46 protein-coding genes, 4 tRNA genes and 1 other RNA gene (2 of these 51 cut by a window edge) are annotated in these 57,671 nt (G+C 71.5%); 14 read left to right on the top strand and 37 right to left on the bottom strand.

All coding sequences use genetic code 11. From position 1 onward, the window contains the following. Both BIU98_RS01545 and ffs read right to left on the bottom strand, forming a co-directional pair. Positions 1 to 4,766, bottom strand: partial view of an Ig-like domain-containing protein gene (locus BIU98_RS01545; RefSeq protein ID WP_071270261.1) — the 5' portion only. It extends 2,845 nt beyond the left edge of the window; only the first 4,766 of its 7,611 coding nucleotides appear in the window; it begins with the start codon at positions 4,764 to 4,766; the stop codon falls past the left edge of the window. A 171-nt stretch (positions 4,767 to 4,937) separates the two neighbouring features. Next, positions 4,938 to 5,034: signal recognition particle sRNA small type (gene ffs, locus BIU98_RS01540), an RNA gene on the bottom strand. A 38-nt stretch (positions 5,035 to 5,072) separates the two neighbouring features. Here ffs and BIU98_RS01535 point away from each other — a divergent pair. After that, positions 5,073 to 5,747, top strand: coding sequence for an NAD(P)H-binding protein (locus tag BIU98_RS01535; RefSeq protein WP_071270258.1), 675 nt, complete (start codon positions 5,073 to 5,075; stop codon positions 5,745 to 5,747). A 591-nt stretch (positions 5,748 to 6,338) separates the two neighbouring features. Here the strand turns inward: BIU98_RS01535 and BIU98_RS01530 are convergent. Then, positions 6,339 to 7,535 carry an acetate/propionate family kinase gene (locus BIU98_RS01530; RefSeq protein ID WP_071270255.1) on the bottom strand — a complete coding sequence of 399 codons (1,197 nt, stop codon included), beginning with the start codon at positions 7,533 to 7,535 and terminating at the stop codon, positions 6,339 to 6,341. Between the two features lie 62 nt (positions 7,536 to 7,597). After that, entirely contained in the window at positions 7,598 to 9,772 is a 2,175-nt protein-coding gene (gene pta, locus BIU98_RS01525) for a phosphate acetyltransferase (protein WP_071270252.1), read from the bottom strand. A gap of 122 nt (positions 9,773 to 9,894) precedes the next feature. Between pta and BIU98_RS01520 the strand changes: the two genes are divergently transcribed. Both BIU98_RS01520 and BIU98_RS01515 read left to right on the top strand, forming a co-directional pair. Continuing rightward, positions 9,895 to 9,982, top strand: a tRNA-Ser gene (locus BIU98_RS01520). A 328-nt stretch (positions 9,983 to 10,310) separates the two neighbouring features. After that, positions 10,311 to 10,868 (top strand): hypothetical protein, encoded by a 558-nt coding sequence (locus BIU98_RS01515; RefSeq protein WP_071270249.1) that lies wholly within the window; start codon positions 10,311 to 10,313, stop codon positions 10,866 to 10,868. Between the two features lie 81 nt (positions 10,869 to 10,949). On the opposite strand, the gene BIU98_RS01510 is transcribed toward BIU98_RS01515, so the two are convergent. Continuing rightward, the gene (locus BIU98_RS01510) at positions 10,950 to 12,920 is read right to left on the bottom strand and encodes a helicase HerA-like domain-containing protein (RefSeq protein ID WP_071270589.1); all 1,971 of its coding nucleotides are present in this window, start codon (positions 12,918 to 12,920) and stop codon (positions 10,950 to 10,952) included. Between the two features lie 64 nt (positions 12,921 to 12,984). Beyond that, positions 12,985 to 14,241, bottom strand: coding sequence for a multidrug effflux MFS transporter (locus BIU98_RS01505; RefSeq protein WP_254787756.1), 1,257 nt, complete (start codon positions 14,239 to 14,241; stop codon positions 12,985 to 12,987). Between the two features lie 178 nt (positions 14,242 to 14,419). Between BIU98_RS01505 and BIU98_RS01500 the strand changes: the two genes are divergently transcribed. Then, positions 14,420 to 15,001 (top strand): TetR/AcrR family transcriptional regulator, encoded by a 582-nt coding sequence (locus BIU98_RS01500; protein WP_071270584.1) that lies wholly within the window; start codon positions 14,420 to 14,422, stop codon positions 14,999 to 15,001. 220 nt (positions 15,002 to 15,221) lie between these two features. Here the strand turns inward: BIU98_RS01500 and BIU98_RS01495 are convergent, their stop codons facing one another. From BIU98_RS01495 to BIU98_RS01460, 8 genes are all read right to left on the bottom strand, one after another. Continuing rightward, positions 15,222 to 17,231: a protease pro-enzyme activation domain-containing protein gene (locus BIU98_RS01495; protein ID WP_254787755.1), complete on the bottom strand. Its 2,010-nt coding sequence runs from the start codon at positions 17,229 to 17,231 to the stop codon at positions 15,222 to 15,224. A 371-nt stretch (positions 17,232 to 17,602) separates the two neighbouring features. Further along, positions 17,603 to 18,172, bottom strand: a complete 570-nt coding sequence (locus tag BIU98_RS01490; protein ID WP_071270246.1) for a substrate-binding domain-containing protein — start codon at positions 18,170 to 18,172, stop codon at positions 17,603 to 17,605. A gap of 86 nt (positions 18,173 to 18,258) precedes the next feature. Next, positions 18,259 to 19,656 (bottom strand): MFS transporter, encoded by a 1,398-nt coding sequence (locus tag BIU98_RS01485; protein WP_071270243.1) that lies wholly within the window; start codon positions 19,654 to 19,656, stop codon positions 18,259 to 18,261. 36 nt (positions 19,657 to 19,692) lie between these two features. Further along, positions 19,693 to 20,838: a cystathionine gamma-synthase gene (locus BIU98_RS01480; RefSeq protein WP_071270240.1), complete on the bottom strand. Its 1,146-nt coding sequence runs from the start codon at positions 20,836 to 20,838 to the stop codon at positions 19,693 to 19,695. 112 nt (positions 20,839 to 20,950) lie between these two features. After that, positions 20,951 to 22,315, bottom strand: a complete 1,365-nt coding sequence (locus BIU98_RS01475) for a cystathionine beta-synthase (RefSeq protein WP_071270237.1) — start codon at positions 22,313 to 22,315, stop codon at positions 20,951 to 20,953. A 54-nt stretch (positions 22,316 to 22,369) separates the two neighbouring features. Further along, positions 22,370 to 23,806 carry a mechanosensitive ion channel domain-containing protein gene (locus BIU98_RS01470; RefSeq protein ID WP_071270234.1) on the bottom strand — a complete coding sequence of 479 codons (1,437 nt, stop codon included), beginning with the start codon at positions 23,804 to 23,806 and terminating at the stop codon, positions 22,370 to 22,372. Next, positions 23,803 to 26,052, bottom strand: coding sequence for an adenylate/guanylate cyclase domain-containing protein (locus tag BIU98_RS01465; protein WP_175481259.1), 2,250 nt, complete (start codon positions 26,050 to 26,052; stop codon positions 23,803 to 23,805). Before BIU98_RS01465 ends, BIU98_RS01470 begins: the two co-directional genes overlap by 4 nt. Positions 26,053 to 26,320: 268 nt before the next feature. Beyond that, positions 26,321 to 28,183: an ABC transporter ATP-binding protein gene (locus BIU98_RS01460; protein ID WP_071270231.1), complete on the bottom strand. Its 1,863-nt coding sequence runs from the start codon at positions 28,181 to 28,183 to the stop codon at positions 26,321 to 26,323. A gap of 161 nt (positions 28,184 to 28,344) precedes the next feature. Here BIU98_RS01460 and BIU98_RS01455 point away from each other — a divergent pair, with 161 nt between their 5' ends. After that, positions 28,345 to 29,772, top strand: a complete 1,428-nt coding sequence (locus BIU98_RS01455; RefSeq protein ID WP_071270228.1) for an APC family permease — start codon at positions 28,345 to 28,347, stop codon at positions 29,770 to 29,772. 4 nt (positions 29,773 to 29,776) lie between these two features. Here BIU98_RS01455 and BIU98_RS19680 read toward each other — a convergent pair whose 3' ends face one another. The 5 genes from BIU98_RS19680 to BIU98_RS01430 all read right to left on the bottom strand — a co-directional run bounded on the left by BIU98_RS19680 (position 29,777) and on the right by BIU98_RS01430 (position 34,530). Further along, entirely contained in the window at positions 29,777 to 30,697 is a 921-nt protein-coding gene (locus tag BIU98_RS19680; protein WP_071270225.1) for a hypothetical protein, read from the bottom strand. Between the two features lie 327 nt (positions 30,698 to 31,024). Next, the gene (gene rplL / locus BIU98_RS01445; protein WP_071270222.1) at positions 31,025 to 31,408 is read right to left on the bottom strand and encodes a 50S ribosomal protein L7/L12; all 384 of its coding nucleotides are present in this window, start codon (positions 31,406 to 31,408) and stop codon (positions 31,025 to 31,027) included. Between the two features lie 51 nt (positions 31,409 to 31,459). Next, positions 31,460 to 31,975, bottom strand: coding sequence for a 50S ribosomal protein L10 (rplJ, locus tag BIU98_RS01440; RefSeq protein ID WP_017888663.1), 516 nt, complete (start codon positions 31,973 to 31,975; stop codon positions 31,460 to 31,462). Positions 31,976 to 32,285: 310 nt separating this feature from the next. Then, the gene (locus tag BIU98_RS01435; RefSeq protein WP_071270219.1) at positions 32,286 to 33,791 is read right to left on the bottom strand and encodes a cell wall metabolism sensor histidine kinase WalK; all 1,506 of its coding nucleotides are present in this window, start codon (positions 33,789 to 33,791) and stop codon (positions 32,286 to 32,288) included. Between the two features lie 4 nt (positions 33,792 to 33,795). Then, positions 33,796 to 34,530, bottom strand: a complete 735-nt coding sequence (locus BIU98_RS01430; RefSeq protein WP_217635646.1) for a response regulator transcription factor — start codon at positions 34,528 to 34,530, stop codon at positions 33,796 to 33,798. A 110-nt stretch (positions 34,531 to 34,640) separates the two neighbouring features. On the opposite strand from BIU98_RS01430, the gene BIU98_RS01425 reads away from it, so the two are divergent. The 5 genes from BIU98_RS01425 to BIU98_RS01405 all read left to right on the top strand — a co-directional run bounded on the left by BIU98_RS01425 (position 34,641) and on the right by BIU98_RS01405 (position 40,249). Next, positions 34,641 to 35,714, top strand: a complete 1,074-nt coding sequence (locus tag BIU98_RS01425; protein ID WP_071270574.1) for an acyl-CoA/acyl-ACP dehydrogenase — start codon at positions 34,641 to 34,643, stop codon at positions 35,712 to 35,714. After that, positions 35,711 to 37,060 carry a PIG-L family deacetylase gene (locus BIU98_RS01420; RefSeq protein WP_254787754.1) on the top strand — a complete coding sequence of 450 codons (1,350 nt, stop codon included), beginning with the start codon at positions 35,711 to 35,713 and terminating at the stop codon, positions 37,058 to 37,060. Before BIU98_RS01425 ends, BIU98_RS01420 begins: the two co-directional genes overlap by 4 nt. Then, positions 37,057 to 37,782, top strand: a complete 726-nt coding sequence (locus tag BIU98_RS01415) for a glycosyltransferase family 2 protein (protein ID WP_071270210.1) — start codon at positions 37,057 to 37,059, stop codon at positions 37,780 to 37,782. The genes BIU98_RS01420 and BIU98_RS01415 overlap by 4 nt, the downstream gene beginning before the upstream one ends. A gap of 122 nt (positions 37,783 to 37,904) precedes the next feature. Further along, positions 37,905 to 39,440, top strand: a complete 1,536-nt coding sequence (locus BIU98_RS01410) for an ABC transporter permease (RefSeq protein ID WP_071270207.1) — start codon at positions 37,905 to 37,907, stop codon at positions 39,438 to 39,440. 107 nt (positions 39,441 to 39,547) lie between these two features. Continuing rightward, on the top strand, positions 39,548 to 40,249 hold the full coding sequence (locus BIU98_RS01405) for an ABC transporter ATP-binding protein (RefSeq protein WP_071270571.1): 702 nt from the start codon (positions 39,548 to 39,550) through the stop codon (positions 40,247 to 40,249). 99 nt (positions 40,250 to 40,348) lie between these two features. Here BIU98_RS01405 and BIU98_RS01400 read toward each other — a convergent pair whose 3' ends face one another. The 6 genes from BIU98_RS01400 to BIU98_RS01375 form a co-directional block, all read right to left on the bottom strand. Further along, complete coding sequence (locus BIU98_RS01400) at positions 40,349 to 41,287, bottom strand: hypothetical protein (RefSeq protein WP_071270204.1); 939 nt, start codon at positions 41,285 to 41,287, stop codon at positions 40,349 to 40,351. Between the two features lie 114 nt (positions 41,288 to 41,401). Continuing rightward, on the bottom strand, positions 41,402 to 42,241 hold the full coding sequence (locus BIU98_RS01395; protein WP_071270201.1) for a carbohydrate ABC transporter permease: 840 nt from the start codon (positions 42,239 to 42,241) through the stop codon (positions 41,402 to 41,404). After that, positions 42,234 to 43,226, bottom strand: coding sequence for a carbohydrate ABC transporter permease (locus BIU98_RS01390; RefSeq protein ID WP_175481256.1), 993 nt, complete (start codon positions 43,224 to 43,226; stop codon positions 42,234 to 42,236). The genes BIU98_RS01395 and BIU98_RS01390 overlap by 8 nt, the downstream gene beginning before the upstream one ends. 102 nt (positions 43,227 to 43,328) lie before the next feature. After that, positions 43,329 to 44,630, bottom strand: coding sequence for an ABC transporter substrate-binding protein (locus tag BIU98_RS01385; protein WP_071270198.1), 1,302 nt, complete (start codon positions 44,628 to 44,630; stop codon positions 43,329 to 43,331). A gap of 111 nt (positions 44,631 to 44,741) precedes the next feature. Beyond that, a complete protein-coding gene (locus BIU98_RS01380; protein WP_254787753.1) occupies positions 44,742 to 45,917 on the bottom strand; it encodes a Gfo/Idh/MocA family protein in 1,176 nt (391 codons plus the stop codon). Continuing rightward, positions 45,914 to 46,660, bottom strand: a complete 747-nt coding sequence (locus BIU98_RS01375) for a sugar phosphate isomerase/epimerase (RefSeq protein ID WP_071270195.1) — start codon at positions 46,658 to 46,660, stop codon at positions 45,914 to 45,916. Before BIU98_RS01375 ends, BIU98_RS01380 begins: the two co-directional genes overlap by 4 nt. Positions 46,661 to 46,804: 144 nt before the next feature. On the opposite strand from BIU98_RS01375, the gene BIU98_RS01370 reads away from it, so the two are divergent. Together BIU98_RS01370 and BIU98_RS01365 are read left to right on the top strand one after the other, a co-directional pair. After that, positions 46,805 to 48,016 (top strand): ROK family protein, encoded by a 1,212-nt coding sequence (locus BIU98_RS01370; protein ID WP_071270192.1) that lies wholly within the window; start codon positions 46,805 to 46,807, stop codon positions 48,014 to 48,016. A gap of 158 nt (positions 48,017 to 48,174) precedes the next feature. After that, the gene (locus BIU98_RS01365) at positions 48,175 to 48,750 is read left to right on the top strand and encodes a YqaJ viral recombinase family protein (protein WP_254787761.1); all 576 of its coding nucleotides are present in this window, start codon (positions 48,175 to 48,177) and stop codon (positions 48,748 to 48,750) included. Positions 48,751 to 48,982: 232 nt separating this feature from the next. Here the strand turns inward: BIU98_RS01365 and BIU98_RS01360 are convergent, their stop codons facing one another. The 6 genes from BIU98_RS01360 to BIU98_RS01335 all read right to left on the bottom strand — a co-directional run bounded on the left by BIU98_RS01360 (position 48,983) and on the right by BIU98_RS01335 (position 52,689). Then, positions 48,983 to 49,597: a Pr6Pr family membrane protein gene (locus tag BIU98_RS01360; protein ID WP_071270186.1), complete on the bottom strand. Its 615-nt coding sequence runs from the start codon at positions 49,595 to 49,597 to the stop codon at positions 48,983 to 48,985. A gap of 82 nt (positions 49,598 to 49,679) precedes the next feature. Then, positions 49,680 to 50,369, bottom strand: coding sequence for a 50S ribosomal protein L1 (gene rplA / locus BIU98_RS01355; RefSeq protein ID WP_071270183.1), 690 nt, complete (start codon positions 50,367 to 50,369; stop codon positions 49,680 to 49,682). 89 nt (positions 50,370 to 50,458) lie between these two features. Then, positions 50,459 to 50,890, bottom strand: a complete 432-nt coding sequence (gene rplK / locus BIU98_RS01350) for a 50S ribosomal protein L11 (RefSeq protein WP_071270180.1) — start codon at positions 50,888 to 50,890, stop codon at positions 50,459 to 50,461. A 140-nt stretch (positions 50,891 to 51,030) separates the two neighbouring features. Continuing rightward, positions 51,031 to 52,170: a transcription termination/antitermination protein NusG gene (gene nusG / locus BIU98_RS01345; protein ID WP_071270177.1), complete on the bottom strand. Its 1,140-nt coding sequence runs from the start codon at positions 52,168 to 52,170 to the stop codon at positions 51,031 to 51,033. A 146-nt stretch (positions 52,171 to 52,316) separates the two neighbouring features. Next, positions 52,317 to 52,580, bottom strand: coding sequence for a preprotein translocase subunit SecE (secE, locus tag BIU98_RS01340; protein ID WP_175481264.1), 264 nt, complete (start codon positions 52,578 to 52,580; stop codon positions 52,317 to 52,319). 36 nt (positions 52,581 to 52,616) lie between these two features. Continuing rightward, a tRNA-Trp gene (locus BIU98_RS01335) sits at positions 52,617 to 52,689 on the bottom strand. 138 nt (positions 52,690 to 52,827) lie between these two features. Between BIU98_RS01335 and BIU98_RS01330 the strand changes: the two genes are divergently transcribed. Beyond that, positions 52,828 to 54,060: a pyridoxal phosphate-dependent aminotransferase gene (locus BIU98_RS01330; RefSeq protein ID WP_071270171.1), complete on the top strand. Its 1,233-nt coding sequence runs from the start codon at positions 52,828 to 52,830 to the stop codon at positions 54,058 to 54,060. Positions 54,061 to 54,183: 123 nt separating this feature from the next. Here the strand turns inward: BIU98_RS01330 and BIU98_RS01325 are convergent, their stop codons facing one another. Genes BIU98_RS01325 through BIU98_RS01315 form a run of 3 tightly spaced genes read right to left on the bottom strand, consistent with a single transcriptional unit; the run spans position 54,184 to position 56,086 of the window. Beyond that, positions 54,184 to 55,215, bottom strand: a complete 1,032-nt coding sequence (locus BIU98_RS01325; protein ID WP_139200502.1) for a UDP-N-acetylmuramate dehydrogenase — start codon at positions 55,213 to 55,215, stop codon at positions 54,184 to 54,186. Between the two features lie 2 nt (positions 55,216 to 55,217). Beyond that, positions 55,218 to 55,640 carry a MaoC/PaaZ C-terminal domain-containing protein gene (locus BIU98_RS01320; RefSeq protein WP_071270166.1) on the bottom strand — a complete coding sequence of 141 codons (423 nt, stop codon included), beginning with the start codon at positions 55,638 to 55,640 and terminating at the stop codon, positions 55,218 to 55,220. Next, positions 55,637 to 56,086 carry a MaoC family dehydratase N-terminal domain-containing protein gene (locus BIU98_RS01315; RefSeq protein ID WP_071270565.1) on the bottom strand — a complete coding sequence of 150 codons (450 nt, stop codon included), beginning with the start codon at positions 56,084 to 56,086 and terminating at the stop codon, positions 55,637 to 55,639. The genes BIU98_RS01320 and BIU98_RS01315 overlap by 4 nt, the downstream gene beginning before the upstream one ends. Positions 56,087 to 56,220: 134 nt before the next feature. Between BIU98_RS01315 and BIU98_RS01310 the strand changes: the two genes are divergently transcribed. Continuing rightward, a complete protein-coding gene (locus BIU98_RS01310) occupies positions 56,221 to 56,607 on the top strand; it encodes a hypothetical protein (RefSeq protein WP_071270163.1) in 387 nt (128 codons plus the stop codon). 372 nt (positions 56,608 to 56,979) lie between these two features. On the opposite strand, the gene BIU98_RS01305 is transcribed toward BIU98_RS01310, so the two are convergent. From BIU98_RS01305 to BIU98_RS19935, 3 genes are all read right to left on the bottom strand, one after another. Beyond that, positions 56,980 to 57,053, bottom strand: a tRNA-Met gene (locus tag BIU98_RS01305). 32 nt (positions 57,054 to 57,085) lie between these two features. Continuing rightward, positions 57,086 to 57,157 (bottom strand) — tRNA-Thr (locus BIU98_RS01300). Positions 57,158 to 57,247: 90 nt separating this feature from the next. Then, positions 57,248 to 57,671: the end of a M23 family metallopeptidase gene (locus tag BIU98_RS19935; RefSeq protein ID WP_083392858.1), read on the bottom strand. 764 nt of this gene lie beyond the right edge of the window; 424 of the gene's 1,188 nt are visible here — the last part of the coding sequence; its start codon lies off the right edge, out of view; its stop codon occupies positions 57,248 to 57,250.

The following is a 57,671-nucleotide window of genomic DNA, read 5'->3' as shown; positions in this document are numbered from 1 at the left end:
TCGTCGTCAGCGACCGTGACGCGCGTGGCGCGGGCGGGGTCGGTGACGGTCAGCCGCGCTCCGGCGACCACGGAGACCGTGACGGGCTCCGCTGCCGAGGTCTGGCCGGCGAACCGCTCGGTCGCGGTGACCCGCAGGTCACCGACGGGCCGGTCCTCGAAGGTCCAGGACCAGGTGCCGTCGTCGTCGGCGGTGACGGTCCGGGTGGAACCGTCGGAGAGGCGGACCGTGACGGACGCGCCCGGCTGCGCCGAGCCTCCCGTCCGCACGTCAGCCGTGCCGTCCGCGTCCGCGACGAGGAGTCGCGTCCCGTCCTCCGGCGTGGTGATGGTGACGTCGTCGGCTGCCTGCACCGAGACGGTGCGGTCCGGACTGGAGGCCGTGGTGCCGGCGACCGTCTGGGTCGCGGTGACGGGCTGGTCGCCCACCGGCACGCCGGTGAAGGTGACCGTCCAGTCGCCGTCGGCGTCCGCGGTCGTGGTCAGCTCGTCGTCGCCGAGCCGCACCGAGACCGGTGCTCCGGCCGCTGCGGTACCGGAGACGGTGACGTCCCGTGTGCCGTCGTCGCCGATGACGTACAGGACGTCGTCGGCGGCCGGGCTCGTGACCCGCACCGGGTCGGCGGCGACGACGGACACCGTCCGCTCGACGGGCACCGAGGTGTCGCCACCGAGCGTCTGCGTGACGGAGACCGGGTGGTCACCGACGGCGAGGTCCGGGAACGTGACCGTCCAGGTGCCGTCGTCGCGGACGGTCGCGGTGGCGTCCGTCGCACCGGGGGTGCTGGCCGTGACGGAGGCGCCGGGCTGTGCGGTGCCGGAGACGGTGACGTCGGTGGTGACGTCCTCGCCCGCGACGGTGGTGGTGTCGTCGGCGCCCGGCGTGGTGATCCGGACCGGGGCCGCGGTGACGACCTGGAACGTGATCGGCAGGGCGCTGGTGTCGACGCCGTTGATCGTCTGCGTGGCGTTGACGGTGTAGGTGCCGGTCGGCGCGAGGTCCCCCGCGGTGACGGCCCACGCCCCGGTGTCGGGGTCGGCCGACGTCGTGAGCAGGGTGCCGCCCACGGAGACGGCGACGTCAGCGCCGGGCTCGGCGGTGCCGGTGATCCGGACGTCGGCGGTGGCGTCCTCGTCGACCACCACGAACCGGAGACCGGTCGGCGGGGTGTCGATCGTGATCGCACGGCCGGGCACGACCGTGAAGTCGCGGTCGACGACGGGGCCGTCGGTGCCGTTCACGGTCTGCGTGGCGGTCACCGTGTGGGCACCGATCGGCAGCGACGTGCCACCGGTCGCCGGAGCCGTCCAGCGGCCGTCGGGTCCGGCGGTGACCACGATCGGGTCGCCGTCGTCGAAGCGCACCGTCACGGTGGCGCCGGCCTCGGCGGAGCCGCTCGCGATCACGGCTGCCGTGGCGTCACCGCCGGCGGGGACGTCCTGCCGTGCCGTCGGGGTGTCGATCCGCAGGGCCGCGCCGGCCTCGACGGTGAAGTCGCGGTCGATCGCGGCGCTCTCCACACCGTTCACGGTCTGGGTGACCGAGACGGTGTGGTCGCCCGTGCGGACGGCCGGCAGCGTGACGCGCCACGTGCCGCCGGTGCTGGTTGCGGTCGTGGTCAGGGGGGTGCCGTCGTCGAGGACGACCGTCACCCGAGCGCCGGGCTCGGCGGTGCCGGAGACCGGGACGTCGATCCGCGACGAGGCCTGCGCCACCGTCGTCGTCGACCCCTGGGTCGGGGCGGTGACGCCGAGCGGCGTCGCCGTGCGGACCGTCACGACCTGCTCGAGGACCGGCGAGGTCGTGCCGTTCACCGTCTGCGTCGCGGCGATCGTGTGCCGGCCGACCGGGACGTCACGGACGGTGACCGTCCAGTCGCCGTCGTCGTCGGCCGTGGTCGTCGCCGTCAGGTCGTCGCCGAGGCTGACCGCGACGTCGGCGCCCGCTTCGGCCGTACCGGTGACCGGTAGGTCGGTGCGCTGGCCGAGGACCGTGACGACGTCGCCGTCAGCCGGGTCGGTGATCGTCAGGGCGTCGCCGGCGGCGATGGTGAAGGTCGAGGTGACCGGGCGGGACGTGGAACCGCCGACCGTCTGGGTCGCCGTGACGGTCCTGGGGCCGACGGGGACACCGCGGTAGGTGGTGGTCCAGGCGCCGTCGTCGTCCGCCGTCACCGTGGCGACGAACGCGCCGCCGATCGAGACGTCGACGCGGGCGTCGGGCGCAGCGGTGCCGCGGACCGTGACCGGCGTGGTCGAGGACGCGTCGGCGACGGTGATGGTGCTGTCGTCTTCCGGTGCGGCGATCGTCAGTGCAGGCGCTGCGGTCACCGAGAACGCGCGGCGGACCACGGCGCTCGTCGAGTCGCCGATCGTCTGCGTGACCCGGGCGGTGTGGTCGCCGACGGGGACCCGCTGGAGCGTGGTCGACCAGGTGCCGTCGGCGTCCACCGTGGCGGTGGCCGTGCGACCGTCACTCGCGTCGACGTCGATCGTCGCGCCGGCCTGACCGGTGCCGGAGACACGCACGTCCCGGGTGGCGGCTGCGTCGGCGACCGGGAACTCCTGCCCGGCGGTCGGGGTGGTGACGGTCAGCGTCGCTGCCCGGACCACGCGGAACGTCCGCTCGGTCGGGGCGGAGGTCGCGTCCGCCACGGTCTGCGTGACGCTGGCGGTGTAGCTGCCGGCCGGGACGCCCGGCACGGTGACGGACCACGCTCCCGTGTCGTCGGCGGTGCCGGTGGCCGTGCGGCCGTCACCGAGGTCCACGGCGATGGTGGCGTTCGGCGTCGCGGAACCGGTCACGGTCACCGGGGCCGAGGCACCGGCGATGGTGAAGGTCTGACAGGTGGTCGGTGTCGTGATCGTCAGGGCCCGCTGGGCGACGACCGAGAAGGTCTGGGTCGCCGTGCCGGCGGCCGCGCCACCGACCGTCTGGGTGGCCGTCGCGGTGAAGGTCCCGGTGGGGACGCTCGCGACGGCGGTGGTCCAGGTGCCGTCCGCGGCGACCGTGGCCGTGGCGGTGCGGTCGTCGCCGAGGTCGACCGCGATCGCGGCGCCCGGGTCGCCGGTGCCGCTGACGGTGATGGACCGGGTGGCGTTCGCGGTCGGCACGCTGAACGACTGGTTCGCGGTCGGCGCGGTGATGGTCACGGGAGCCACGGCCGCGGCCCGCACGGTCGACGTGGCGAGGTCGACGGTGGAGACGTCCGCCCCCGGCAGGATCGACAGGCGGAGGGCGTGGACGCTGCGGGTGCCGGCGTCGGAACCGCGGCGGTCGCGGAAGCCGGTCGTGGTGTCCTGCGCGTTCACGGTGAGGTCGATCACCTGGCGCAGCAGCAGCACCACGGGCGAGAGCAGCCGCGAGACTGCCGTGGTCGTCGCGGTCAGCGTGGTCCCGAGCGTGGTGAGGGCGTCACCGGTGAGGAGCGGCCCGGCGACGGCGCGGACGCCCGGGATGAGCGTGGTGGTCACGACGGGCGTGACGACGGGCAGCAGCGCGGAGCCGAGGAGCCCGAGGCCCGAGGCGGTGACGACCGGCGTGCCGGTCGTGGTGCCGAGGACCTGTCCGAGGGTGGTCGCGACGTTGACGGTGAGCGGTGCGACCGGCAGGCCGGCGATCGTCGCGTTGGCGGTGACCCGGATCGTGATCGCGGTCGAGTTGACGGTGTTCACGACCGCGGTCTGCAGCGCCGTCGGGAGCTGGCGGCCGAGGATGTCGGCGATCGCCGTGTTGATCGAGGTCACCGCCTGCTGCGTCAGCACGGGCGTGTTCGCCGGCTGGCCGTTGAGCGCCGTGAGCTGGTCGAGGTCGACCGTGACCGCGCCCGTCGACGGGGTGAGGGTGACCGCCCCGGACGTGAGCGGCTGCGCGAGGACCTGCGTCAGCGTGTCGTCGAGGTTGAGGTCGACGGTCGCCCGAGCGGTCGTGCCGTTGAGCGACACGAGCCCGAGCGAGGACAGCGCCCCCGTGAGGCCCGTCGTCAGCTGCCCGGTGACGCCCGAGAGCGCACCGTTCGCCCCGAGCGTGGAGTTCACGCCGGACGAGAACGTCCGGAGGTCGCTGCGGAGCGCCGTGGTCAGCCCGGCGACCGCTGGGCTCTGCAGGCTGAGCTGCGCGTTCGCGATCCGGTAGTCGCTCGTGGTGGTGACGGTCGAGCCACGCGCGGCGGAGATCGTCGACGCGAGCGCCCCGACGGTGAGCCGTCCGTCCGCGAGCACCGATGCGTCCGCACCGACGCGGGACAGCAGCGGGTCGAGGTTCACGGTCGCGCCGGACCCGTTCGTGCCCGAGCCGACGCCGATCGCTCCGTTGCCGGTGACCGCGCCCGAGGACGCGGTGGCGCCGGTGGAGGACGTCGTGGCGTACTGCCCGGCGACCCCGAGCCGGAGGATGCCGTTCGGCCCGAGCAGGTCGATGTCGTTCCCGAGGTCGACGTTGACCGCGTTCAGGGCCGTGACGTCGAGCGGCTGGCTCGTGGTGCCGCCGCCGCTCGTCGTGCCCCTGGCCGAGTACGCCCCGGCGAGCTGCGCCAGGGTGTCGACGTCGACGATGCCCGATCCCCCGAGCAGGACGCCTTCGCCCTCGGTGAGGTCGTTCTGGGCCGCCGCCGCCGGCTGGATCGCCACGGTCGCGGCGATGAGCGCGGTGACCGTGGCCACGACGCCACTGCGGAGCAGCAGTCGTCGGTCGCCGACGGAGAGTCGTCCTGTCCTGTCGCCGGTCCCGTGCGTTCGGGTACCACGAAGCGACACGTGCTTGCGCATGTGTGTTCCTCATCCTGACGGGCGCACCCGTCACCTGATCCTCGGATTCCCCCCGGTGGTGAGCCGGAGGGGCTGATCCTCCCGATGGTTCGTCGGGAGTGGTCGGGACCCTGGTTGGGGGTTCCTGGGATGATCTTCACACACGATCGGGAGGTTGTCCCACCCGGACATGAAAAAGACTCCTCACGCACCCGTCAGAGCCAGGTTGCCCTTGCTGCGTTTCCGCCCTGGGGGAGTTGGCCTGGATGGCGTCACGTGAGGAGCCGCCGAGAAGTCTACCGGATCACAGGGGGCAGGATTGACGACATGAAGATCGCCATCGCCGGAGGACACGGCCAGATCGCCCTCCTCCTCGCCCGACAGCTCACCGACGCCGGACACCAGGCCATCGGCATCGTCCGGAACCCCGCCCACGTCGCCGACGTCGAACAGACGGGTGCGACCGCGGTGGTCGCCGACCTCGAGCAGCTCGACGACGACGACCTGGCACTGCGCCTGCGCGGCGTCGACGCGGTGGTCTTCGCCGCCGGCGCCGGACCGGGCAGCGGGGCCGAGCGGAAGCTCTCGGTCGACCGCGACGGAGCCGTGGTGCTCGCCGACGCCGCCGTGCGGTCGGGCATCGAGCGCTACGTGATGATCTCCGCGATGGGCGCCGACACGTACGACGCCACCCGGGCCGTGGTGCCGGCGCAGGACGAGGACGCGGTGTTCCAGGTCTACCTGCGCGCCAAGGCCGAGGCTGACGCGAACCTCCGGGCTCGCCGCCTCCGCTGGACGATCGTGCGCCCGGGCGGGCTGCTCGACACCCCGCCGCAGGGCACCGTCACCGTGGGGCGCACCGTGCCGCGGGGGTCGATCCCCCGCGCCGACGTCGCCGCGGTCGTGATGCACGCGCTGCTCGACGACACCGCGGTGGGCGTGCAGTTCGAGGTCACGAGCGGCGACACGCCGATCCCGGCGGCGCTCGCGGCGCTGGGCTGAGGCGGGGGCGCTGCCGCGGGCTCTGCTGGTGCCGCTGGTCCTCCTGCGAGACACCCCCGTCTGCGCGAGACACCGGCGTGTCTGCGCGGGGCCGGCAGCGAAACGCCCCTGTCTGCGTGAGACGCCGGCGTGTCTGCGCGGGGCCGGCAGCGAAACGCCCCCATCTGCGTGAGACGCCGGTGTCTCGTGCAGCATCAGCAGCGAGACACTCCCGTCTGCATGAGACGCCGCGGACTCCTCGAAACGCCGCAGTTTTCGGCGGCGTCTCACACGTGCCGCGGTGTCTCACCGAGACGCCGGCGTCTGACAGGCTCGGGCCGATCCGCAGCGACGTCCTCGGCGAGACGCCGGCGTCTACCCGAGACAACCGCGTGAGCGTGAGACGCCGGTGTCTCGTGCAGCGTCAGCAGCGAGACACCCCCGTATGAGTGAGACGCCGTGGACTCCTCGAGACGCCGCAGTTTTCGGCGGCGTCTCGCACGTACCGCGGTGTCTCACCGAGACGCCGGCGTCTCGCACTCGACGCCGCGCTCCCACCCGCACCCGCTCCCGACACCGCGCCCGCACGCGTACTCGACGCCGCACCCGCGACTACAGCGCGACGGCCGCCGACTGCCGAGCGATCTCGAGCTCCTCGTTCGTCGGGATGACCAGCACGGCGACCCGCGAGGCATCCGTCGAGATGAGCCGAGCGTCCTTCGCGTGCAGCTCGTTCCGGTCGTCGTCGATCTCGATCCCGAGGTGCCCCAGCCCGGCCAGCACCCGGCGCCGCAGCAGCGCGTTGTTCTCCCCCACGCCCGCCGTGAACACGACGGCGTCGAGCCCGCCGAGCTGCGCGGTGTACGCCCCGACGTAGCGACGGATGCGGTGCCGGTAGACGGCGAGCGCTGCCTCGGCCGCCTCGTCCCCGTCGATCGCCGCTGCCTGCACGTCGCGCATGTCGCCGTTGCCGGTCAGGCCGAGCAGCCCGGACTGCTTGTTCAGCATCGTGTCGAGGTCGTCGAACGACATCCCGGCCTCACGGTGCAGGTGGATGAGCACAGCGGGGTCGAGGTCCCCGGACCGGGTGCCCATGACGAGGCCTTCGAGCGGCGTCAACCCCATCGAGGTCTCGATCGACCGCCCGCCGTCGATCGCCGCGGCCGATGCCCCGTTGCCGAGGTGCAGCACGATCGTCTTCAGCTCCGACAGGGGACGGTCGAGAAACACGGCCGCCTGCTCGGAGACGTACTTGTGGCTCGTGCCGTGCATGCCGTAGCGGCGGATCTGGTGTTGCTCGGCGAGGTCCGCCGGGATCGCGTACGTGTACGCGTGCGGCGGCATCGTCTGGTGGAACGCGGTGTCGAACACGGCGACGTGCGGCACGTCGGAGAACACCTGCTTCGCGGCGCGGATCCCCTCGAGGTTCGCGGGGTTGTGCAGCGGCGCCAAGCTCGACAGGGCCTCGATCTGCTGCTCGACCTCGTCCGTGACGATCGTGGCGGCGTCGAAGGCCGTGCCGCCGTGGACGACACGGTGCCCCACGACCGACGGCGGGTGCTCGTCGAACGACGGTCCGACCTTCGCGAACGCGTCGATCATCGCCTGGAACCCGGCGGCGTGGTCAGGGACCGATGCCGAGTCGTTCGACGACGACTCCCCCGTCAGCGCGTTCGTGTGCTTCCACGCACCCGTCGACTCGCCGATGCGCTCGACGAGGCCGGAAGCGAGCTCACGCTCGCCGTCGAGCTCGATGAGCTGGTACTTGAACGAACTCGATCCGGAGTTCACGACGAGGGCGGCGGTCACGGTGACTCGCTTTCTGTGCATGGCCCTGGGGCCGGTCTGGAGGCTCGGGAGGCGTCCGGCGCTCAGCGAGCGCTGGTCACGGTGTCGGTCGGTGCAGCGTCCGAAGGCGCTGCGGCATCGGCGGTCGTGCTGCCGTCCGTCCGCGCGGTGCCCGCCTGGATCGCCGTGATGGCCACGGTGTTGACGATGTCGCTGACGAGTGCCCCGCGGGACAGGTCGTTGATCGGCTTGCGGAGCCCCTGCAGCACCGGGCCGATCGCGACCGCGCCGGCGGACCGCTGGACCGCCTTGTAGGTGTTGTTGCCCGTGTTGAGGTCCGGGAAGACGAACACCGTTGCGTGGCCGGCGACGGGCGAGTCCGGCATCTTCGTGCTCGCGACGGTCGGGTCGGCGGCGGCGTCGTACTGAATCGGCCCCTCCACGAGCAGGTCGGGTCGACGCTCCCGCACGAAGGCGGTGCCCGCGCGGACCTTGTCGACGTCGGCACCGGAGCCGCTGTCCCCCGTCGAGTAGCTCAGCATCGCCACACGGGGCTCGATGCCGAACTGGGTCGCGGTCTCGGCGGAGGAGATCGCGATGTCCGCCAGCTGTTCGCTGGTCGGGTCGGGGATCACCGCGCAGTCGCCGTAGACGAGCACGCGGTCGGCGAGCGCCATCAGGAACACGCTCGACACGATGGACGTGTCCGGACGGGTCTTGATGATCTCGAAGGACGGTCGGATCGTGTGCGCGGTCGTGTGCCTGGCGCCGGACACCATGCCGTCGGCGAGTCCGAGCTGCACCATCATCGTGCCGAAGTACGAGACGTCGGTCACGGTGTCGCGGGCGAGCTCGATGCTCATCCCCTTGTGGGCGCGGAGCCTGGTGTACTCCTCGGCGAAGCGCTCACGGAGCTCGGGGTCGAACGGCGACACGAGCTGGGCGGCATCGAGGTCGAGGCCGAGCTCCGTCGCCCGCGCCCGGATCGCCGCCGGGTCGCCGAGGATCGTGAGCGCGCAGACCTGCCGCTGCAGCAGCGTCGAGGCCGCACGGAGGATGCGGTCGTCGTCGCCCTCCGGCAGCACGATGCGTGTGCCGTACTCACGAGCCCGGTCGAGCAGCCCGTGCTCGAACATGAGCGGCGTGACGACCCCGGACGGCGTGACCTGGAGCCGGGCGAGGAGGTCGTCGGCCTGCACGTGCCGCTCGAACAGCGACAACGCCAGGTCGGCCTTCCGCGGGGAGTCCGCCGCGAGCCGCCCCCGGGTCTGCGTGATGCGCAGCGCCGTGTCGTACGTGCCGAGGTCGTTGCTCGCGATCGGCAGCGAGCTCGACAGGCCCTCGAGCAGCCGGGTGATCTGCGGTGCCGTCTCGAACCCGCCGTTGAGGATCACGCCGGCGAGGCTCGGGAACGTGTCCGACTGGTTCGCCAGGAGCGTCGCGATGAGGACGTCGTTGCGGTCCCCCGGCACCACGACGATGCCGCCCTCGATCAGCCGCGGGAGCACGTTCTCCATGCTCATGCCCGCGACGACCGTGCCGAGGGCTTCGCGGTCGAGCAGGGCGTCGTCGCCGCGGACCAGCGTGGCCTCGGTGGCGGCGAGCAGGGCGCGCACGGTCGGGGCGACGAGGACCGAGTCCTCCGGGATCGCCCACACGAGGGTGTCGGGGTGGTGGTCCTGCACGGCTGCGGACACAACGTCGCAGATGGCGGCCAGCGCGTCCGGGTCGGCGCGGTTGACGACGATCCCGAGCAGCTGCGCGTGCGCGGCGCGGAGTTCGCTCGTCGTGACCTCGGCGACCTGGCCCATGTCGGCAGCCGTCCTGGCACCGCGCTCGGCCGAGTCCCGCCCGCCGAGGACCAGGAGCACCGGCGCGCCGAGGTTCGCCGCGACCTTGGCGTTGAAGGAGAGCTCGGTGGGGCTGCCGACGTCGGTGTAGTCGGAGCCGAGGACCACGACGGCGTCGCACTGGCGCTCGACCTGGGCGAACCGGCCGACGATGGTGGCGAGCGCCGCGTCCGGGTCGGCATGGACGTCGTCGTACGTCACGCCGACGGCGTCGTCGTAGGACTGGCCGGCGTCGGTGTGCTGGAGCAGGAGCTCGAGCACGTAGTCGGGTTCCTCCACCGAACGGGCGACGGGCCGGAACACGCCGACGCGTCCGACCGTGCGGGCGAGGGTCTCGAGGACACCGAGCGCCACCGTGCTCTTGCCCGTGTGTCCTTCTGCTGACGTGATGTAGATGCGGGTCGACACCGCTCCAGGCTAGCCGTGCCGCTGCCGTGCCCTCTGGGAGCGAGTGGACCTGTGGAGAGACGTGGTCGTCCACACCCGCGAAGACCTGTACCATGGGGTGTCGTCATCGCGAGATGGTGCCAGGAGAATTCGCCTAGTGGCCTATGGCGCACGCTTGGAAAGCGTGTTGGGTGCAAGCCCTCGGGGGTTCGAATCCCCCATTCTCCGCCACGAAGAACAGCAGCGACACCAGCACGACCGAGAGCGCACGAGTCCACCGGGACCGTGCGCTCTCGTCGTCCCGGAGCCGATCGGATGCCGATCCGGCGCGATGACGTGTCACGGTCCCCCACCCTGCGGACCACGCTGAACCCCGCTCCCCCGGGGCTCCCCCAGAAGGGTGGACAGACCTGTCGCAGTGGCCGACGCCTCCCCTATGCTGCCGGTACGACACACCCGACGGACGGGTTGGTCGTGCACACGGAGACGGCAGGGGCGCCGTCCAGGAGCGCCCCCGACGGCGCACCGCGGGTGCACCCGAGGGGACGAGGAGACGGCCGTGGGGGAGACGACGGCGGCGACGGCGGGTCCGGTGACGTTCGACGTCCTGGTCCGCCCCCGCGTCGCACTCGTGCGCTCGACGGCGCTGAGCATCGTGTTCTCGGCCGTGCCGCTCGCCGTCGCCCTCGTCTGGGTCTCGTTCCCGCTGCGGCTCTGGGCGCTGGTCGCCACCGTCGTGGTGGTGCTGGCCGTCGCCGCCGGGATCGTCTTCGTCCGCCTCCGGTCCGCCTTCGTCGGCATCAGCTCCGACGGCGTCACGGTCCGGGGCGTGCTGACCCCGATGCGGTCCGTCGGGCGCCTCTGCGTCGAACGCGTGGTGCTCGCCACCACCTTCGGCAGCTCCGTCGACCGGACCACGCGGGTCCTCGTGGCGTACGGCCCCGACGACCGGCACCTGTTCCGGATGCGCTCGGACGTCTGGGGCGACGACGGCCTCGACCGCGTCGTCGACGCCCTCGGGGTCCAGGTCACGGAGCTCACCCGCCCGCTGCCGGCGCGGGACTTCGCCCGGCGGTACCTGCCGACGCGTCCGACCGACCGCCGCAAGCCCTGCTGACCGGGCCCGACCGCCCCGGGCCCTGCTGACCCCGGCCGACCACCGCCAGCCCTGCTGACCCAGGCCGACCGCCTCCGTCGCTCAGCGTCGGCGGCGCAGCGTCGAGAAGATCCCCTGCACGACCTCCTTCGCGATCGCCTGGCCCAGTCCCCCGCCGAGCAGGTCGGACAACGGGTCGCCGGCCTTCCGGGACGACGAGGTCCGCGACCGCGACGTCGTACGCCCACGACGCTGCGCCGCCGTCCGCTCAGCCTGGTCGAACTCGCGCTGCGTGCGTTCGTACTCCCGCTGCGCGGCGGTCCGTTCCCGGGCCTCCTGCTTCGCCCGGGTGGCCGCGTCCTTCGCCGCCGTCGCAGCGGCACGGGCGGCCTCCTTCGCCGCTTCGGCCTCGGCTGCGGCAGCCTGCTTCGCGGCGTCGTCGGCGGCCGACTGCGCCGCTGCCGCCTCCATCCGGCGCGCGAGGACCTCGTGCGCGGAGTCGGGGTCGACGGGGGTGCCGTACGTCGCGAGGAGCGGGGAGGCGGCGACCCGGGCCTCCATCTCGGCTGCCGGCATCGGGTCCATGGAGCCCTGCGGTGCGCGCAGTCGTGTCCACGCCACCGGGGTCGGAGCGCCCTGCTCGTTCATCACGGTGACGATCGCCTCACCGGTGGCCAGGGAGGTCAGGACCTCGCCGAGGTCGTACTCGCTCGTGGGGTACGTCGAGACGGTGGCGCGCAGGGCCTTGGCGTCGTCCGGGGTGTGTGCGCGGAGTTGGTGCTGTACGCGGGAGCCCAGCTGCGCCAGGACGTCGTTCGGCACGTCCTTCGGCGTCTGGGTGACGAAGACGATGCCGACGCCCTTCGACCGGATGAGCCGCACGGTCCGGACGATCTGCTCGAGGAAGTCCTTCGACGCGCCGGTGAACAGCAGGTGGGCCTCGTCGAAGAAGAAGACGAGCTTGGGCTTGTCCTGGTCGCCGACCTCCGGCAGCTCGTTGTACAGGTCCGCGAGCAGCCACATCAGGAAGGTCGAGAAGACCTCCGGCTGGTCCTGCACCCCCGGCACCTCGAGCAGGCTCACGATGCCGCGTCCGTCCGCCGCCGTCCGGAGGAACACCTGCGTGTCGATCTCCGGTTCACCGAAGAACCGGTCGGCGCCACGGTCCGCGAACGTGACGAGCTCGCGCAGGATGACCCCGGCCGTCTGCTTCGACAGGCCCCCGAGGTCCGCGAGTTCGGGCTTGCCGGCGTCGCTCACCAGGAAGGTCAGCACGCTCCGCAGGTCGGCGAGGTCCACGAGTGCCAGACCGGCCCGCTCGGCGTAGTGGAAGACGAGCCCGAGCGAGGACTCCTGCGTGTCGTTCAGCCCGAGCACCTTCGACAGCAGCAGCGGCCCGAACCCGGACACCGTCGCCCGGATCGGCACGCCGGTCCCCTGCCCGCCGAGCGAGTAGAACTCGGCCTGGCTGGCGGCGGGGGTCCAGGTCTGCCCGATGCCCGTGGTCCGCGCGAGGAGCTTCTCGGAGCCCTGCCCGGCCACCGCGAGCCCGGACAGGTCGCCCTTCACGTCCGCGGCGAACACGGGGACGCCGTTCGCCGCGATCTGCTCGGCCAGGAGCTGGAGCGTACGGGTCTTCCCCGTGCCGGTCGCACCGGCGACCAGGCCGTGCCGGTTCAGCATGCCGAGGGGGATGCGGACCTGGACGTCGGGGAGCGCGTCGCCGTTGACCAGGGCACCGAGCTCCAGCGCCGTGCCGGTCACCGTGTAGCCCGCGCGGACGGCCGCGACGGCGTCCGCCCCGAGCGGTCCGACGGGAGGCTCGGTGGCAGTCGGCGACGTGGCCGTCGGGCCCGGGGTGGTCCCCTCCGGCGCCGGAGGGACGTCGGTCGCGGGCGTCGCGTCGGGCGCGGGTGCCGGCGCGGGCGCTGCTGGCGTAGGGGCTGCCTGGGCCAGTGCCGCGGCGAGCTCCTCGGCGCGAGCAGCCGCTTCGTCGGCGAGCCGTCGGGCATCCTCCGCCGCAGCCCGCGCTGCCTCGGCTGCCGCCCGTGCCTGCTCCACCGCGTCGCTCATGGCCACAGCCTAGGGACGCCGCTGACCCCGCGGAACGACCTGTGGAGAAGTCACCCGCCCGACCTCAGTGCGACAGCGCCGGCACCGTCCGGGGCCGCACGACGAACCACAGCAGCAGGATCGCGACCGCGGCCGTCGACGCCATGACGCCCGCCATCGGTGCAGCCTGCGTGATCCCGAGCCAGCCGACGATCGGCGAGATGAGCCCGGCGACGCCGAAGTTCAGCGCACCCAGGACCGAGGCCGCGGTCCCGGCCTCTTTCCCGTGGGAGGCGAGCCCGATGACCTGCACGAGCGGGAACGAGAACCCGCACGCGGCGATGAAGAACCAGAGCGGGACCAGGACCCCGACGAGCCCGGCACCGAGCAGGTCGAGCACGATGATCGCCGTCGACGCCAGGAACAGGGTGGCCGTCGAGCACGCCAGGATCCACTGCGGACCGACGCGCTGCGCGAGCCGTGCCGAGATCTGCACGCCGAGGACGACCCCGACCGAGTTCACCGCGAAGAGCAGGCCGTACTGCTGGGCGTCGAGGCCGTACACGCCCTGGAACAGGAAGGGTGACGCGCTGAGGTACGAGAACAACCCGCTGAAGACCATCGCCCCGATGAGCGCGACCCCGACGAAGATGCGGTCCGAGAAGAGCGCTCGGTAGCGCTGCCCCATGGTGGAGTGGCCGGCCTCCTGGCGACGAGCCGGCGGCAGCGTCTCGACGATGAGCAGGATCGAGGCGATGACGACCGCCAGGCCGTAGCACGCGAGGAAGACGAAGATCCCGCGCCAGCTCGTGAACCGCAGCATCTGCGACCCGATGAGCGGTGCCAGGATCGGTGCGAGCCCGTTCACCATCGCCAGGCGGGACAGCATCCGGACCAGCGGCTTCCCGCCGAACAGGTCGCGCACGGTGGCCATCGCGACGACGCCACCGGCAGCGGCACCCATGCCCTGCAGGACGCGGAACAGCCCGAGCACCTCGATGTTCGGCGCGGTCGCCGCCCCGATCGACGCGGCGATGTGCACCGTCGTCGCGATGATCAGCGGCAGACGGCGGCCGACCTTGTCGCTCCACGGGCCGACGAGCAGCTGCCCGGCCGCGAACCCGAGCGTCGTCGCCGTGAGCGTGAGCTGCACCGCGCCGTCGGTGACCCCGAACTGCTGCTTCAGCGCGGGGAACGCCGGCAGGTACAGGTCGATCGTGAACGGGCCGAGCGCCGTGAGCGCACCGAGCACGAACACGTAGACGAGCCGTTGGGCCCGGGAGAGCGAGTCCCCCGGATGCAGGATGACTCTCAGCGAGCCGGTGGTGGCGGGCGCGGTCACGACGGGTCCTTCAGCGGTGAGGGTGGGTGCGAGTGGTGATCGCGGCCACGCTCGAATCGATTCGGCCGCGGTACCATCCTACGCACCGACACCCGACCGCGACACCGCCGCCCGACCTGCGGTAGCGTCGGCATGCTCGGGAGTCCGGGCGACCAGGACGGAAGAGGGGGTGGGCGTCATGGTGGACGCTCGGATCCTGCACACCACGGCTGCCCTGCGTGAAGCGATCCTGCGACTCGCGACGAGCCGACCGGTGTCCGAGATCACGGTCGCGGACGTCACCCGCGCCGCCGGGATCAACCGGGCCACGTTCTACTCGCACGCCGTCTCCCCCGGGTCGCTGCTCGCGGACGTGCTCACCCCGGAGCTCGACGACATCCGTGACGAGGACGCCGCCGCCCGCCGCACCGCCGCGGAGCAGGGCGCGGACGCCGAGGAGCTCGCCGCCATCACGCGCCGCGGCATCAACGCGGTCGTCGAGCACGTCGTCACCCACCGCGACATCTACGCCAGGGCCCTGCCCGACCCGAACGACGCCTCGCTGCACCGGCTGCTCGTCGAGCACTTCACCGTGTCGAGCGTCCGGCACATCGAGGCGCTGGACGCCCCCGCACGTCCCGAGCTCCTCGACGACGTGGCCGCCGGGTTCGTCGCGCAGGGCTTCGTCGGTGCGATCGAGGCCTGGCTCGCCGGCCCCCGACGCTCCCGCCGCGCCCTCGTCGACACCATCACGCGGTCGTTCCCCGCGTGGTGGAGCTGACGCGCCCGTCTCGGACGCTCGCTCCGACCTCGCACGGTGCGCGGTCGCTCGCCCCGTGCGAGGTCGGCCACCCCGTGCGACCCGCCAGGCCCGCACCGAGTGGCCAACCTCGCACCAGCGCGCGCACCCACCAACCTCGCACCAGCGCACCACGTGACGGACGGGAGGCTCGGTGCCAGCTGGCACCGAACCTCCCGTCCGTCACGACCCGGCCACGCGCCTACCGGCGCGCCACCGCCGCCAGCCCGCGGAACGAGACCGCCCCGAGCCCGGTGACGTCGTCGTAGCCCGTCGCCGTGGTCAGCGACGTGTCGTGGTCGAGCGTCACGAGGAAGTCGTGCCCCGAGGTCGCACTGGTGAACGCCAGCGCGATCGGCGACGTCGGCGGCGCGACGTCCGAGAAGGACGCCGGGGCGGCGCGGTACGTCGCGTACAGCGTCGGGTTCGCGAACCCGAGCCGGGTGCCCGTCGACTGCTGGACGAGCGCGGACAGCGCCGCGGTGATCGGCGAGGCGAGCGAGGTGCCGCCGTACGTCTCGTTCTCGAACGCACCGGTGGCGAGCGTGGCGTCGTCGGTGATCGGACGGATGCCGATCGAGAACCCGGTGTACGGGTCCGCGAGCGCCGCCAGGTCGGGTGACACGCGCTTGCCGTTCGCGAGCCCGGCCGGCACGACGCCGCGCTGGTACGCGGGCTGGTCGAACAGCGTGCTCCGACCGCCGCCGGCACCGCCGCCGACGATGCCGCCGGGGAGCGGCGTCGAGTAGACGTTGCCGCGCGGGCTCGTGACGATCTGGTCGAGCAGGTCGCCCCACCCGGTCTCGTAGGTCTTGCTGCCGTTCTTCGCGACACCGATGCTGGTGCCGCCGACCGCGGTCACCCAGGGGCTCGACGCGGGGAAGTCCGGCTGGGCGCTGCCGAGCGACGCGGACTCGTCGCCGTTGTCACCGCTGGAGAAGTACAGGCCGATGCCCTCGCCGGCAGCCTGGACGTGGAGGTTCTCCTGGCCGCGGATACTCGAGAGCGAGAGGTCCTCACCGACGTCGCCGTAGCTGTTGCTCACGAGGTCCGCGAGCCCCTGGTCGAGGATCCGGGACATCGCGACGTCGAGGCCGCCACCGCAGTTCGTGCCGCCGACGTAGAGGATCTTCGCCGACGGGGCGACCGCGTGCACCGACTGGACGTCGAGCGTCTCCTCGCCCTGCCACCCGCTCGGCTGCTGGCACAGCGCCTGGTCGGTGAACTGCGACCGTGCGGGGATGCGCTGCTCGAAGGTCGCCGTCGTCAGGGCGGGTTCCCCGTGCTGGGCGGAGTAGCTGTCCGTGTCGCGGACGATCGACGGCGAGGCGTACGCGTCGATGACCGCGACGGTCTGTCCCTGGCCCGAGACGCCCCGCTTGCCGAGCGCGTCGACGCCGTACGCTGACCGGATCTGGGACGGCACGTAGCCGCAGGCGAAGGTCGGGACGCTCGTCCGGCCGTAGGCCGCCGGGACCGTCGCGGTGTGCTGGCCGTCGTAGGCCGAGCACTTCGCGTCGATGCCCGTGGGCGCCGCCGCCTGCTGTCGCAGCCTGCGGGTCGGCGCGCTGGACGCCGGCGTCTCGCCCTGCTGCACGAGTTCCGGGTGCGTGAGCAGCCGACCCTGGTCGACGCTGACGCCGCTGACGAGTCCCGCGACGGCCGCGGGCAGGCTCGGGGCGGTCGACGGGGCGACGAGGGTCTGCTGCGCGTGCCGGTAGGCGTGCAGGGAGGTCCCGAGCACCGAGCCCACGACCGAGGCCGGCCCGCGGAACACGACGAACTCGTGGCTCGCGGGGACACCGGTGATGGACAGGCCCTGGGCCCGCAGGTACCCGGTGACCTGGTCCACGTCGCTCTTCGTGGGCGCGTACGCCGCGATCCACGCCTTCGGGCTGAGGGGCTTCCGGTAGCGGCTGGTCCCCGGCGTCGAGACGGCGGTGGCCAGGGCCTCGGCACCCGCCTGGTCCTTCAGGGGCAGGTAGACCTCACCCTCGACGTCGGTCGACCCGGCGACGGTCCCGGTGTCGTCGGCCGCGGTGGCCCACGTCGGGACGGAGTCGGGCAGCACGTGGCGGGTCGCGGCGTCGGCGGGGCCGGCGGCGAACAGCACGGCGCCGATGGTGCAGGCAGCGGTGGCGAGGGCGAACGCGGTGGTCCGCGGCCTCGTGGACAGGATGGTCGACCGGGGAGTCGGTTGGCGTCGGTGCACGTCGGGTCCTCTCGGGGGTGCCCGCCACCGGTCGGCCGTCCGCTCGCGCGATCGGTCGTTCCCAGCGGCTTCGTGGGCTGCGGTGAGCTGACTGTAGTGAGCAAGTGGAACCAGTTGACAGTCAGTGGTTCCACCGACGGACGACGTCACCCGGAAGGGGGTGGAAGCTGTCGCCCCGCTCAGCGAGGTCCCCCGCCGATCCGCGGGTCGCCGCGGCTCGGCTGGGTCCGGGCCGAGAACCTGTGGTCCGGTCTTGCGCCGGTCGGCGCGACCACACACCGGACGGGATGCTCCCCACCAGCTGGTGGGGAGCCTCCCGTCCGGCACGTCCCGGCCACGCGACCGGCGCGACCCGGCCGACGCGGTCGGTGTCAGTCGGTCGTCGGCTTCGTCCCGCGTTGCAGGGCCTCGACGACGGCGACGGCCCGCCCGACGAGCGCGGCGTCGGAGTCGCGGCCCTGCACCCGGTAGTCCGAGGAGATGCCGTCGCCGCCGGTGCCGGAGGCCGGCAGCGGGTCGCCGAGCGCGACGACGACGACGCCGGCGTCGTGGGCGGTCTGCACCTCGCCCGCCAGGGCATCGGGGTCGGCGGCCTCGACCAGGAGCGCCTTCGCGCCGTCACGCACGAGCTCGCGGATGGCCGATGCCTGGGACGCTGCGGGGTCGGTCGCGCTGGCGACCCGGACGTCCGGACGGAAGCCCGCGGACGTCAGGTCCTCGCGGAACCGGTCGGGCAGGGCCACGCCGCCGGAGCTCGCCCCTGGCGTCGCGTCGGCGGCCAGCAGGACCACCCCGACGACCGCGTGCTGGTCGAAGCCCCCGTCGGAACTCGTGAGGTCCGTGCTCTTGACCGGGGTCGGCGCCATCGAGGTCGTCCCCGTGCACCCGGCCAGCACGACGACGGCGCTCAGCGCGATGACGGCGGCCAGGATGCGGCGCACGGTTCCTCCTCGTCGTGGGTCCCCCACGCTACCCGTTCCCCGAGGACGCTACCCGGTGGCGGAGGGCGCTACCCGTTGGCGGAGGGCTACCCGTTCCCCGAGGACGGACCCGGGACCGGACCGAGCCGTCGGACCGAGGCCAGCCCCACCAGCGTGATGACGATCATGGCCGCGAAGACCAGGGCGAAGGCGGTGGGGTGGTCCCGTCCGCCGGCGGAGGTGAACAGCAGCCCGGCCACGGCGAGCCCCACCACGCTGCCGGCGGCGTCCGCGATCGTCAGGGCCGAGCTCGCGAAGCCGTCGTCGCCCTCGGTGGAGAAGCGGAGCGTGAGCATCGAGGTCCTGGGGTAGGCGAACCCCATCCCCGCACCGCCGACGAACCACCCCGCCACCAGCACCCACACGGGCAGGTCCCACGCGGCCGTGGCGAGAGCGGCCACCAGGCTGACGAGCACGAGCGCCAGCCCGATGCCGAACACGCGCGCGGCCGGCAGCAGCCGCTCCCCCAGGCGGCCGTTCAGCCAGCTCGCACTCGCCCAGCTCAGGGCGGAGACCGTCAGGGCGAGCCCCGCAGCCGACGCGGACAGGCCGTGCTGGGCCTGCAGCAGGAAGGGCACGTAGGCCTCGCTGCCGAAGAACCCCGCCGCGAGCACGCCGCGCAGCAGCACGACCGACGGCAGCCCCGGGCCGGCGGTCAGCGTCCGTCGGGGCAACAGCGGGCGGAGGGCGAACCACGCGCCGACGAGCCCGACCACCACCGCCAGGACCCGCAGCACCACGGGCAGGTCCGGCGCGACGTTGAGCAGCAGCACCGCGACGGCGGCCGCGACGGACCAGCCGATGCGGGCGCGCTGCCACGAGGGTCGGAGTTCGGGTGCCGGCGGGTGCAGGTGCCGGAGCGTGGGCACGAGCAGGGCGAACGCGACGACCGCGATGACGAGGGCACCCGCGAAGACCCAGTGCCAGCTCGCGAGCTCGGTGACGTACCCGGCGATCGCGGGACCGATGAGCGCCGGGACCACCCAGGCGGCGGCGAACCCGGCGAACACCGGGCCGTGCAGCTCCTCGGGGAAGATCCGGGCGACGAGCACGTAGAGGACGACGTCGATCGCGCCCGCGCCGAAGCCCTCGACCAGGCGTCCGGCGAGGAACACGGGCATCGTCGGGGCGAGCATCACGATGGCCGTGCCGATGGCGAAGAGCATCGCCGACACCCACGCCACGACCCGACCGCCCGCGCGGTCGGTCCAGTTGCCGGCGAGCACCATCCCCGGGACGCCGGCGGCGAGCGGGGCGGCGAAGCTCAGCGAGTAGAGGGTCTCCCCGTGCAGGTCGCGGCTGATCTCCGGCATGATCGTCGTCATCGCCAGGTTCTGGAACGCGGCCACGGCGACGATCGCGACCATGCCGATCGTCGGCAGCGCGTAGCCCCGACTGAACAGGCTGCTCCGCGTGGTCGTCGTCGCGCGTCCGTCGGTGGTCACCCGACCATCGTAGGAGTGGCCGGGGACACCGTCGTACTAGCGGGCGAGCGCCTGCTGCACGTCGGCGACCAGGTCGCCCGCGTCCTCGATGCCGACCGAGAGCCGCACGACGTTCTCCGGCACGGCCAGCTCGGTGCCCTTCACCGACGCGTGGGTCATCTCGCTCGGGTACCCGATGAGCGACTCCACCCCGCCGAGCGACTCCGCGAGCGCGAACAGCTCGGTCGACTCCGCGAAGCGCTTCGCGGCCTCGGGTCCCCCGGCGAGCGCCACGGACAGCATCCCGCCGAACCCGCGCATCTGTCGGGACGCGACGTCGTGCCCGGGGTGGTCGGCGAGGCCCGGGTAGAAGACGCGCTCGACGGCCGGGTGCTCGACGAGGGCCTCGGCGACCGCCTGCGCGTTCTGTGAGTGGCGCTCCATCCGGACGGCCAGGGTCTTGATGCCACGGATCGTCAGCCAGGCGTCGAACGGCGACGAGATCGCACCGGCACCGAACTGCAGGAACTGCACCTGGTCGGCGAGCTCCTGGTCCTTGAGGACGATCGCCCCGCCGACGACGTCCGAGTGGCCGCCGAGGTACTTCGTGGTCGAGTACGCGACGACGTCGGCACCGAGCGACAGCGGCTGCTGCAGGTACGGCGACGCGAAGGTGTTGTCGACGACGACGATCGCACCCGCCGCATGCCCGATCTCGGCGAGCGCCGCGATGTCGGCGATCTTCATGAGCGGGTTCGTCGGCGTCTCGACCCACAGCACGGTCTTCTCGGGGGCGCCCTCGAGCGCACCGCGGACCAGGTCGAGGTCGCTCATGTCGACGACGACGAGCTCCACGCCCCACGGCACGTGCAGGCGGCTCACCAGGCGGTGGGTCCCGCCGTAGACGTCGTTGCCCATCACCACGCGGGCGCCGGGCGCGAGCGTCGCACGGAGCAGGGCGTCCTCCCCGGCCAGGCCGGAGGCGAACGAGTACGCCGCCACGCCGCCGTCGAGGTCGGCGAGCAGGGTCTGCAGCGAGTCGCGGGTCGGGTTCGCGGAGCGCGAGTACTCGTATCCGTTCCGCATCTGCCCGATGCCGTCCTGCACGTAGGTGGACGTCAGGTGCAGGGGCGGGATGACGGCGCCGGTGGTGGCGTCGGGGTCCTGGCCGGCGTGGACGGCGCGGGTGCTGAACTCGGTCATGTGCTGTTCTCCAGGTCAGGAGCGGACGGGAGGCTCGGATCGCGTCGGGCGCGCACCGATCGGTGGGCGCGCTGCCGTGGCGCGCACCACTCGCGTGGGCGCGCCGCCGCGCTCACTCCGAGAGGTACGTGAGCAGGTCGTGTCGCGTCAGGACGGTGACGGGCTTGCCGTCCTCGACCACGAGCAGTGCGTCCACGGTCTCGAGGGCACGACGGGCCGACGACACGGACTCGCCGACACCGATGAGCGGCAGCGGGTCACCGACGGACTCGGCCAGGCGGTCGGCCATCTTCGCCGCCCCCGTGAAGACGTGCTCGAGCAAGTCCTTCTCCGCGACGGCGCCGATCACCTCGCCGATCACGACGGGCGGTTCGGCGCTGAGGACGGGCATCTGCGAGACGCCGTACTTCGACATGATGTCGACGACCTCGCGGATGGTGTCGCCCGGGTGCGCGTGGACGAGGTCCGGCAGGCGGCCGTCCTTGCCGGCGATGAGGGACCCGACCGTGCGGGCCTCGTCGGTCTCGGCGAAGCCGTACGAGCGCATCCAGCGGTCGTTGAAGATCTTGCCGAGGTAGCCGCGGCCGCCGTCGGGCAGCAGCACGACCACGACGTCGTCCTCGGTCAGGTCACGGGCGGCACGCAGGGCGGCGACGACGGCCATGCCGCTGGAGCCACCGACGAGCAGTCCCTCCTCGCGGGCGAGGCGACGGGTCATCGCGAACGACTCGGCGTCCGAGACGGCGATGATCTCGTCCGCGATGTCGGGGTCGTAGGCGCCCGGCCAGAAGTCCTCGCCGACGCCCTCGACCAGGTACGGGCGACCGGTGCCACCCGAGTAGACGGAGCCCTCGGGGTCGGCGCCGATGATGCGCACGCGCCCCTCGGAGGCCTCCTTGAGGTACTTGCCGGTGCCGGAGATCGTGCCACCGGTGCCGACGCCCGCCACGAAGTGGGTCAGCTGCGCCTCGGTGTCGCGCCAGATCTCCGGACCCGTGGTCTCGTAGTGGCTGCGCGGGCCGTTCGGGTTCGCGTACTGGTTCGGCTTATAGGCGCCGGGGATCTCCTGCACGAGCCGGTCGGACACCGAGTAGTACGACTCGGGGTGCTCTGGGGGGACCGCCGTCGGCGTGACGACGATCTCGGCGCCGTAGGCCGTCAGGACGTTCCGCTTGTCCTCGCCGACCTTGTCGGGCAGGACGAACACGCAGCGGTAGCCGCGCTGCTGGGCGACGAGCGCCAGGCCGACGCCGGTGTTGCCCGAGGTCGGTTCGACGATCGTGCCGCCGGGGCGGAGCTCGCCCGAGGCCTCGGCCGCGTCGAGGATCCGGGTCGCGATGCGGTCCTTCGAGGACCCGCCGGGGTTGAGGTACTCCACCTTGACCAGGACCGTCGCTCGGACGCCCTCGGTGACCCGGTTCAGCTTGACGAGAGGGGTGTCGCCGACCAGGTCGACGACGGAGTTCGCATAACGCACGCGTTGATCCTAGGCGGCGCACCTCCGCGCCACCCAGGCATGCGACGCCCGGTGTCAGCCCTCCAGCGGGGCGGGAGCGCGCATCGACTCGGCGTGCGTCGTGACCGCGGCTGAGACCTCCTGGCGACGCCGGTCGATCACGTCGCCCATGTCGCGCGCGAGCGCCGGGGTGGTCCGGACGATCTGGTCCAGGGCGGTGGCGGGGACGACCAGCACCGCGACCTCGGTGAGGGCCACGGCGGTCGTGAGCAGCGCCTCCCGGGTCAGCGCCGTCTGCTGGATGTAGTCGCCGGCCTCGACGCGCGTCGCCGGGAGCATGGCGTCCTCGAACGGGACCCGCAGGTCCACGCTCCCCGACAGGATGAACCGCACCGCCGTCGGCACCGTGCCGACCGTGGAGATGACCTCGCCGGCCGCGTAGCGCTCGAGCCGCACCAGCGGCGCGAGGGCCTGCGCGTCGTCCCCCGCCAGGTGCAGCGTCGGGGAGATCGACTGCAGGGCGGCGTCGCGACGCTCGTCGGTGACGAAGTCGTCCGTGGCGTCCCCGTCGAGGCCGAGCCCCGCCCGCCGCGCCGCGTACCAGAGCCACATCCGGAAGGTCGCCAGCGCGGCGCCCTCCTGGGACGGCCCGCGCACCTCGAAGGCGATGGTGTAGGCCGTGCCGCCCTGCGGCGACGCGCTCGGGGCCGTGCCGGGCACGAGCTGGGGCAGTGCGGACGCGACCCGCTGGAGCAGGGCGACCACGGCCGCCGGTGGGTCGTCCGTCGTGAACGTGACCTCCGTCGAGACCGGGAACGTGCCTCCCGTCCGGCTGAGGTTCGTGAACGACGCCCCGGCGAGCGTCGAGTTCGGGGTGATGAGGATGCCGTCGCCGGTCTCGATGTGCACCGACCGCCAGTTCACCTCGACGACCCGGCCACGCGTCCCGCCGACGTCGAGCCAGTCCCCCAGCCGGAAGGGCTGCTCGAAGAGCAGGAACAGGCCCGCGATGACCGGGCCCACCGCGGACTGCAGCGCGAGGCCGATGACGAGCGAGCCGACGCCGAGGGCGGTGAACACGCCGCCGACGTCCGCGTTCCAGACGATGCGGAACACGACCGCCAGCCCCAGGGCGATGAGCACGATCCGACCGATGTCGACGAAGATCGACGGGATCTTCTCGCGCCAGCTGCCCTTCCGTGCGTTCGTGAACAGCATGATGTTCAGGCCGTTCAGCACGAACACGATGACCAGGAAGCCGAGCACGGTCGCGATGACCCGGTTCACCGTCAGTTGCTCCGGGTCCACCGCCTGCGTGACCTGCACGGACAGGATGAGGATCGCGATGAGCGGCACGACCGCGTTCCGCAGCAGCCCGACGATCCGGTGCAGCTCGTTGCCCCGCCGCTGCAGGTGCGACTGCAGCTCCGTCAGGACCAGCAGCACGACGGGCAGTCCGACGATCACGGTGATCGCCGGCCAGAACCAGCCCTGCTCCCAGAACGCGGTCATGCGCCCGTCCCCGTCCGCTCGAGCTTCCAGACCCGCTGCGGGCCGGCCTGCGTCTGCACCTCGCCGACGTCCCGCGCGCTGCCCGGGTCGCCGAGCTTGTCGACGACCCGCTGCGTGGCGTAGACCCCCGGCGACGGTGCGATGCCCTGCACCCGGTACGCCAGGCTGACCGCGTCGCCCCACATGTCGTAGACGATGCTCGACCGTCCGACCAGGCCGCTCGTGACCGGGCCGGCGTCCAGGCCGGCGCGCAGGGCGACGGACGAGCCGTGCTGGGCGTTGAACCGGTCGAGGACGCCCTGCGCCTCGGTGACGAACTCGACGACCCGCCGGACGTTGTCGACGCGTGGGACGCTGAGGCCGCAGCTCGCCAGGTACCCGCTCCTGGTGGTGCGGACCCGCTCGATGCCGTGGCGGGTGGCCGCCTCGTCGAACGAACGCCACACGTCGTTCACGAGCGCGAGCGACTCCTCGGCGTTCATGCTCGCCGCGAAGTCGTCGAACCCGATGACGTCCGCGTAGACGACGGCGACGTCCTGGTGGTCCTCGGCGATCGTCTCGTCGCCCTGCTTGTACCGACGCGCGACCTCCTCGGGCATCAGCGTGAGGAGCATCGTGTCGTTCTGCCGTCGCTGCTCGTCGAGCAGGTCCTGCTTCACCTTCAGGCTCCGGCTCATGTCGTTGAAGGACAGCCCGAGGTCACCGATCTCGTCGCCCGGCTTCGCCCGCACCTCGACGCCGATCTCCCCCGCGCTCACCCGGTTCACCGCGGTCTGCAGCCGTCGGATCGGCCGGACGAACACCTGCGCCAGCAGCAGCGAGAGCAGGCTCACGAGGACGATGATCCCGACCAGGGCGAGCGCGATGTCCCGCGTGAACTCGTTCACCGGCGCGAAAGCCTCCGAGGTGTCCATCTGTGCGACCACCACCCAGCGCAGGCCGTCGACCTCGAGCGGGGCGTACGCCGCCAGGGTCTCCTTGCCGCGGTAGTCCTGCGCGATGACCGTGCCGGTCCTGCCCTGCAGCGCCCGGCTCACCGGCGTGGTGGTCACCTGCTGCAGGAGCACCGAGCCCTTGATCGCGACCTGCCGCTTCGCCGTCGACGGCGCCGTTCCCGCCGACACGACGTCCCGCTGGTACTGCGCCGGGTGCTCGATGAGCTGCCGCGGGTACGACCGCATCAGCTCGTCGTCGCCGACCAGGTACGACTCGCCCGTGTCGCCGAGCCCGTCGCCCTTCCAGCCCTCGTTGCCGGTCATCACCTGGTTGATCAGGTCGATGGGCACCTGTACCGCCAGCACGCCGATGACCTTGCCCTCGTCACCGACCGGGGACATCACCCAGAGCGTCGGGACGTTGAGGCTCGGCGCGTACCGCGCGAAGTCCGTCACCAGGACGGCGTCCGAGTTCGTCAGCTGGAGGGCGTCCCGGTAGCCCGCCGCCAGGTTCGAGTCGCGGTAGGGGCCGTCCTCCAGGTCCGTCCCGAGGTCAGCCCCCGCGTACGCCGAGTAGACGACGTCCCCGTCGGTGTTCGTCAGCACGAGGTCCTCGTACCCGGCCGACTCCACGGCCTGCCGGAAGTACGGCTGGTACTCCGCGTGCGCCGCCGACCACGCGCTGCCGTCGCCGGCGTCGTCCTGCTTGATCGCCTCGTCGTAGTCGTCGTACGGCGCCGTGTAGCGCGCCTGCAGGTAGGCCTGCGGGTCCCGCGTCGGCGCGAACTGCTGCGGATTGGCCGTCCCACCGCTCCGGGCGTCGAGCTGTGGCACGAAGGTGTCCTGGTACCAGTCGTCGACCTTGGTCGTGTCCGTGCTCGACACCGGGCGGTCCTGCAGGTCCTGCCAGCCCGAATCGAACGCCCGCGTCGCGCCGATGACGCTCGCGTTGCGGCTCTGCGACACGACCGTCTGCGTGAACTGCCCGAACGAGCGCTTGAGCTCGGTGATCCGGGCTTCGCGGAGGGACGTCACCTGGTTCAGCGCGGCTGACTCGAGGGACGACCGGCCGTTGACGTACCCGACCGCCCCGACCACGACGGCCGCGAGGATGCTCACCCCGAGCAGCATCACGAGGAGCTTGGACTGGATGTCGAGGGAGCCCGTGTTCCGGAAGCGGCGCCAGCGGCTCGGCCGTCGCGGTGCCCGCCCGGAGGCTGCGCCCGCGCTCGGGGCCGGTGGGATCGGGTCTGCCTCGGGCCCGAGGCCCGCCGGTCGGCCGTCTGGTGGGGACGGGGGGACTACGGTCACGGGGACTCCGATCGGGAGGCACTGCGCTGACTGGTCGTGCAGCGCCGCCATCGGCGCACGTCCATCCGTACCACGTGAGCAAGGCACATGTCTGGTGCGTGCGCACATCGTGACGGGACCGTCGGACAGGAGGCTCGGCGTCCGTCCGGCGGCCGCGCCTGCAGCGCCGGTCCGTGACGGGTCGCGTCTCCTGGGCGGACGGGCCCACTCGGGCGTCGGGTCCCAGGCGCGCCGCATCTTCCCGCGCCGCCGCTCCCCCGGCCGCGACTCAGACCAGGTCGGCCGGCGCGTTCTGCTGCTGGTGCAGCATCGCGTACGTCCCGCCGAGGGCGAGCAGTTCCTCGTGCGTGCCCTGCTCGACGATCTGCCCGTGGTCGAGCACGAAGACGACGTCGGCGTCGCGGACGGTCGACAGACGGTGCGCGATCGAGATCGTCGTGCGACCGCGCGCGGCGTTGTCGAGCGCCGTCTGCACCACCCGTTCCGAGATCGAGTCGAGCGCACTGGTGGCCTCGTCGAGCACCAGGACCGGCGGGTCCTTGAGCAACACGCGGGCGATCGCGATGCGCTGCTTCTCCCCGCCGGACAGCCGGTAGCCGCGCTCCCCGACGACGGTGTCGTAGCCGTCCGGGAACGAGGCGATGGTCTCGTGGATGTTCGCCGCCCGTGCTGCCTGCTCGAGTTCCTCGGCCGTGGCGTCGGGCTTGGCGTACCGGAGGTTGTCACCGATCGTCGCGTGGAACAGGTAGGTCTCCTGGCTCACGATGCCGATGTGCCGCATGAGGTCCTCGTGTTCGAGGTCACGGACGTCGGCACCGGCGAACCGGACGGAGCCCTCCGTGGCCTCGTACAGTCGCGGCACCAGGTAGGACACGGTCGTCTTGCCTGCCCCGGACGGCCCGACGAAGGCGGCGAACTGGCCGGGCTGGAGCTCGAAGGAGACACCACGCAGGGTCGGCTTGTCGGCCTCGCCGTCCGGGTAGGTGAAGGTGACGTCGTCGAACGCGACGTGACCGACCCGCTGCTCGTCGACCTTGCGCGCGGTCGGGGCGTCGGTGATGGCCGGCTTCAGGTCGAGGTACTCGAAGATGCGGGCGAACAGCGCCCCGGAGGTCTGCAGGTCCAGCACGACGCGGAGCAGCCCCACCGTCGGGAACAGGAGGCGTGACTGCACCGTCGTGAACGCCACGATCGTGCCGGCGGTGATCGGGACGCCCCCGAGGATCAGGTACGCCGCGACGAGGTAGATGATCGCCGGGATGATCGACAGGAAGATCTGGACGATCGCGAAGAACCACTGCCCGGACATCTGCTGTCGGACCTGCAGCGAGATCTGGTTGCGGTTCTCGTCGCCGTACCGGTGGGTCTCGCTGCGCTGCTGGTTGAAACTCTTGGCGAGCAGGATGCCCGACACGCTCAGGGCCTCCTGCGTGATCGCGGTCATGTCGGACAGCGACTCCTGCGTCTGCCCGGCGATCTTCGCGCGGACCTGGCCCACCCGGCGCTGCGCGATGACGAGGAGCGGCAGCAGGACGACCGCGACGATGGTCATCTGCCAGCTGAGGAGCAGCATCGCGACCACTGCGGCGATCACCGTCACGGTGTTGCCCAGCACGGAGGAGATCGTGTTGTTCAGCACGCTGGCGACACCACCGACGTCGTTCTGCAGACGCGACTGGATGACGCCCGTCTTCGTCCGGGTGAAGAACGCGAGCTCCATCCGCTGCAGGTGCGCGAAGAGCCGCATCCGCAGTGCGCCCATGACCTTGTTGCCGACCGTGGCCGTCAGGTAGGTCTGCCAGACACCGACGCCGGCGTTCGCGATCCAGAGCAGGACCATCGCGGTCACGAGCCAGGCCAGCACCGGCACGTCCGGGGTGCCGGACCGGGGGAACAGCCCTTCGTCGAAGGCCCGCTGCGTCAACAGGGGCGGGATCACGGACAGGGCGGCGCCGAGCAGGACGAGGGCCACGGTGAACCCGATCGACCGCCGGTGCGGCCCGAAGAGCCCGGCGATGCGGCCGAGCAGGTTCGGGATGCGCGGTGCCGCCGCGTTGGCGGCGCGCTGCGCGTCGAAGTCACCGCTCGAGATCCGCCCGCCGTGGCCTCCGCCACCACCACGCATGCTCATGCGAGCTCCTTCCGCCCGGCGCGACCGGACGGTCCGCTCACCCGAGCAAATGTAACCCCGTGGTCGGACATCGATCCGCCGCCGACGGCATCCTGTGGAATTGACCCCCATCCGGGGCCGTGCGAGCATGGCCCGTCCCGTTCCCCGCTCCACGAGGTCCCATGTCGTCCGCGCAGTCCCGCCCCGCCACGTCCCTCCGTCACCAGCTGGCCCGGCGCAAGCCGATCGACCAGTTGCAGGCCGAGGCAGCGGCCGGGGTCGACGGGAACCCGCTCCGCAGGACGCTCGGCGTGTGGCACCTGACGATGATCAGCGTCGGCGCCACGCTCGGCACGGGGATCCTCGTCGTGCTCGGCACCGCGGTCCCCCTCGCCGGGCCCGCCGTCTGGATCTCGTTCGTCGTGGCGGGCATCGCGGCGCTGCTGTCCGCCCTGTCGTACGCCGAGATGGCCGGCGCCGTCCCGACCTCCGGGTCGAGCTACTCCTACACGTACGCGACGATGGGCGAGGGCATCGCCTGGGTCTGCGGGTGGTGTCTCGTGCTCGAGTACGCCGTGTCCGTCGCCGCGGTCGCCGTGGGCGCGAGCGAGTACGTCGACGAGACCCTCAAGGTGTTCGGCACACATTTGCCCGTCGCCCTTTCGGCCCCTCCTGGTGACGGCGGCATCATCAACCTGCCGGCCGCTGTGCTGGTCCTCCTGGCGACCGCGGTGTTGCTGCCGGGTGCCCGTGAGAGCGCCTGGGTCAACACCCTCATGGTCGTCGTGAAGATCGCCCTGCTGGCGTTCTTCGTCGTCGTGGCCTTCACCGCCTTCCGCGCGCAGAACTTCGAGCCGCTCGCACCGATGGGCGCTGCCGGGGTCACCGCGGCGGCCTCGCGCTTGTTCTTCTCCTACATCGGGTTCGACGCGGCCTCGACCGCCGGCGAAGAGGCGAAGGACCCCCGCCGGGACCTCCCCCGCGCCATCATCGGCTCCATCGCGCTCATCACGGCGCTGTACATCCTGGTCGCCATCGCGGCGATCGGCGCTCGGTCGTGGACGTCGTTCTCCTCCACCGAGGCGTCGCTCGTCCGCATCGTCGTGGACGTCACCGGACAGCCGATCGTGGCGCTCGCGTTCTCCGTCGGCGCCGTGATCGCCATCGCCAGCGTCGTGCTGACGGTCCTCTACGGCCAGACCCGCATCCTGCTGACCATGGCACGCGACGGCCTGGTGCCGAAGGCCTTCGGGCGGGTGTCGAAGCGCACGGGCACCCCGGTCGTGAACACCCTGATCGTGGGCCTCGTGGTGACGGTCGTCGCGGCACTGGTCCCGCTCGGCGAGCTCGCCGACGCGACGAGCATCGGCACGCTGGTGGCCTTCGCGCTCGTGAACGTCTCCGTGATCATCCTGCGCCGGTCGCAGCCCGAGCTCGACCGCTCCTACCGGGTCCCGTTCTTCCCGGTCGTCCCGGTCCTCGGCACGCTGAGCTGCGCCCTGCTCGCGGTGTTCCTCGGCACGGGTACCTGGATCGCGTTCGGCATCTGGATGGTCGCCGGCGCAGTGCTCTACGCGCTCTACGGCCGCCGCCACAGCACCCTCCGCTGACGCGTCACGGAACGAGTCCGAACTGTCGGAACAGCGCGCGGAGCCGATCGGGGTCGACCAGGTGCCACCACCGCACGCGGATGAACCCGTTCACCTGAGCACGGATGCGGTCCTCCCGGATCTTCTCCTGCCACAGCACGTCCGCCGGTGTCCGTCCACCGGTCATCGCCGGGTCGGAGTACTTCTGGCGGCCATCGAACTCCACGACGAACCCGACCGACGGCAGCCAGAAGTCGACCCGGTCCACCGAGCCGTCCTCGCGCGGGAACTCCTGCTGCGCGACGACGTCCACGAACCCGAGCTCGGCGAGCCGTGCAGCGCAGAACGACTCTCCGACCGACTCGTGCCGGACGTCACTTGCTCGGAGCACACGCTCGAGATGCACACGGCCCCGAGCACCGTGATGCTCCACGAGTGACTCGACCTCCGCAGGGAGCAGTCCCTTCCGGTACGCGTCGTCGAGGAGTACCACAGCGCACGAGAACGTCGTGTCGTGCACGGCGCCCACGGCAGTCGCTGCAGCGCTGACGAGGCCGACACCGGCGAAGGTGTCAGCCGGTGGGACCTCGTCGTCGAACTGCGGCGAGGACCGCACCGTCACGCCGGAGATCTCACTCCGGGCTCGGCCTGTCTGCGTGACCTGCACCCTGTCCGGCCACCGTCCGATGTGCGCCCAGCCTCGGACGGCTGCCGCGGAGAGGTGCGAGATCGCGGCGTTGCACGGCAGACGCGGAGCCAGCGCTCTGATCAGGACGAGGTGTCGCGCTCGAGCGTCGAGGCCGTCCCAGTCATGGGGCCGGACGTAGACACCCGGCACCAGGCGCTGCAAGGTACCGGCCCTCGCCATCCGCTGGAACCGGCGCGCAGTGGTCCTGCCGGTCGACGCACGCCAGAGACGCGGTTCGTGTGCACTCTCGATCTCCATGCAACGAGCCTCGCTGCTCGTCCAGGCGCGGCGACGCCACGCGTCTCATCGGTGGAGAACACACTTCGCACGGTTTCCTGTGGAGGAATGGCCGCGCGACGGATGCGACATCGTCCCCGATGCTGCGACGCGCAATGAGCCGGAGGATGTCGCTCGATGACCGCGCATCAGATGCAGCCGCATCGGGCGACATCGAGGTGCCTGTTGCGCCGCGCGAACGCACGGACGATGTCGCTTTCGCCGAACCGCCCGCCCGCCGCACTACCCCGCACACGACGAAGGCCGCCGCCCCGAGGGGCAGCGGCCTTCGTGACCAGAAGGTCAGACTCAGACGAGCTCGACGGTCGCGCCGGCGGCCTCGAGGGATGCCTTCGCCTTGTCGGCGGTCTCCTTGTTCGCGCCCTCGATCACCTTGGCGTCGGGGGTCTCGACGAGGGCCTTGGCCTCGCCCAGGCCGAGCGACGTGAGGCTGCGGACCTCCTTGATGACCTGGATCTTCTTGTCACCGGCCGACTTGAGCACGACGTCGAACTCGGTCTTCTCCTCGACCTCCTCGGCGGGGGCAGCAGCGCCACCGACCGCGGCAGCGGCGACGGGGGCAGCAGCGGTGACCTCGAAGACCTCTTCGAACTTCTTCACGAAGTCCGAGAGCTCGATGAGCGTGAGCTCCTTGAAGGCCTCGATGAGCTCGTCCTGCGAAAGCTTCGCCATGATTTTCTCCTACTACTAGCTAGTGCGTGTGGTTGATGAACGCGTGCCTGGTCAGGCCGCGGACTCCTGCTTCTCGCGGAGGGCGTCCACCGTGCGGACGGCCTGCGAGAGGGGTGCCTGGAACAGGTACGCAGCACCGAACAGCGAGGCCTTGAGTGCGCCGGCGAGCTTGCCGAGCAGCACTTCACGGGACTCGAGGTCGGCGAGCTTGTCCACCTCGGTCGCGGTGAGCGGGTTACCGTCGAAGTAACCGCCCTTCACCACGAGCTCGGGGTTCGCCTTGGCGAATGCACGCAGCGACTTCGCGACGGCGACGGTGTCACCGTGGACGAAGGCGAGAGCGGACGGACCGGCGAGTTCGTCGTCGAACGACGAGATGCCGGCGTTGTTCGCCGCGATCTTGGTCAGCGTGTTCTTCACCACGGCGTACGTGGCGTGCTCACGGATCGAGTTGCGGAGCTCCTTGAGCTGCGCGACCGTGAGACCGCGGTACTCGGTGAGCAGAACGGCGTTCGAGCTACGGAAGGACTCCGTGAGCTCGGCGACCGCAGCTTCCTTGTTCGCCATGGTTCTCCTTGGGGGTCTTGCCGGCAGCCCCAGGTCCCACTGCAACGAACACAGCACATGAAAAAAGCTCCGGCGCAGAGGCTCGGAGCTGCTCCCCCGCAAGCGGATGGAGTGGTTCGGAACACCTGCGCGGGCTGCCTCATGATGGAGGACCTTCGACTGCTGTGCGAGCACAGCAGCAAACCGGCGGTCTTTGGCTTCGAGAACTGTAGCAGATGCGGTGGACGCCACCAACCCCCGGACGGGAGGCTCGGTGCCAGCCCGCCACGAGCCTCCCGTCCGGTGGGTGCGCACTTCCCGATCCGACCTCCTACGCGCGATCGGGCACGTCGGACCACGCGTCCGCAGCGGCAGGAGCACCAGCACCCGCAGGAGCCGCAGGACCCGCACCCGCAGCACCAGCCCCCGCCCGCACGGGCAGGTGCACCGTGAACACCGTGTCACCCGGGCGGCTCTCGACCCCGACCGTGCCGCCGTGCGCCTGCACGACCGCGTCGACGATCGCGAGCCCGAGGCCCGTCGACCCCGCCGTCCGCGACCGCGAGCTGTCGGCACGGGCGAACCGCTCGAACAGCTTCGGCAGGAACGCCGGGTCGATCCCCTGCCCGGTGTCCCGCACGGTCAGGTCGACGCCACCCGGGACGGCCTCGATGCCCACGGTGATCCGGGTGCCGTCGGGCGTGTGGGTCCTGGCGTTCGTGACGAGGTTGACGATGACCTGGTGCAGCCGGGCCGCGTCGCCGAGCACGACGACCGGGGTGGGTGGGACGTCGACCTCGATGACATGCTCGGGCGAGGCCGCGTGGGCGTCGTTGACGGCGTCGAGCACCAGCCCGGTCAGGTCGACGTCGTCGAGCTGGACCTCGCGGCCCTCGTCGAGCCGGGCCAGGAGCAGCAGGTCCTCGACCATCGAGGTCATCCGCAGCGACTCCGACTCGATCCGGCTCATCGCGTAGACCACGTCGGGCGGCAGGTCACCGCCCATGCGCCGCGTGAGCTCGGCGTACCCGCGGACCGACGCCAGCGGCGTGCGCAGCTCGTGCGAGGCGTCCGCGACGAACTGCCGCACCTTCTGCTCGGAGCGCTCCCGGGCCTGCATCGCGTTCCCGATGTGCCCGAGCATCCGGTTGAACGCGGTGCCGACGCGACCGACCTCGGTGCGCGGGTCGGTGTCCGGCACGCGGATGCCGTCGAGGGCGTCGCTGCGCTCCAGGGGCATCCCGGCGACGGTCGTGGCGGTCTCTGCGACGCGTTCGAGCGGCCGGAGGGAGCGTCGGACGGCGAGCGCGGCAGCCGCGGAGGCGACGACGAGCGCGAGCAGCATCACGACGAGCACGACGGCGAACAGCTTCCAGACGCTCTCGTACACAGGCGCCATGGGCAGCCCGACGACGAGCACGGCCGAGCCGACGGGCGCGGCGGTCACCCGGTAGCGGCCGAGGTCGGCGCCGAGGTCGACGGTGCGCGGCTGGCCGTCGACGCGCACGCCGCCGAGCGGTTCGACGGCCGAGGCGGCCAGGCTGTCGAGGTGGCCGTCGTCCTCGAGCACGCTGCCGATGACGGCGTTGCCGTTGAGGAAGTAGGCGGTCAGGGTGCCGGCGGCCTGCCCGGACGGACGGCCGATGTCGAGCCCCGGCCCGCCGGAGCCCTGCCCTTCGATCGACTTCTGGGCGCGGTTCGTGGCGTACTGCAGCTGTTGGTCGATCGCCGAGCGCTGGATCGAGAACAGCGCGACGATGCTGCCGGCGCCGATGACCGCGCTGACGGCCACGACGAGGGCGACGATGCTCAGGACGAGCCGGCGGCGCAGGGTCACGGGTTCAGACGACGGGCTTGATGACGTACCCGACACCGCGCACGGTGTGGATCATCGGCTGCTCGCCGGCGTCGATCTTCTTGCGGAGGTAGGAGATGTAGATCTCGACGACGGAGGACTTGCCGCCGAAGTCGTACGACCACACGCGGTCGAGGATCTGCGCCTTCGACAGCACGCGACGGGGGTTGCGCATCAGGAAGCGCAGGAGCTCGAACTCGGTGGCGGTCAGCTCGATCGGCCGACCGGCGCGGGACACCTCGTACGACTCCTCGTCGAGCACCAGGTCACCGACGACGATGCGCGAGTCACCCGCCTCGGAGATCGAGATCTGCGAGCGGCGGATGAGCCCGCGGAGCCGGGCGACGACCTCCGCGAGCGAGAACGGCTTCGTGACGTAGTCGTCGCCGCCGGCGGTGAGGCCGGTGACGCGGTCCTCGACGCTGTCCTTCGCCGTCAGGAACAGCACCGGGGTGTCGTCGTTGTTCTGGCGGAGCCGGCTGAGGACCTGCAGCCCGTCGAGGTCGGGCATCATCACGTCGAGCACCATCGCGTCCGGCTTGAACTCGCGCGCCTTCGTCAGGGCGTCCTGCCCGCCGTTCGCGCTCGTGACGTCCCAGCCCTCGTACCGGAGCGCCATGGACAGCAGGTCGGTGAGGCTGGCCTCGTCGTCGACGACGAGGATGCGCAACGGCGAACCGTCGGCACGCGTGAGGCGTGGGGCTGCGGAGGGCTGGGAGATGGTCACGTTCTCGAGTATCGAGAAGAGTCTATGAGTCGTCTGTGGAGCAGCTCGCGGCGGTCTGTGGATGATCTGTCACTCAACATGTCCACGTCCGTACGGTGGGCAGCATGATCCGTTCTGCTGCCTGGCCCGCCGACGCAGCTGCCGTCGACGTCGCCAGCCTGACGGCCACCGCGCTGGGCGCCACCGCACAGTCGGCCACCGCGCTGACCGCCACTGCCGGGAGGCCCGGCTCGGCCCCGTCGGACCGGCTCGCCGTCGCGCGCACGGTCGCCGCCGCCACACCGCCCCTCACCGCGGGCACGGCCGCCCGGTCCTTCGTCACGCTCGCGGCGGTCGCCGCGGCGGACGTCGCGCTGGCCCGGACCGTCGAGCCGCACCTGGACGCGCTCTCGATCCTCACCCAGGCCGGCGCCCCGGTGCCGGACGGGTCGACCTGGGGCGTCTTCGCGGCGGAGGGACCGGGGCTGCGGCTGGAGGCCGCCGACGACGGCCGCGGCGCCGGTGGTGTCGTGCTCGACGGCACGAAGCCGTGGTGCTCGCTCGCGTCGCAGCTCTCGCACGCACTCGTGACCGCACACCGCGGGGACGACCGGCAGCTGTTCGCCGTCGACCTGCGGCAGGACGGCGTCACCGCGCACGACGAGGCCTGGGTCGCGCGCGGCATGCCGGACGTGCCGAGCGGCCCGGTCGACTTCGACGGGGTGTCGGCCGTGCCGGTCGGCGACCCCGGCTGGTACCTGACCCGTCCCGGGTTCGCGTGGGGCGGCATCGGCGTCGCCGCGTGCTGGTGGGGCGGAGCCGTCGGGCTCGCCCGTGTGCTCCGTGACCACGCCGCTGCACGTCCGGACGCCGAGCTGCTCCGGGTCGCACTCGGTGCCGCGGTCGCGGACCTCGCCGACGCCGAGGACGCCCTCGCCGACGCCGCCGCCCGCATCGACGCCGACGAGGACGCCGACTGGCCCCTCGTCGCGCAGACCGTCCGCTCCCGGGTCCGCCGCGCGGTGGACGCCGTCCGGACGCGGGTCGTCACCACGATCGGCCCGGGACCGCTGACGTCCGACCCCGCCGTCGCGGCGCGGGTCGCCGACCTCGAGCTCTACGTGCTGCAGGACCACGGGGACCGGGACCTCGCGCGCATCGGCCGGATGGTCCTCGAGCGCGGCGGTGTCGCGTGGTGAGCTTCGACCACCGGGAGCCGGGCACCGCTCCCGAGGCCTGGACGACGTTCCTCGACACGCTCTCCCCCGACGCGGTCGACCTCGACGGGTACCAGGCGGTCGTCGTCGTCGCGCCGCACCCCGACGACGAGACCCTCGGCGCCGGCGGCCTCATCGCAGCTGCCGCCGACGCCGGGATCCCTGTGCACGTCGTGCTCGTCACGCTCGGCGAGGGGTCGCACCCCGACTCCCCCACGACCACCCCCGACGAGCTCGCGGCCGTCCGGGCCACCGAGTTCCGGGACGCCCTCGAGCTGCTCCACCCCGAGGTCACGGCGGGATCGCTCGGCGTGCCGGACGTCGGCCTCCGCGAGCAGCCGGACACGCTGCGGGACGCCCTGGTCGCCCGCCTCGACGCCACCCCCGGCCGTGCACTCCTCGTCGCCCCCTGGCGCGGGGACGGACACCGCGACCACCGCGTCGCCGGCGAGGTCGCCGAGGCCGTCGGTGCCGAGCGGCCCGACGTCGACCTGCTGTCCTACCCGATCTGGGCGTGGCACTGGGACGACGCCGCCGAGCCGGCTGCACCGTGGCCCACCGCCCACGCGCTCGCGCTCACCGACGACGTCCTCGCCCGGAAGCGCACCGCCCTCGCGGCCTACCGCTCGCAGGTGCTGCCGCTCTCCCCGGCGCCCGGCGACGAGCCTATCGTCGACGACCGGCACGCCGCGCACCACCTCCGCCACACCGAGTGGTTCTTCGGCGCACAGCGTTCTCGGTCCCGTGAGTCCTTCGACGCCCACTACGCCAGGAAGCCCGAGGGGTGGGACTTCGACGGCTCCTGGTACGAGCGTCGGAAGCGTGCCGTCACCCTGGCGGCGCTGCCCCGTGAGCGCTACCGGTCCGCGCTCGAGATCGGCTGCGCCACCGGCGTGCTGACCGCCGCCCTGAGCGACCGCGCCGACGACGTCCTCGGCACCGACATCGCCGCGGCCCCGCTCGAGCGTGCCCGAGCCCGAGCGCCGCACGCCCGGTTCCTGCAGGCAGCGCTGCCGGACGACTGGCCCGAGGGCACCTGGGACCTCGTCGTGATGTCGGAGGTCGGCTACTACCTCTCCCCCGACGACCTCGACCGGACGATCGACCACGTGGTCGCGTCGCTCGCGGACGACGGCGTGCTCGTCGCCTGCCACTGGCGGCACCCCGACGACGAGGCCGTCTCGAGCGGTGACGTCGTCGACGCCCGGCTCACGGAGCGCTGGCCGCGGCCCGCGATCGTCCGGCACGTCGAGGACGACTTCGTGCTGAGCGTCCTGCCCGGCCCCGGCGTGGTCTCCGTCGCCCGGGGCGAAGGACTCGTGCGGTGACGGACCCCCTCGGGTCGGCACCCGCCGAGGTGCTGCGCCGCATCGACGTCGTCGTGCCCGCCCACGACGAGGAGGAACGGATCGGCGCCTGCCTCGACGCGCTCGACGCGGCCGTGGTCCGCCTGGCCGTGGAGCGCCCGGACGTCCGGGTCGGCATCACGGTCGTGCTCGACGGCTGCACCGACGACTCGGCAGCGATCGTCCGCGACCACGGGGTCGACCACCTCGAGACCGCGCACGTCGGGGTCGGGCGTGCCAGGTCGCTCGGCGTCGCGCACGCCATCCGGGCGGCCGGCACCCCGGACCCGACCACGCAGTGGCTCGCCCACACCGACGCGGACTCGCGGGTCGACGAGGGGTGGCTCGTCCAGCAGGCCGACGCGCTCGTCGCCGGGTGGCACGTGCTGATCGGCGCCGTGGTGCCCGACCCGCGCGACCTCGACCCCGACGTCCTCGAGCGCTGGACCATCGCGCACCCGCCCGGCGCGGCGCTCGGCCACGTGCACGGCGCGAACCTCGGGGTGCTCGCCGCGGCGTACACGGCCCTCGGCGGGTTCGACCCCGTCCCGGAGCACGAGGACGTCCGCCTGGTCGAGCGCGCGCACGCGCTGGGGCTGCGGGTCGAGGCGACGACCGACCTCCCCGTCGTGACGAGCGGCCGCTTCGCGGGCCGCACCCCGGGCGGCTACGCGGAGCACCTCCGCCAGACCTACGCCCCATAGACGGTTCATCGGAAGGGCATGGGGCAGCCACTGGACGGCTGCCTAGCGTCTCCTCGGTCGGCCCCGCCGCGCATCCGGTGCGCGGACGGTGACCTGCATGCCGGCCCCCACCGAGGAGAACCATGTTCCTGACCTACCTCAGGCGCGAACTCACGAACCGCAGGAAGCAGACGGTCATCATCGCGATCGGCATGGCGCTCGCCATCGCCCTCGTCGTGATCGTCTCCTCGATCTCCAGCGGCGTGAAGACCGCGCAGTCGAGCGTCCTGCAGTCCGTGTACGGCGTCGGCACGGACATCACCGTGACCAAGACCGAGACCCCGTCGTCGACGAGCGGCGGGCGTCCGTCCTTCGACTTCGGCGACCAGGGCTCGTCGGGCTCCTCCGGCAGCACCGACCTGTCCCAGTCCCGCCTCGCCGTCACCCGCGGCACGTCCACCCTGTCCGCCGCGAACCTGGCGGCCGTCACGGCGACCGACGGGGTCGAGGCCGCCACGGGCGTGCTGACCCTCGAGAACAGCACGTTCTCCGGCTCGGTCCAGCAGGGCACCGACAGCAGCAGCGGGAGCAGCAGCGACAGCAGCAGCGGTGACGCGACTCGGCAAGCCCCCAGCGGAGACGCGGGGACGGGCGGCGGCTTCGGCGGCGGCTCGTTCAGCGTGGACTCCTTCACGGTCACCGGCATCCCGGTGTCCGGGGACACCGTCGGACCGCTGACGAGCACCGAGGTCACGACGGGCCGTGCGTTCCGGACGAGCGACGCCGGCAAGGACGTCGTCGTGCTCGACGCCGCGTACGCGAAGAGCGAGTCGAAGGCCGTCGGCGACACCCTCGAGATCGGCGGCACGGAGTTCACCGTCATCGGGGTCGTCGCCTCGACCGGGTCGGCGAGCACCACCGGCTCGAACACCTACGTGCCCCTCGACACCGCCCAGACCCTCGCGGACCTCGACGGCAAGGTCACCACCATGTACGTCTCGGCGACCTCGTCCTCCGACGTCGCCGCGGTGCAGACCGCCCTGCAGACGAAGCTCTCGAGTGCCACCGTCTCCACCGAGGCCGACCTCGCCTCGAGCGTGTCCGGGTCCCTCGCCACGGCCTCCAGCCTCGTCGCGAACCTCGGTACCTGGCTGTCGATCCTCGTCCTCGCCGCCGCGTTCCTCATCGCGATCCTCTTCACGATCTCCGGCGTCACCCGGCGCACCCGCGAGTTCGGCACGCTCAAGGCCATCGGCTGGTCGAACGGCCGCATCACCCGGCAGGTCGCGGGCGAGTCGCTCGTCCAGGGCCTCATCGGCGGGGTGATCGGCGCCGCCGCGGGGCTCATCGGCATCCTCGTCGTGAACGTCATCGCCCCGACGGTCTCGGCGAGCGCCGCGAGCACGACGACCCGCGGCCCGGGCACCGGCGGCATGCCGGGCGCTGCCGCGACGGCCGCGGCCGGCAGCGGCACGACCGGCGGGGCCCCCGCCGGCGGGTTCGGCGGCGGCGCGAGCACCGCGGCCACCACGGACGTCGTGCTGCACGCCCCCGTCACCGTCGAGGTGTTCCTCCTCGCGATCGGTCTGGCGGTCCTCGGCGGACTCGTCGCCGGCGCACTCGGCGGCTGGCGTGCCTCCCGGCTGCGTCCCGCCGAGGCCCTGCGGAGCGTCGCCTGATGCGCGCGACGTCCCAGTCCCACGAACCCCCGTCCCAGTCCCCCGAACCCACCGAAGGAGCCACCGTGACCACCACCGCGACCGCAGCCGGCACGGACGACCGTGGCATGGCCTCCCGGCCCGTCTACCGCCTGACCAACGTGAGCAAGACGTACGAACAGAAGAACCGGACCGTCACCGCGCTGACGGACGTCGACCTGGTGATCCCCGCGGGGCAGCTCGTGGCGATCCAGGGGCCGACCGGCGGCGGGAAGTCGACGCTGCTGCAGATGCTCGGCGCGCTGGACCGGCCGAGCGCGGGATCGGTCGACCTCGCCGGCCGTGACGTGGCGACGCTCGGCGACCGGGCGCTCACCGACCTGCGGGCGACCGAGATCGGCTTCGTCTTCCAGGGCTTCAACCTCATCCCGACGCTGACCGCGCTCGAGAACGTCGAGACGGCGTTCGCGGGTTCGCTGGCGAAGCAGTCCCGGCAGGAGGTGCGGCGCCGTGCGACCGACGCCCTGCAGGAGGTCGGCCTCGGCGAACGCCTGGACCACCTGCCAGCCGAGCTCTCGGGCGGGCAGCAGCAACGAGTCGCGATCGCCCGGGCGCTCGTGAAGGACCCGCGGGTGCTCCTGGCGGACGAACCGACGGGCGCCCTCGACGAGGGCACCCGTGACGAGATCATGGCGATCATCGAGCGGCAGTGGCGCGACCGCGGCCTGACCGTCGTGATCGTCACGCACGACTCGTGGGTCGCGGGGCGCGCCGAACGGCGGCTGCTCCTGCAGCAGGGGCAGGTGCGCGAGCTGCCGTCGCGTCCCTGACACACGGGCACTCCGGTGACCGCCTGGAGGCCGGGTGCCGGTCCACGAGACCGGCACCGGGCCTCCAGGCGGTCGCGTCCAGGCGCTCGGGCGGGACGCTCAGCCGGCGACGGGGTAGTCGCAGTACGCGAACCACGTCGAGTCCGGGGCCCACGGCGGCACGTTGACCGTCCCCTGGCCGCCCTCGAGCGCGACGAGCGTCTCGGGCAGGACCGCGATCCGGGCACCGCGCACCAGGGTCCCCGGCAGCAGCCGGAGCTCCACGCGGTGGTCGGCCGGGTGTCCCTGCACGCCGGGCTCGTACGACAGGTACAGCAGGTGCGAGCCGTCCGGCGAGACGTGCGGGAACCAGTTCACGCGGTCGTCGTTCGTGATCTGCACGGGGTCGCTCGCGCCCGGACGCTGGGCGACCAGCTGCGCGGTCCCCGGGGTGAAGCGCTCCGAGTTGTACACGAGGACGTCGTCGGCGAACGAGCAGCCGTCCGTCGGGTGCTCGTCCCGCGTCACGAAGGTGGTGTCCCCGGAGGTCGGGTCGACGAGCGCGACGTCGGTCGTCCAGACGCCGTCCTCGGACAGCTCACCCACGATGGCCGCGAGCGAGGAGCCGTCCGGCGTGACACCGTGCAGGTAGTACTTCCGGGCTGCGGGCAGCGCCGCCGACACGTCGGTGATGCGCTCGGTCGGGCCGCCGTCGGGCAGCGGCACGCGGTAGAGCTCGCCGTTCCGCGCGCTCACCACGACCGAGGTGCCGGACGGGTCGAGCACGTGGTCGTTGTTGATCTCGTCGACCCCGTCCATCGGCACGGGGACGAGCGCGGTCTCGTCGAGCACGGTGTCGTCCCCCGGTGCCGGCAGCGGCAGCAGCCACAGGTCGCCGTTGCCGTTCAGCACGAGGGTGTGGTCGTCGAGCACGTTCGGGGCCTCGACGAGCACCGTGTCGGACGCGAACACGAGCCGCGCGGTCCTCGTGGCGACGTCGTACACGTGCACGCGGCTGGTCTGTCCGGGCAGCAGCTGCCGCCCCCTGGTGTCGCTCATGCGTCCATCCTCCTGGGTCGAGCGGGAACGAGACTCGGCCCGGCGGACGTCCTGCGGGGTCTGCACCCCGCACGACGTCCGCCGAGCCGAGACTCGGTCGGGCGTGGTCCGCCCCTACTTCACCGCACCGGCGGTCAGGCCGGCGACGAACTGGCGCTGGACCACGAGGAACGCGATGACCACGGGGATGCTCACCACGAGGCTCGCCGCCATGATCTGGTTCCAGTACACGTTCGTCTGCGTCGAGTACTGCTGCAGACCGACCGCGAGCGTCTGCCCGTTGCCGTTCGTCATGACGGAGGCGAAGAGGACCTCACCCCAGGCCGTCATGAACGAGTAGATGCCGACCGCCACCAGACCCGGGCGGGCCGACGGCAGGATGATCCGGAACAGCGCGCCCATCGGGCCCGAGCCGTCGACCATCGCGGCCTCGTCCAGCTCACGCGGGATCGTCTCGAAGTAGCCCGCGAGCATCCAGATCGAGAACGGCAGCGTGAATGTCAGGTACGTGATGATCAGGCCGAGCCAGCTGCCGACGAGCTGGATGCCGAGCGTCTGCCCGAGGTTCGTGAAGATCAGGAACAGCGGGAGCAGGAACAGCACGCCGGGGAACATCTGCGTGGAGAGCACCGTCGTGGTGAAGGCGCTCTTGCCCTTGAAGTTCCAGCGCGACACCGCGTAGGCGGCGAACGTGGCGATGATGAGCGAGAACACCGTCGCGACCGTGCAGACCACGAGCGAGTTGATGAAGTACTGCCCCAGCGGGACGGTCGACCACATGTCGATGAACGGCTGGAACGTGATCCGCGTGGGGATCCACGTGAAGTCGTTCTGCACGTCACCGAGCGGCTTGATGGCCGTGGTGATCATCACGTAGAGCGGGACGACCGTGAAGATCGTCAGGAGCGTCAGGACGACGACCTTGAAGGACTTGGCGCCGACTGTTTCACGCACGGACGGACCTCCGGTTGGTCACGGCGAGGTAGATGCCGGTCACGATGAGCAGGAAGATGAGGAGCAGCACGCTCATGGCAGCGCCGGAGCCGAAGTTCCAGGTGATGAACGACGCGTTGTAGATGTGGAAGCTGAGCAGGTCGGCTGCCGGGGGCTGCGCGGTCGAGCCGAAGAGCACGAACGGCGTGTTGAAGTCGTTGAACGTCCAGAGGAACATCACGAGCACGAGCGTCACGTTCACCGGGCGGACCATCGGCAGCGTGATCGAGCGCCACTGGCGGAACGGCTTGGCACCGTCGACCGAGGCGGCCTCGTACACGTCGGCCGGCACGGACTGCAGGCCGGCCATCAGCATGAGGAACGCGAACGGCCAGGTCTTCCAGATCGCCACGACGACGACAGCCACGAAGGCGTTGTTGCCGATGAGCCAGAACGGCGCCTGGGCGAACAGGTGCAGCTGGTCGACGAGCAGGTGGTTCAGCGCACCGGAGTCACGCTGGAACATGAACTTCCACGTGATGACACCGGCGTACATCGGCAGTGCGTACGGCACCAGGAACAGGGTGCGGAACAGGCCGCGACCCCGGAACTCCTTCTGCAGCGCGACCGCGGCGGCCATGCCGAAGCTCCACGAGAGCCCGACGACGAGCACGGTGAACGCGCACGTGATCAGGAACGAGTTGAGCAGCCCCCGACCGATCGCCTGGTTGAAGTCGATCGCGACGGAGTAGTTGTGCAGCCCGGCGAAGGGCGCGGCACCCCAGTTCGCGATGAAGTACTTGGTGAGCTGGACGAAGCTGATCCAGATGCCGACGAGCATCGGCACGATGTGGATGAGCAGCTCGAAGAGGATGGCAGGACCGACGAGGGCGTACGGCAGCCACTGCAGGCGGCGCTTCCCCCTGGGCGGAGGACCCGACAGGGTCGGGGCCTTCGTGTGCGTCAGGTCGATGGCCTCGGAGTCAGGCAGGACCGTCGTGGACATGGGCAGGGCCTTCCGGCGTCAGGAGTTCGAGTCTGGTGGTGCGGGGTGGAGGCCCGGGGCGGTCGTGTGGGACGCGCCCCGAGCCTCCTGGCTGGGTGTGGATCAGCCGTTCGCCTGGGACACCTGGTCCTGGGCGGTCTGCAGTGCGGACTTGATGTCACCGGCGGAGACGGTGCCACCGGTCGCGATCTTGGCGAACATGTCGTTCATCGCCTTGCCGACCGTGGACTCGAACTGGTCCTCGGCGGGCACCAGCGGGAGCGGCTTCGCCTTGTTGTTGTAGATGTCGAGGAACGTCTTCGTCTGCTCGTCGGTGACCGAGTCAGCGGCGGCGGCGAGCACCGGGAGCGCCGAGTACGGCTTGTCGAGCGTGGTCTGCGTGTTCGCGCTCGTCATGTACTTGACGAACTTGAGCGCGCCGGCCTCGTTCTTCGTGTTCTTGAAGACCGACAGGTTGATGCCGGCCGGGAAGCTGGCGACGTCCTTGCCGCCCTCGGGGGCGGGCAGGGCGACGACGCCGTACTCGTCCGACTTCATGCCGAGGGACTCGATCGTGTTGTTGGCGTTGTTCTGGTTGAGGATCATCGCGGCCTTCTTGTTCGCGAAGTCCGTGACCGACTGGGTGGCGTTGTCGTACTGCGCGTTCGACGGGTTCGCGACCTTGGACTCCTGCATGAGGTCCAGGTAGCGCTTGATGCCGTCGACGTTGGCCTTCGAGGTGAAGGTCGGCTTGCCGCTCTTGTCGAACCACTCGCCGCCGTTCTGCGCCGAGTTGATGAACGCGAAGTGCGCGTTCTCGGTGTACGAACCACCGGCGATGCTGAAGCCGTACTTGCCACCGGTCGTGAGCTTCTCCGCGTCGGTGACGAGCTCCTCCCACGTGGTGGGCGGCGTGATGTTCGCGTCCTTGAGCATCTGCTTGTTGTAGTACAGGCCGTAGGCGAGGCCGTAGAGCGGGACGCTCGTGACGGTCTTGCCGGGGGCGCCACCGGTCGAGAGCGCGACCTTGCCGAACTTGTCGGCACCGCCGATCGCCTTCATCTCCGAGTCACCGAACTCCTTGAAGGCGCCGGTGGCCTGGAGCGAGGTCGCCCAGGTGTTGCCGATGTTGACGACGTCCGGGCCCTGGCCCGAGGTGACGGCGGTCTGGATCTTCGTCTGCAGGTCGTTCCAGCCGATGACCTGGAGGTCGACCTTGATCCCGGTCTCCTTGGTGAACTTCTTGAGGACGGGGGTCAGCACCTCCTTGTCGTTCTGCAGGGACGTGCCCTGGTTCGACGCCCAGTACGTGAGCGTCTTGGAGTCGCCGGAGGAACCGGACCCTCCGGCGGAGCAGGCTGCGAGGCCGGTCACGGTGAGTGCCGCGGCCGCGGTGATGGCCAGTGCGCGGGTGACAGTGCGCATGACTCTCTACTTTCTCGTCGTTGAGATGGTGCAAGGGGGTGGTGCTGTGCTCCGGGAGGAGCGGTTCGGGTGCTGCTGTGTTCTGTCTTCGGTGTTCCGGTGTTCTGCAGCTCAGACCAGGGTCTGTTCCGCGGGGTCCCAGCCTTCGGTGAGGGTCTGGGACGGCGACACGGTGCTCGTCACGAGCACCGCCTCGCCACGTTCTGCGGCCTCGGCGATGGAGACCATCACGTCGAGGACGTGGAAGGCGAGGGCCCCGGGGACCCGGTTCTCCTCGCCGGCACGGAGGGAGCGGGCCAGGTCGACCACACCGGTCCCCCGCGAGTAGGTGGACCCGACGGCCGGGATGGTCTCCGGCTCCTCGGAACCGAGCGCGTACAGCTCGGTGTCGCCGTCGAAGTCGTTCGGGTCGGGGAAGACGACCGTGCCGGTCTCGCCCGCGATCTCCACGAAGCCGGTCCGGCCGCGGTCCGACTCGAACGAGAAGACGCTCTGCGCGCTCCCGCCGTCCTCGAACTCGATGAGCGCGGAGTGGTTCGTCGGGACGTCGACCGGGAACTCGGTGCCCGCCTTCGGGCCGGAGCCGATCGTGCGCGTGGCACGGGACTTCGACGCGGTGGCGGTGACCTTCTTGACCGGGCCGAAGGCCTGGACGAGCGTGGTGATGTAGTACGGGCCGATGTCGAACAGCGGGCCGGCACCGTACGCGAAGAGGAACTCGGGGCTCGGGTGCCACGACTCCGGGCCGGGGCTCTGGAACAGCGTCAGGCCGTTCAGCGGCGTGCCGATGCGGCCGTCGCGGATCGTGCGGAGCGCGGTCTGCAGGCCGGCACCGAGGAAGGTGTCCGGGGCGACGGAGACGGTCAGGCCGGCGGCGGCCGCGGCGTCACGGAGTTGCGTGGCGCTCTCACGGTCGAGGGCGTACGGCTTCTCGCCCCAGACGTGCTTGCCGGCGGCGATGGCCTGCATGGCGACCTCGACGTGAGCGGCGGGGATCGTCAGGTTGACCACGATCTCGATGTCGTCGTCGGCGAGGAGCTCCTCGACGGTGCCGGACCCCGCGACGCCCCACTTCTCGGCCTGGGCGGCAGCGCGCTCCAGGTCGATGTCGGCGATGAAGCGGACCTGCACGTCGGGGAAGACGGTGAGGTTGCCGAGGTACTGGTCGGAGATGACCCCGGCGCCGATGACCCCGACGCCGACGCGGCCGGTCTTCCGGGTGGCCGCGGTGGCCGCGGTCGTGTCGGTCGTGGTGGCCGACGTGGTGTCGGTCGTGGTGTCGGTCATGCGTGTGCTCCCTGCAGGAATGCGTACGAGTCGGCGACGGCCTGGAACACGTCACCCTCGTGGTCGTCGAGCTCGATCACGTGCTGGGCGTCGGGCGCCGCGGCGATGATCTCCGCGATCGGCATGATGCCGTTGCCCACGGCGACCTGCTTCGTGTCGTCGTGCGAGCCGTCGCCGTCCTTGACGTGCAGGAACTGGACCTTGTCGCCGTACTTGCCGATGATCGCCACCGGGTCGTCACCGCCGACCGTGACCCAGTAGGTGTCGAGCTCGAGCACGACGTCGTCGGACAGTGCGTCGGCGAAGACCTCGTAGGCGCTGACGCCGTCGATGCGGTTCGAGAACTCGAACGCGTGGTTGTGGTAGCCGAGCGTCAGGCCGTGGTCGGCGGCGCGGGGCGCGAGGGCGCTCAGCTCGCGGGCGATCGCCTCGACGTCCTCGCGGGTGGTCCAGCGGGCCTCGTCGATGTGCGGGTCGATGAGCGTGCCCGTGCCGACCGTGGAGGTGGCGTGGAAGATCTGCTCGAGGTCCTGTTCACCGGCGTCCAGCAGTCGGGCGTGGCCGCTCGGTGCGACGAGGCCGGCGTCCCGCAGGGCGGTCGCGTACTCGTCGGCGCGGTCGACGTAGCCGAAGAGCTCCACGTTCGTGAAGCCGATGCCGGCGAGGCGCTGCAGCGTGCCGGGCAGATCGGCCGAGAGCGCGTCACGGACCGTGTAGAGCTGGACCGAAAGCGGTTGGGTCACCGGTGTTCTCCTCGTCGAGTTGGTGCGGGTCGTCACTGACCGATCGTCACACTACGAGTACTTCTGTCGGTCGTCAAGCAGAAGTCCGCAGACGTTCGACGCACTTCGTTGCGTGGCGCATTCGAAGTGTGTTTCACTCGCACCATGGTCGACTTGGCACGGACGGCAGCGTCGCCTCCGGTCGGGACGAGCGAGCTCTTCCAGATCCTCCGCGACGGTGTGCCGCGGACCCGGTCGGAACTCGCCGCCCTGACGGGAGCAGCACGCTCGACCATCGGCGTGCGCCTGGACGCCCTCATCGACGTCGGCCTCGTCGGCGCGGTCGAGACGGCTGCCTCCACCGGCGGACGTCCGCCCGCACAGGTCGCGCTGCGGCCCACCTCCCGCCTGGTCATCGCCGCCGACCTCGGCGCCTCCCACGGCCGTGTCGCCGTGACGGACCTCGTCGCACGGCCGCTCGCCACCCGCGAGGCCCAGATCGACATCGCCGCCGGCCCCGTCCCGACGCTCACCTGGCTCGTGCAGGCCATCGACGACCTCCTCGACGAGGTCGGCCGGACCCGTGACGACGTGATCGCGATCGGCATCGGCGTGCCGGGCCCCGTCGAGTTCTCCACCGGGCGCCCCGCGAACCCGCCGATCATGCCCGGGTGGGACGGCTTCGACGTCCCCGCCTGGCTCCGGCAGCACATCCAGGCACACGTCCTCCTCGACAACGACGTCAACATCGCCGCGCTCGGGGAGCGCGAGCACGGGTGGTCGGGGGTCGACCATCTGCTCTTCGTCAAGGTCGCGACCGGCATCGGGTCCGGCATCGTGTCCGAGGGCCGGCTCCAGCGCGGCGCCCAGGGCACCGCGGGCGACATCGGGCACGTCCGGGTGTCGAGCGCCGGCAGCGTCCCCTGCCACTGCGGCAACACCGGCTGCCTCGAAGCGGTCGCGTCCGGCCCCGCGATCGCCCGCGCCCTCCGCGCCAAGGGACACGACGTCCACACGAGCGCGGACGTCATCGACCTGGTCACCCGCTCGGACCTCGACGCGATCGGCGCCGTGCGGCAGGCCGGGCGCGACATCGGCGAGGTCCTGGCCACGTGCGTCTCGCTGATGAACCCGTCGGTCATCGTCCTCGGCGGCTCGATCACCCAGGCCGGGGAGCACCTGCTCGCCGGCGTCCGGGAGGTCGTCTACTCCCGCTCGATGCCCCTCGCCACCGAGCACCTCGTCATCGCCCAGTCCCGCGCCGGTGGCATCGCCGCACTGCAGGGAGCCGCTGCACTCGCCATCGGGTACGCCCTCTCCCCCGCCGGTGTCGACGAGCTCGTCACCTTCGCCGAGGGCCGGGAGCTCGTGTCCTGACCGCGCGCCGGTTCCGGCACGTCGGTGGACGGGTGGAGAATCGTCTGGTGACGATCGTGCAGCCCACCCTGTGGGACAGTCTGGAGGCCCTGGCCGGCCCCGACGCGTCCCCGGCGGTCGCGCACACCCCGCCGGTCAGACGGGACAGCTTCACCGCCCTGCGCGGCCACACCGAGCGGATCGTCGCGCACTCCTCCGACCGCGTCGCCTGGCTCCGCGCCCGCGCGATGGGCATCACCGCCACCGACGTCGCCCGGCTGGCATCGCTGCACGCGGTCGAGGCCGTCGTCACCGACAAGCGCTACGGCTCCCGGTTCTCCGGCAACGTCTACACCGAGCACGGCAAGGACCGCGAACCCGTCCTCGCCGCCTGGGTCGCCGCGACCCACGGGATCCTGCCGTCGGCGCACCTGTTCCACGCCGCGGCGAACCGCGCGCACCTCGCCACCCCGGACGGTGTCGGGCACGACCGCGACGGCCGACTCCTGCTCGCCGAGATCAAGACCACCGCGAACGGGTGGAAGCGCATCCCCCGCCACTACCTCCGCCAGGTGTGGTGGCAGCAGTACGTCCTCGGCGCCGAGCGCACGCTGTTCGTCTGGGAGAAGCACGACGACTTCGTGCCCGTCGCCGACGAGCCCGAGTGCCGGTGGATCGACCGCGACGACGACCAGATCCGCGGGCTCGTCGGGCTCGCGGACATGGTGCTCGACCGGCTCCGCACGGCCCGCTGACCGGTCGGTTCCGGCACTGGACGTGCTTCCGGTCCTGACCTATGCTGACCGCACTGCAGCCCCGGACCCCGGCCGCCGTCCCGATCCGCACGCGTCGACGACGACACTGTTCGCGGACCCGGCTGGCCGAGCGCACCTGATCCGCCCTCGACCGACCGGCGGAGTGCCGACCCGACGGCCTCCGTCGGTCCCGGCCGGGATCGGACCGCCTGGCGTCACCGCGTGGACGTCGTCAGACCCTGACCAGGCGGAGACGACTCATGCCGACCACCAGGATCCCCATCAACCCGATGAAGACGGCGACGCCGAGGCAGTACAGCGCGACGACGCCGTAGCCCTGGCCCGGGTCGAGGAACGGGTAGGGCACCCAGCCGTCGGTCGCACCGCGGACCAGGACCACCACCAGCCAGACCGCGGGGTAGATCAGGAACAGCCAGACGTGCCGCAGCAGCAGGCGTGCCCGGTCCGAGAACAGCAGCCAGTCGAGGACGGCGTACACGGGGAGCACCCGGTGCAGGACGTCGTTCGACCACTGCACCGTGAACGACTGGTCGAGCGACGCGTGCACGAGCAGGGTGTTGTAGACGATGCCCGTCGTGGCGATGTAGACCGTCGACGCACCGCGGAACACCGACGCACCGAGTCCCTCGCGTTGCCGCTTCGCCGCGGCCACCAGCGTGACGGCCATCGCGACCGCGATGAACACGTTCGACTGGATCGTGAAGTACCCGAAGAAGTTGAAGGGGTTGAACGTCGGGCTCGCGATGCTCCGCAGGAACTGCGCGATGATCGCGGCGACGACCAGGACGACGGCGACGAGCCGGAGGGTGTTGACGAACGTGCGCACGGTGCCACGCTAGTGGGCGGGACGCACGAACGCCCCGGACCGATGTCGGTCCGGGGCGTTCGTGGTGATCAGATCAGGACGATCAGATGCTGTTGACGTCGAGCGGGATGCCCGGTCCGAAGGTCGTCGAGACGGCGCCCTTCATGACGTAGCGGCCCTTCGAGGCGCTCGGCTTGAGGCGGTTGATCTCCTCGAGCGCGGTCGAGATGTTCTCGTCGAGCTGCTCCGGGGTGAACGAGGCCTTGCCGACGACGAAGTGCACGTTGGAGTGCTTGTCGACGCGGAACTCGATCTTGCCGCCCTTGATGTCGTTCACGGCCTGCGCGACGTTCGGGGTCACGGTGCCGGTCTTCGGGTTCGGCATGAGGCCACGCGGGCCCAGCACCTTGCCCAGACGACCGACCTTGCCCATGAGCTCGGGGGTCGAGACGGCGGAGTCGAACGAGGTGTAGCCCTCGGCGACCTTCGCGATGAGCTCGTCGCCACCGACCTCGTCGGCGCCGGCGGCGATGGCGGCCTCAGCCGCAGCACCCGTCGCGAAGACGATGACGCGGGCGGTCTTGCCGGTGCCGTGCGGCAGGATGACGGTGCCGCGCACCATCTGGTCCGCCTTGCGGGGGTCGACGCCGAGCTTGAGCGCGACCTCGACCGTGGAGTCGGTCTTCGCAGAGCCGGTCTCCTTGGCCAGGGCGACGGCCTCGGTCGGGGTGTAGAACTTGTCGGCCTGGATCTTCGCGGCCGCGGCCTGGTAGGCCTTTGACTTCTTCGCCATGGTGGTCTCCTTGCGAGATACGTGGTTGGCGAGCCGGCGAGGCTCTCCCACGGAAGGGTGTCTGGGGTGTGTGCCTGAGGCGGTGAGGCCTAGGCCTCGACCGTGATGCCCATCGAGCGTGCGGTGCCGGCGATGATCTTCGCGGCCTGCTCGATGTCGTTGGCGTTCAGGTCGGCCTGCTTGGTCTCGGCGATCTGACGGACCTGGTCCATCGAGATCTTCGCGACCTTGACCGTGTGCGGGGTCGCTGACCCCTTCTGCACACCCGCAGCCTTCTTGATGAGCTCGGCGGCCGGCGGGGTCTTGAGGATGAACGTGAACGAACGGTCCTCGTAGACGGTGATCTCGACCGGGACGACGTTGCCGCGCTGCGACTCGGTCGCTGCGTTGTACGCCTTGCAGAACTCCATGATGTTCACGCCGTGCTGACCGAGCGCGGGACCGATCGGGGGTGCCGGGTTGGCGGCGCCCGCGTTGATCTGCAGCTTGATCAGGCCCGTGACCTTCTTCTTCGGTGCCATGTTCGCTTTCCTCCTGGGATCGAACGCACGGGGAATCCGTGCACTCTCCCGCGTGACCGGCGGATCCGGCTCGCGGTGACGAGCCTGCAGCGCGTGACGCCGCAGACCCAAACTCGATGAGTCTAGTGGATGGGTGACCGCTAGAGCTTGGTGACCTGGTCGAAGCTGAGCTCGACCGGGGTCTCGCGCTCGAACAGCGAGACGAGGACGGTGAGCTTGCCGCTCTCCGGCTTGATCTCCGAGATCGACCCGGGGAGACCCGCGAACGAGCCCTCCTTGATGGTGATCGTCTCGCCGACCTCGAAGTCGACCTCGGCGGCCGGCTGCGCCTGCGTGAGGCCGGAGCCCTTGCCGCCCTTCGACGGTGCGGTCTCGGCGACCTGCACCAGCGACTTCAGCATGCCGAAGGCCTCGTCGAAGCGGAGCGGGGTGGGGTTGTGTGCGTTGCCGACGAAGCCGGTGACACCCGGGGTGTGCCGGACGACGGACCACGAGTCCTCGTTGAGGTCGAGGCGGACGAGCACGTAGCCGGGGATCCGGACGCGGGTGACGAGCTTGCGCTGCCCGTTCTTGATCTCGACGACGTCCTCCATCGGGACCTCGACCTGGTAGATGTAGTCCTCCATCGACATCGAGACCATGCGGTTCTCGATGTTCGACTTCACGCGGCGCTCGAAGCCCGCGTAGGAGTGGATGACGTACCACTTGCCCGGCTTCATCCGCAGCTCGGCCTTGAAGGACTCGTACGGGTCGACCTCGGCGGGCTCGTCGTCCTCGGCGTCGACGTCGTCCTCGGCCACGATGGTGACCTCGGTGTCGGGGGCCAGGTCGACCTCGGACTCCGGGGCGATCGCACCGAGGGTGTCGGAGGACTCCTCGGCGGCGATGGTCTCGTTCGCCTCAGCAGCAGCGTCGTCAGTGGACACAGTGTCCTCGAGCTCGGTCTCTTCCTCGTCCTCGACGGCCTCGACGGCGGCCTCGGCCTCGTCGGGGGTGTCGATCTCGAGCGCGTCGTCGACGACGGCGTCGGCTTCGGGGTCGCGGGACTCGGCGAGGGCCGTCAGCGTCTCGTCGATGCCGTCGACGTCACCGTCGTCGGGCTCGGCGCTGAGGCCGAGGGACTCGTCGTCCTCGTCCTCGATGCCGATCGCACGCTCTTCGGCGGACTCGGCCGAACGGCCTTCGCCCGTCTCGACGTTGCCTTCCTGGTTCTCCTCCACCTCGGAGGACTGCTCTGCAGCGGTCGCGAGGTCGATGTCGTCGCGGGAGTAGTCAGACACTGTCGGTTCTTTCCGTTCGGTGGTTCGGATCGGGTTGCGGTCGGCCCGTTGTCCGTGCGGACGAGGTCCGTCGGCACGGTCTGCGATCTGCGCCGACGACGACCGCTGGCGGCCTGCCGGTGGGTCGGGACGAGCGTCCGACGGGGTCAGGCCGTGGGGCCGTTGCCGAAGACGTACCCGACGCCGAGGCCGAACACGAAGTCGAGGATGGACACGAGGACCATCATCACGACGACGAACACCAGCACGACGCCGGTGTAGCTGAAGAGCTCCTTGCGCGTCGGCGTCACGACCTTGCGGAGCTCGCCGATGACCTGGCGGATGAACAGCGCGATGGCAGCGAACGGGCCGCGGCGCGTGGCCCGGTCCTGCTTCGCCTGGGCGACGACGTCGTCCGCCGTCGTGTCCATGTCTTTGCTGGCCAACTCGTCACCTTTCCAGATGTGCAGGGCGGACAGGACTCGAACCTGCAACCTGCGGTTTTGGAGACCGCTGCTCTACCAATTGAGCCACCGCCCTTCAGGAGACGCTTCGTCTCCCGAGTGGACACGTCCGCCATCAGGCAGGCCGTGACCACCGCAGATGAGTGTACGGGAGTGCGTCACGCGGTGTCCACTTGAGCGGTGCTCCGGCGTGCCGCGCCGATAGGCTGGGCGGGTGAGCACCGCAGCCCCAGGCCCCGAGTCCACCGCCCACCAGCGACCGCGCATCGCCTCGCGCATCGCCGCGATCGCCGAGTCCGCGACGCTGAAGGTCGACGCCAAGGCGAAGGCGCTGAAGGCCGCCGGTCGCCCGGTGATCTCCTTCGCCGCCGGCGAGCCGGACTTCGCCACGCCGGACCACGTCGTCGACGCCGCGGTCGCCGCCGCGAAGGACCCCGCGAACCACCGCTACACGCCCGCGACCGGCCTCCCCGAGCTGAAGCGGGCCGTCGCCGACAAGACGGCCCGCAGCTCCGGCATCGCGGTCGACCCGTCCCAGGTCATCATCACGAACGGCGGCAAGCAGGCCGTCTACCAAGCCTTCGCCACGATCGTGGACGACGGCGACGAGGTCCTGCTCCCCGCCCCGTACTGGACGACCTACCCCGAGGCGATCCGTCTCGCGGGCGGCGAACCCGTCGAGGTCTTCGCCGGCAGCGACCAGGGCTACCTCGTCACGGTCGAGCAGCTGGAAGCGGCGCGCACGCCGAAGACCAAGGCGCTGCTGTTCTGCTCCCCCTCGAACCCGACCGGCGCCGTCTACTCCGCCGAGCAGACCCGCGCCATCGGCGAGTGGGCGCTCGAGCACGGCATCTGGGTCATCAGCGACGAGATCTACCAGGACCTCGTCTACGACGGCATCACCTTCACCGGCATCCTCGAGGCCGTTCCCGCCCTCGCCGACACGACGATCCTGGTCAACGGCGTCGCCAAGACGTACGCGATGACCGGCTGGCGCGTCGGGTGGTTCATCGGCCCGGCCGACGCCGTCAAGGCCGCGTCGAACCTGCAGTCGCACCTGTCGTCGAACGTGTCGAACGTCTCCCAGCGAGCGGCCATCACGGCGCTCACGGGGCCGCAGGAGCCCGTCGCGGCGATGCGCGAGGCCTTCGACCGCCGCCGGAAGGCCATCGTCGACGGCCTCAACGCCATCCCCGGCTTCGTCACGCCGACGCCGGAGGGTGCCTTCTACGTCTACCCCGACGTCACGGCGTTGCTCGGTCGCGAGTGGGCCGGCAGCACGCCGACCACCACGCTCGAGCTCGCGGACCTGGTCCTGGAGCACGCCGAGGTCGCGGTCGTCCCCGGTGAGGCCTTCGGCCCCTCGGGCTACCTGCGGCTGTCCTACGCCCTCGGTGACGAGGACATCGCCGAGGGCGTCGCGCGGCTGGCGGCGTTCTTCAGCTGACGCACGCCCGCGCACCCAGGCATCGCGCCCGGTCGCACGCATCGCGCCCCGTCCCGACGGGGCGCGATGTCGTTGCGGGGGCGCGACCGGTGGGTCCGGTTCGACCGGGAGGCCCGGCGCGGCTCAGGCGAGCAGGTCGCCGACCACGACGGGTTCCGGGGCGAGCGTCACGCCGAACCGGTTGAGGACGCTCACCTGGACGTACCGGGCGAGCTCCGCGACCTGAGCGGCGGTCGCGCCGCCGCGGTTCGTCAAGGCGAGCGTGTGCTTCGTCGAGATCCCCGCGCGGGAACCGGCGATGCCGTACCCGCGGTGGACCCCGGCGTGCTCGATGAGCCAGGCGGCGCTGAGCTTGACCTCGTCGCCCGCCGGCCACCGGGGCGCGTCGTCCGGCAGGGTCTCGGCGAAGCCCGCCGACACGATCGGGTTCGTGAAGAACGACCCGGCGCTCCTGGTGTCCGGGTCGGCCGCGTCGAGGACCATGCCCTTCGACGCGCGCAGCTCCAGCACGGTCGCACGCACCACGGCGGGGTCGACCCGTGTGCCCAGGTCGACGCCGAGTGACCCGGCCAGCTGGGCGTAGCGCACCGGGACACCGCCGTCGGTGTCCGTGCCGAGGGCGAACTCCACGGTGAGCACGACGCCGCGGCGCCCGTGCTTCAGGGTGCTCGTGCGGTAGCCGAGCTCCAGCTCGGCGGCGTCGAGCCACGCGCGCTCCCCCGTGGCCGCATCGAGGAACTCGACGCGGGTGAGCACGTCGGAGAGCTCGACCCCGTACGCCCCGATGTTCTGCACGGGGGACGCACCGACGGTGCCCGGGATGCCGCTCAGGGCCTCCAGGCCGGTGAAGCCGAGCTCGACGGTCGACGCGACGAACGCGTCCCACGGTTCGCCGGCGGCGACGCGGACGGTGACGCCGTCGGCGGTGCGCTCGTGCTCGACGCCGCGCGTGCGGACGAGGACGACCGTGCCGTCGAAGCCGCTGTCGGCGACCAGCAGGTTGCTGCCGCCACCGACCACGAGCCAGTCCTCGTCATCGCCCCAGGCGTCCTGCGTGAGCGCGACGAGCTCGTCGGTGGTGTGTGCCACGAGCAGGCGGCCGGGGTCGCCGCCGACGCCGAGGGTGGTGAGGTCGGCGAGCGTCGTCGCTGCCACGGTCAGTGGAACGCCACCGTGACCTGCGCCTTGCCGAGCACGGTCTGCCCGGCGGCGGTCACGGTGAGGTCGATGCGGGCGGGACGGCCCTGGTCGTCGACGGTGCCGACCTTGGCGACGACGCCGACGGTGGCGCCCTGCTCGGGGTCGACGACGACGGGACGGGTGAAGCGGACGCCGTACGAGACGATCCAGCCGCGGTCGCCCAGCCACTCGGACACCGGCTGGACGGCGAGGCCCATCGTGAGCATGCCGTGCGCGAGCACCCCGGGGAGCCCCACGGAGGCGGCGACGTCGTCGCGGTAGTGGATCGGGTTGAAGTCGCCGGAGGCCCCCGCGTAGCGCACGAGCGAGTCGCGGGTGAGGTGGACCTCGCGCTCGGCGACGACGGTGCCGACCTCGGTGGTGGTGGTGTCGGTGGTCATGCGTCGTCTCCTCGGACGACGAGGGTCGACGTCGCCGTGACGACGTGCTCCCCCGTGGCGTCGGTCATGGTGCTCTCCGCCGTGACCATCGCGTTGCCGCCGAGGGTCTTGACGCTGGTGACGGTGAGCGTGGCGGTGAGTTCGTCGCCGGCGACGATCGGCCGGACGGACGTGAACTTCTGCTCGCCGTGGACCACGCGGGAGAAGTCGATGCCGGCGTCCGGGTCCGCGAGGAGCTGCGCGAGGGTGGCTTCCTGCACGACGACCGCGAACGTGGCCGGCGCGACGACGTCGTCGTGGCCGGCGGCTCGGGCGGCGTCGACCTCGTGGTGGACGGGGTTCGTGGCGAACGTGGCACGGGCGAACTCGCGCACCTTCTCACGGCCGACCAGGTAGGGCGGGGCCGGCGGGAACGTCCTGCCGACGAGCTCGGGGTTCACTGACACGACGGGCAGTCTACCGACGCCCCCGGACACCGCTGGAGTCCATGAGGACGTATCGGTTATCCTGGCTCCGGTGGCGTCGGGGGACGTCGCCAGGCCCGGTGCCGACCGGGTCGTGACGACTCTTGGGGGGAACCATGGAGGACACGATCGAGTTCGCCGTCCACACCGGCGATCGTCTGACCGCGCTGGAGGCAGTCGGCTCCGCGCTCCGCACCGCCGGACACCGCGTCGATGCCCTGCCCGGCTCCATCACCGCCACGTCCGGCAGCCGGGTGCTGACGGCACTGCTCGGCGCGATGGTCCACCCGTCCCGCGAGTACCGCCGCTACGAGGTCGTCGTCTCCACGACCGGGTGCCGCTCGCTCCTGACGCTCCGGCACGCGGGTCACGGGACCGCCGTCGCCGGCGGGTCGATCGGTGCGGCGCGACGACGGGCGCGCTGGCGGCAGGTGACGTCGTCGGTCGAGGGCGCCCTGCGGTCGGCGGGTGTGCTCACGGGGCGCGTGGACCGCGCGCGGTAGCGCGGGCGGGCGGGCCGGCTCACGGGGCGCATGGACCGCGCGCGGTAGCGCGGGCAGTCGGGGCGCCGTTGGTCGCGATGACGGACGGGAGGCTCGGTGGCGGTCCGGCACCGAGCCTCCCGTCCGTCCGCGGTGTGCGCCGGCACCGCACCACGAACGTGGGCTCGCGCCACCGACGTCCGTGGCGCGAGCCCACGTTGGTGGTGCCGCGCCACGCGACGCTCCTGGCGGGCGGGCGGGCGGGCGGCGCGCCGCGCCCCGGTTCGAGCATCGCGCCCCGGCGCACCGGGGCGCGATGAGCACGACGGGGCGCGAACGCGCGGCGCCACCCCCGGGAACGACGAAAGCCCGGCGCGGACGCCGGGCTTGCGGTAGCGAGGGCGGGACTTGAACCCGCGACCCCACGATTATGAGTCGTGTGCTCTAACCAACTGAGCTACCCCGCCAGAGATCCGGCGCTGTGTTCACGCCGGGTCGGAGCCCCGAGTCAGGATTGAACTGACGACCCCTTCCTTACCATGGAAGTGCTCTACCACTGAGCTATCGGGGCGTGTACCGCGAGCGGCACCACACGAGGATAGCAGAACCCGGACGGTGCTCCAGAACCGACCGCGACGCCCGGGCGTGCCGTCCGCTGAGGTCAGTTCGCGTTGGCCTTGAGCCAGGCCAGCGGGTCCACCGGGACGCCGTCCAGGTGCACCTCGAGGTGCAGGTGCGGGCCGGTCGAGTTGCCGGTGCTGCCGACGAGCCCGAGGACGTCCCCGACCTCCACCTGCTGGCCCTGCATGACCTGGAACGAGTTGTCCAGCATGTGGCCGTAGACGCTCGTGAACTGCTTGCCGTCGACCTCGTGCTCGACCCAGACGTCGTTGCCGAAGCCGCCGTCGTTCGCCTGCACCTTGACGACGGTGCCGGCGGCGATCACGTGGATCGGGGTGCCGGCGCCCGGAGCGAAGTCGACGCCCTGGTGGTTCGTCGAGCAGAAGGAGCAGCCGGCGACCTGGCGTCCGCCGAACCCGGAGGTGATCGGGACGCCGGTGGGGAACGGCCACTGGATGGTGCCG

Origin of the sequence: Curtobacterium sp. MMLR14_010 (assembly GCF_001865015.1) — a bacterium.
Lineage (GTDB): Bacteria > Actinomycetota > Actinomycetes > Actinomycetales > Microbacteriaceae > Curtobacterium.
The sequence above is the reverse complement of the archived record's forward strand: the minus strand, read 5'-3'. Positions and strand labels throughout refer to the sequence as shown.

Coding starts and splice junctions, on each gene's coding strand:
- BIU98_RS01535 (WP_071270258.1), top strand. CDS start 5,073: ATGAAGATCGCCATCGCCGGAGGACACGGCCAGATCGCCCTCCTCCTC.
- BIU98_RS01510 (WP_071270589.1), bottom strand. CDS start 12,920: ATGAGCGACGCGGTGGAGCAGGCACGGGCGGCAGCCGAGGCAGCGCGG.
- BIU98_RS01500 (WP_071270584.1), top strand. CDS start 14,420: ATGGTGGACGCTCGGATCCTGCACACCACGGCTGCCCTGCGTGAAGCG.
- BIU98_RS01480 (WP_071270240.1), bottom strand. CDS start 20,838: ATGACCGAGTTCAGCACCCGCGCCGTCCACGCCGGCCAGGACCCCGAC.
- BIU98_RS01470 (WP_071270234.1), bottom strand. CDS start 23,806: ATGACCGCGTTCTGGGAGCAGGGCTGGTTCTGGCCGGCGATCACCGTG.
- BIU98_RS01460 (WP_071270231.1), bottom strand. CDS start 28,183: ATGAGCATGCGTGGTGGTGGCGGAGGCCACGGCGGGCGGATCTCGAGC.
- BIU98_RS01455 (WP_071270228.1), top strand. CDS start 28,345: ATGTCGTCCGCGCAGTCCCGCCCCGCCACGTCCCTCCGTCACCAGCTG.
- BIU98_RS19680 (WP_071270225.1), bottom strand. CDS start 30,697: ATGGAGATCGAGAGTGCACACGAACCGCGTCTCTGGCGTGCGTCGACC.
- rplL (WP_071270222.1), bottom strand. CDS start 31,408: ATGGCGAAGCTTTCGCAGGACGAGCTCATCGAGGCCTTCAAGGAGCTC.
- rplJ (WP_017888663.1), bottom strand. CDS start 31,975: ATGGCGAACAAGGAAGCTGCGGTCGCCGAGCTCACGGAGTCCTTCCGT.
- BIU98_RS01425 (WP_071270574.1), top strand. CDS start 34,641: ATGATCCGTTCTGCTGCCTGGCCCGCCGACGCAGCTGCCGTCGACGTC.
- BIU98_RS01410 (WP_071270207.1), top strand. CDS start 37,905: ATGTTCCTGACCTACCTCAGGCGCGAACTCACGAACCGCAGGAAGCAG.
- BIU98_RS01405 (WP_071270571.1), top strand. CDS start 39,548: ATGGCCTCCCGGCCCGTCTACCGCCTGACCAACGTGAGCAAGACGTAC.
- BIU98_RS01400 (WP_071270204.1), bottom strand. CDS start 41,287: ATGAGCGACACCAGGGGGCGGCAGCTGCTGCCCGGACAGACCAGCCGC.
- BIU98_RS01390 (WP_175481256.1), bottom strand. CDS start 43,226: ATGTCCACGACGGTCCTGCCTGACTCCGAGGCCATCGACCTGACGCAC.
- BIU98_RS01385 (WP_071270198.1), bottom strand. CDS start 44,630: ATGCGCACTGTCACCCGCGCACTGGCCATCACCGCGGCCGCGGCACTC.
- BIU98_RS01380 (WP_254787753.1), bottom strand. CDS start 45,917: ATGACCGACACCACGACCGACACCACGTCGGCCACCACGACCGACACG.
- BIU98_RS01370 (WP_071270192.1), top strand. CDS start 46,805: ATGGTCGACTTGGCACGGACGGCAGCGTCGCCTCCGGTCGGGACGAGC.
- rplA (WP_071270183.1), bottom strand. CDS start 50,369: ATGGCGAAGAAGTCAAAGGCCTACCAGGCCGCGGCCGCGAAGATCCAG.
- rplK (WP_071270180.1), bottom strand. CDS start 50,890: ATGGCACCGAAGAAGAAGGTCACGGGCCTGATCAAGCTGCAGATCAAC.
- secE (WP_175481264.1), bottom strand. CDS start 52,580: ATGGACACGACGGCGGACGACGTCGTCGCCCAGGCGAAGCAGGACCGG.
- BIU98_RS01320 (WP_071270166.1), bottom strand. CDS start 55,640: ATGACCACCGACACCACCACCACCGAGGTCGGCACCGTCGTCGCCGAG.
- BIU98_RS01310 (WP_071270163.1), top strand. CDS start 56,221: ATGGAGGACACGATCGAGTTCGCCGTCCACACCGGCGATCGTCTGACC.